The sequence below is a fragment of the Streptomyces sp. NPDC058663 genome (assembly GCF_042716745.1).
Taxonomy (GTDB): domain Bacteria; phylum Actinomycetota; class Actinomycetes; order Streptomycetales; family Streptomycetaceae; genus Streptomyces.
The window spans coordinates 1-55,645 of record NZ_JBHXRV010000020.1 but is presented as its reverse complement, the minus strand read 5'-3'; the positions used below and the strand labels follow the sequence as shown (position 1 = coordinate 55,645).

Below are 55,645 nucleotides of genomic sequence, written 5' to 3'. Positions count from 1 at the left end.
GTTCTGGTACGTCGTCGCGCGTTCGTGGCCGAGACCGTCGACGACCTTGGTGACCTCGCCGTCCCCGTTGTGGTCGTACGTCGTGGTGTGGCCGAGCGGGTCGGTCACCTTGGTGGTGCCCGCGTCACCGGCGTTGGCGGCGCTGTAGGTGTACGTGTACGTCGGCCCGCCGGTGCTGCCCTCGGCGTACCGGCGCACGGAAGTGACCCGGTCCGCGGCGTCGTAGGTGAAGGAGGTGGAACGGTTCTCCGGGGTGGTCACCTTGATGATCCGGCCGTCGGCGTCGTAGCCGAAGCGCGTCGACTCGCCCTCGGCGTCGGTGGTGCGCACGACGTTGCCGGCGGCGTCCAGGTCGTAGCCGACGGTGCGGCCCGTGTGGTCGGTGGCGTCCCACCGGGTGGCGGAGGTGCGCACCAGGTCCACCGAGCGTCCGGAGCGGGTCTCGGTGAGTTTGAACCCGGTGTTCTGCCCCTCGGGGGAGCGGTGGGCGGCGACGGTGACCTCGCCCTTGTTGCGGTCGGTGACCTTGGTGAGGGCGCCGTTGCTGCCGTAGGTGTCGGCCGTGCCGGACTTGCGGTCGGTCAGCGTGTAGGTGCCGTCGGCGTTCTTCTTCAGGTCGTGGGAGTAACCCTGGGGGGTGGTGAGGGAGCCGTCGGCGTTCTGGGTGTACTCGACGGTGGCGCCCGTCCGGTCGTAGTGCAGGACCATGCCGGTGAACGTGAGGTCGAGCCGGCGCTCGTACCCGAGCCACCATGGGTCGGAGACGGAACTGCTGGGCGCGTCGAAGGAGTTGTAGGTACGGGTGAGCTGCAGCGACTGGCCGACCCCGGCGACGTCGAAGTCGGTGGCTGCGAGCATCAGGTTGCCGGTGGAGTAGCTGACCCGGCCGACCAGCGCGTCGGTGATGCGGAAGTCGGATATCCGGTGCCAGGGAACCTCGCCCTGGTCGCGCGGTACGTACCGCAGCACGCCGCTCTTCGGCGGAGCCGAGGGTACGGAGGCGGGCGGGACGGTCGTCCCGGTGCGCACGGGGGGCATGGCGGCGCGTCCGCGGTCGCCCCAGTGCGAGCCGCCGGTGTCGGGCGGGGGCGGCGGCGCGGCGAGAGCGGGTGCGGCGCTCGCCCCCAGGGCGAGGGCGATCAGAACGGCGGCGATCCGCCGCCTCGGGCGCAGGGCAGCGGTACGGACCGGGGCGGCGGTCCTTACCGGAGCCGCCGGGCGGGGCCCCGCGGCGCGCCGAAGCGAGGGTCTGCCGGAGTTTCGGGAGGAGCCGGAGGCACGTGAAGCTGACACATCGTCCCCAGAGTTGAGAGAAGTGTGGCCCTTGTGGTCACAGACGCCCCTCAAAGTGCCACCCGCCCCGAGGGCAACTTGGCGCTGTTCCCCCGGAATCGGATCCCATGTGGTCAGGAACACGCCAAATTCGAACAGGCCGTGAAGGTGTTCCCTGCCGCGCGGGCCGGTTCTGAACTGCGGGTCCGGTGCTGCGCACGCGTGGACCAGATCGGCCAATTCCGGACCCTCGCACGACGTGATCCGCAGGGCATCGTAGGAGTGGCCGCGGCACCGCTGCACGGAGCATCACGGTCACAATCGGAAGGCGTAATTCCTCAAGTCGCGCTCCACCGGCGGCTTTTCATACGCCTCTCCCGGACCACACCCCACCACCCACCTGGGCCGCGCGCGCCCCTGTCCACGCACCCCTCCACCCACCCCGCGGGGCCCACGTGCCCCCTGCGCACCTGGAGTAGCTGAATGTTCCTGCGTCACCTCGCCGGCGTCCGTACCCCGGTCACCCTGACCGCCTGCGTCACGGCAGTCTTCGCGACCTCCCTGGTCCTGGCCCCGGCCGCCTCCGCCGAGCCGAACCCGTCCGGCTGCGAGAAGGAGAACTTCTGCATCTACACGGGCGAGGGACAGAGCGGCCAGCTCGCGCTCAAGGTGACCGACAACTGGACCGGCAGCGTCACCGGCCGTTCCGCCTTCAACAACGGCATCCCCTACCCCGGGGCGGATCACATCCAGCTGACCTGGACGTACAACGGAGGCACGTATGAGGAGTGCCTCCACTACAATCCGGGCCCCGGCACGTACAAGCTGAACTTCGCCGAAGGCGTCACGTTCACCAAGGTGGTCTGGCGCGGCGAGTGCTGACGACGCCGTCCCACCACCGGGGTGCGGCCTGACCCCGCCGCACCCCGGCAGTGGCGGCGCGGCCTGTGCGGCCGGGGCTGGCCCGTGCCACCATGCCCGGCCGCTCTGCCCGTCTGACGGACGCTCACCTCAGGGGGGGCGTCCCGGAACGCCCACCGCGTCGTATCCCCTCAGCCTTCCCACCAGTGCCAGCGCTGTGAAGGGCCCCCGGTGCATGCCGAAGTGGAAACAGGGTGTTTCTCCCCGTCCCACGGCAGTCGCGCGAGACACTTGCGGCTCACGGCGTTCATGAACTTCGTACCGGCGGTCGAGTCGGAGGTGGCGAACCACATGGCGGCCTCATCGGCCGCGGAGCAGGGTTTCATCGTCAGTACACCGTTGCGCAGCGTGAGGCACAGACCGGTTGCCTTCTGCCGTAGTGCGGTGACTTCGTAGTCGTCGTCCCAGTACCACCACTGGTAGGCAGTCTTGTTGCACCCGAAGGCGTACGGACCGTAGTCGGCCCTGAAGTCCAGGCACCGTTTGTCCGTCATCGCGCTTTCGAAATAGGTTCTTCTCGGTATGGCGCTCGCCGGGGCGGTGTTCAGGCTTACCGCGAGTCCGACGGCTACGCCCACGACGGCCAACCTCTTCAGAAGCATGAAGCCCCCCTGCACTTGACCTGGTGCCCCCGTCGGTTATTTGGAACTAGACCCTGGAGAGCGGGGATTGTCCATACCTGGGGTACGGGCAGGCGCCCACACCAGCGTCATGCCTTCCTCCTGGGCCGTGCCGCACCCTCCACCCAGGCGAGGGCGAACCGCTCGTGCGCGGGCGCCGGAAGCGCGGCGGGGGCTTTTGCCGCGGTGGCGGGTGCGGGGCGCGGAGCCTTCGCGGCGGTCAACTCCTTGCGAACGGCGCGGTGATGATCGATGGTCCAGGAGTTCCAGCGGCGGACGGTGCGGTCGGCCGGACGGTCGAAAGCGTGCAGCTGGAGATGGAGTGCGGCCGCGTCACGGCTGACGCCGAGGGCCGCCGCCGCCTCGTCCACCAGATCCGGGACGGCGAACAGCGGGTTGGCCTCGTACTGACCCGGCGGTACGGGGGTCGCGGCGGACCGCTCCGCCACCCTGTGCAGGGCCGCGCGCAGCTCGGCGGGCAGGTCCGTGAGCCGGCCGAGCAGGTCGCGGGCACCCTGCACCACCGGGTCCGCGACCGGGCGCTCGGCGAGAGCCCAGGCGACGGAGGTGGCGGCGGCCCGCATGCCGTCGGCCTCCAGAGGCTCGTGAAGGCGGCCGGTGAGCAGGGCCGTGGCCCAGCTCACCGGGAGTCCGTGGTCCGCGGCGAGGGCAGCGGCATGGCTGCCGTCATCGGCGTACGGGCTGCTGCCGAGCAACTGGTTCCAGGCCGCGGCCATGCGGTCGGCGGCCGCGGTCACCCCGCCGGGAGCCCAGAGTTCCGCCGGGTCGCCGGGCAGAGCGGCGGCGAGCACGGTGCGCCGGCCGGCCGGACCGAGCCGCCGCCGGAACTCGTCGTACGCGAAGAGGGTGCTCTGGTCCGCCTTGTACGGCTTGGCACGGACCAGCTTGCGGTGCGCACCGTAGTCGTCACTGCCCGCGAAGCCGTCGAGGACCAGAGCGGCGACCGGGCGGGGCACCCCGGTGCGCCAGCGGAACAGGTCCACGGCCTCCTCGGGCACCGGCAGCGGGCCGTGTCCGGCGAGCAGGGCCAGCAGGCGGGGGAGCCGGGCGGTGTCGTCGGCGGCGACGGTGTGCGTGGCGCACTCCTCGGCGTCGGCAGGCACCGGATCGGCCGCTCGCTGGAGGAAAGGCGCGAGGCCACCGCGGTCCGGCCCGGAGGCCACGGCGAAACCGTCCGCGCGCAGTGCGGCGATCCGCTGCGCCGGGGCCCGGCCGGTCCGCCATGAGCTGCCTGCCTCCGCGAACGGCTGCCCGCTCCACACGCCGAGCAGGGCCGCGAGCGCCTGCCGCTGCTCGTCGGGGGTGGCCGCGACGACGGCCCGCCAGGCCACTGCGTCGATCCGGCCGGTCAGTACCGCCCACTCGGCGGGCGGCGCGGGCAGCGCGAGCACCCGCACCTCGTCGTCGATCTCGCCGCGCAGGTACCGGCCGTCGGCGGCGACCGAGGTGAGGAGGGCGGGCTGGGGCTGCGGCTGCCGTTCCTGGTGTCCGAGCAGCTGCGGCAGCAGGCTGTGGAGGGCCGGGAGGAGCCGGTTGTCCGGCACCGGGTCGGGCAGGTAGACGACCGGCCCGGAGCGCATGACGGCGACCCGGTGGGACAGCTCCCTGCGCCGTCGCAGTACGTCGGCGGCGAGCCGCACGGCGCGGTCGACGCCCTCCTGGACCCGCGGGTCGCTCACTCCGGGCAGGGCGCTCCCCCGGCCCTGGTGCAGCAGTTCGCGCACCGCGGTGTCCGTGACGGTCCGCAGGGCACGGGACGAGGGCTCGTCGCGCGGGGTGAGGAAGTGCCAGAAGGCGGGGGGCGGCACCGGCCCGGCCAGTTCGCCCAGAGTGGCGCGGCTGCGGGTCCTCTGGCGGCTGCCGGGGAAGCCCTGGACCTGCCAGAGCAGTGAGTTGTCGGCGGCGGCGTGGCAGCGGACGGTGGTCCCGCCGGCCAGGACGCCGTCCTCACCGCCGAACGGCAGAGCAAGGATTCCCCATGGGCGCCGGCCCCAGGTGTTGCTGCGGTAGGAGGCGGTACGGCCGTCGACGGACTCCAGCACGAACTCGCGGGGCGAGGGGCCCGCGTACGGCGTGCGGTAGTCGACCCGGCAGCCGGTGAGGGTGCCGTCCTGGCCGAGCGGGGAGGGCGGGGCGCCGGGCGGCATCACGGCGAGGATCCGGTGGTCGGCGAAGGGCTTCGTGCCCGGCGGCGACCGGTCGGGGTCGTGGAAGGCGGGCAGGGCACGGTCGGCGGTGGGAACACCGGTGGCCGGATCGACGCGGGTCCAGCCGTCGCGGCGCTCGCTGAACACCGTGGTGCTCCAGAAGGCGTGGCCGTCGCTCATCTGGTAGTCGCGCGCACCGATGCCCTCACGGCCACCGGCCCGCAGGATGCGCTCGCCGTCGAACCGGCCGCCACCGTCCGGGGTTTCGAACTGGTAGCCGAGGCCGCCCTGGATGCTGCCGCCGTAGGGGCGCAGCCCGTACGTCTCCTCCGGTGCGAACTTCTCGGCGGGGCGGTCGGACCAGTAGGCGGTGGTGGCGGGGTTTTCGTCGTGCTTCTCGTTCCAGGCGACGAGGAACTGACCGCCGACCCAGTGCACGGTGTGGCCGAGCGAGCTCTCGGGCAGCTCCAGGGTGTGCTCCGCGCGCAGCCCGGCATGGTCGACGGCACAGGCCCGGGTCTCCCCGTACACGGTGAGCACCGGCCAGGTGCAGGTGACGTGCACCGTTTCGTCGGGCCGGAACGTGGCGAGGGCCTGGTCCAGGGCGGGCCAGCCCAGCTCCTCGGGGAGCCCGGACCGCAGGGCGCGGGCCAGTGGGCCGGTGAGGTCGAGTGCGTCGAGGGCCTCCTCGATGCCGTCCAGGGCGATGGCGGTGGGCCGGTCGAGGAGACCGTGCAGGGCGTCGAGGGCCTCGTCGGCGGCGGCGAGGCCGCCGCCGCGCAGGGCGTCGAGCAGCTTCTCGACGCGGGAGTGCACCTCAGCGGTGATGCCCGGATTGTGCGGCAGCCGGCTGATGGCAGTGCCGCTTGTCGCACCGCCCCCATGGGTGCGGAGCCCGGCGTGCACGGTGCCTTCCAGCCGGGGGCCGAACACCGGGTCGGCGGCGAGCGCCTTCAGGTCGCGCTGGGAGCGCTCACCCCAGAACTCCAGGCTGACCGCGGCACCGGGGTCGTGGACGGGTATGCCCTCGGCGAGGCAGAGATCGAGGAGGTCGGCGTCCAGATGCGGCCACTGGTAGCGGTCCTCGTGCAGCCGGACCGGGGTGCCGCCCGCGCGCAGCCGCGGGGCGAACCGGCTCACCAGCTCGAAGAGTTCCGCGGGCATGGGCTGGCCGGTCACCCCTCCGCCGCCGGCCGGGCGGTGGGAGTATCCGGCGGCGTACCGGCGCAGCCAGTCGCCGAGGCCGCCCTCGGGGGAGATCCGCCCGGCCGCGGCGGCTTCGGCGGCACCGCACGCGATGAGCAGTCGCAGCCAGGCCGCCGCGTCGTTCTTCGACTCGGGAAACAGGTCGAGCAGCGCGGCGGCCTGCTCGTCGGCGGGCGGGTGAGCGGAGAGCGGGCCGACGGCCGCGTCGAGCAGCCGGTCGGGCACGGCCTTGCCGCGGGCCGCGGCCAGTACCCCTCCCAGCACCCTGGCCTCCTCCTCACTGCCGAGACCGGCCGCACGGGCCGAGTCCCGTACCCGGCGGGCCAGATCGGCGGGAAGCTCGCCGGGCGACGCCGCCCAGACGCTCAGCAGGCGGACGAACTCGTGGTGCGCGTCGACCGGTTCGAGGACACCGGCCAACCAGGCCGCCGTATTGCTGAGTTCACTGGCGGGCAGGGCGCCGAACCGGGCGAACAGCAGCTGGTTCGCCCGCCGCCAGCCGGGATCGACCGGCAGTGCGTGGGTGCGTTCGGCGGCGCGCGCCTGCCCGTAGGCGCGGGCGGCGGAGCGCCGGTGCGTCTCCAGCATCCAATGACCGATGGTGTCCCAGAACCAGGGCAGGTGGGCAGCCGGCAGGCCCCGGGCCAGACGCTCCGCGTCGTCCACGAACCGGCCGGGCTTCTCCCGGGCCCGGTGCCGCCCGCTGTCTGCCCGCTCCAGCGTGTCGCGGGCATCGCTCTCGACACCGGGCCCCTGAGCCCGCGCCCAGTCGGCGTACGTCTCGGAGATCCGGTGATTGGCCGGGAGGGGCAGGGGAGTTCCGGTGTTGCTGGTCATACGGAAGATCCTGCCAGGCGGCACTGACAACGGACCCGGGGGACCTTGGGCGGGCAGCCTTCGGTGCCAAGGGTCGTACGCCTCCCCATGTTTGAGCCCAACGGGCACCGGGAACCCGGCCGCAGCTTCCGTTCAACCCCGGTGGTACGGGGCACCAGGATGGGTGCCCGGCCCGGGTGGGGCCCGTAGGTGCGGGACACTTTCCCGTGTGACTGCACCTTCTCGCGAGCGGCCCGCTCTTGGCCGTGGCGTCCACTCCCTCATCCCGGGCGGGCCGGCCGCCGCCCCGCCCGTCGACGCACAGGTGTCCGCCGTCCTCGCCGGGATCCGCACGGTGCCGGTACAGGCCGCAGTCCTCCAGGCTGCCGCCGTGCTGCTGTCCCACCTCGCCGATACCACCCCCGACGACGGTGTACGCGACGCGGCCACCGCGACCCTCGCGCACCTCACACGCACCCTCGACGAGGACACCCCGGCCACCGGCTGAAACTGACCGTCACGACCATCGTGCAAGACCGTGGCGGTGTGTCCAGTGGCATCGATCCTGGATCGTTCTGCCGGCGAAGTCGGCCCGTCACGGTCCGACACGGCGGAGGACGGCCCGTACGACCCGGCCCGGCGCCGTGCGGGCCGTGCATGCTCGCTCGCTCGCCCCTGGTGCCGCGGTCCCGCCCAGGTCCGCAGCCAGGGCGGGATGGGGCCGGCCGGATTCGAACCGGCGTCCTCCCACATGCGGTGTTGGCGCGACAGCCACTGCGCTACGAGCCCCATCCCGCCCACGATCATACGAGCCGCCCCCGCCCAGCGCTCGGGAATTTGCCCAGGTGTACGAGGCGCCGGGCCAGCGAAAGCGGAAGCTGCCTTTCGATATCAGTCGGCTCATCATCGGGGGCTGAAACCTGGCAGAAGGCGGACATGTGTCCGTGGGCCGACCACCCGGGGCTACCGCCCGGCCGGCGGGCACGACTGGTACGGGCACGACCAGCGAATGCGCTCTGCGCGGACCGGGTGACGAGGTCCCGCACACCCGCCCCGCATATCGGCTCCCGGGGTGGGCACCCGTGCCGCATGGCACTCATCAGGAGGATCGCAAGGCCCTTGCTGGCCTCGACGTTCATCAGTGGCGGCATCGGCACCCTCCGGCACCCGGAAAAGGTGTCGTCGGACGCCGAGCCTGTGGCGACGTCCCTTGCCCGCCGCATTCCGAAGCTGCCCACGGATCCGGAGCAGCTCGTACGCATCAACGGCGCGGTGCAGGTGGGCGCGGGCGCGCTGCTCGCCCTGGGCCGCTTCCCGCGGCTCGCCGCGCTCGCGCTGGCCGGATCGCTGGTGCCGACCACATGGGCCGGTCACCGGTTCTGGGAGGAGAAGGACCCGGAGGCGAAGGCCCAGCAACGGGCCGACTTCCTCAAGAACGTCTCGTTGGTGGGCGCACTGCTGATCACGGCGACCGACACGCACGGCAAGCCTTCTGTGGCTTGGCGGGCCCGCAGGTCCGCGGCATCGGGCCGCCGCGCCGCCCAGCGGGCCGGGACGTCCGGCCGTCGCGCCGCGCAACGGGCGGGGCAGCGCGCCGAGTTGACTGCGCGTCGCGCGGAGGCGGCCCGCCTGCGCACCACGCGGGCGGCGCAGCGGCGGGCGCACGCGACGGCGGGTTCGGTCCGGCGGCGGGTTCCGTCCAGCTGAGGTGCGGGCCGGGCATGGGACGCAGACGGGAACGGGAGGACGAGGGCGCCCCTCGGTGCGGATCTTCCGCCCCGCGAGCGCCGGATCGCCCGCCTGCGCGACTGTTCGCGCCGGAGCTGACGGATTGACGGCACGAGCCGGTGGTGGCGGTATAGCCTCATTCGCCATGAAGAGCAAGCAAAACGCGACAAATGGTCAGATTCTGCCCAGGGCGCGCACCGGCCTCGCGCTGTGCGGTCTCGGCGCCGCCGCTGCGCTCCTGCTGACCGGTTGCGGGGACGACGAGCCGAAGGCGCAGCCGGCCCCCGTGACGAGCGACGCTCAGGCTTCCGCTTCGCCATCGGCGGCCGGTCTCACCGAGGACCAGGCGGAACGCCAGCGGCTGGTGCCCGCGGCGAAGGTGGACCATCGGAAGGCCGGCACCGCCGCCGAGGCCCAGGTCTCCGGCAGCACCCTGGTCTCGGCCGAACTGAAGCGCACCCGCGACGGCGGGCCCGAGTGGGAGACCGAGGTCGCAGCGGCCGACGGCGCGGTCAAGAAGGTGACGGTCAACGCCGTCGGCGGCGCGGCGGCACAGCCCCGGGCCGATTCCGACCAGGACGCCGAGGACCGGCGGAAGCTCGCCTCCCGACTGGCCGGGGCCAAGGTGACCTGGGAGAAGGCCGCCACCACCGCGAACGGCCGCAAGCAGGGGACGGTGACCGCGGTCGAACTCGACGACGACGACAAGGCCGGCGGCAAGCCGGTCTGGAAGGTCGACGTCGTGACGCCGGGCAACTGGGACAAGACGACGTACGAGATCGACGCGGCCGACGGGACGGTCGTACGGGAACACGTCGACCGGGACTGATCACCCGGGTTGGGCCCCTCTGCGGGACATACCCGTCCCTCGCAGATGGGGCCACCCCGACCCCCCGGTGCCCTGCCCGCCGCGGCTTCAGGGCCCCGGTCGCAGGCCCCGCCGGGCACTGACGCCCGTGGCAGAGCACTCCCCGACTCCTACTGGGCTCGGCATGTCCTGAGGTAGCTGAGGAAGGACGCCTGCAGCCCCGTCACGTGCGTATCGTGCATGAGTGCGCTGGTGACGGAGGCGCTGCGTGAGGTGAGGCGGTGAAGGAACGTGGCCGCGTTCTTCGCGAGATTCTGGTAGACCGCGATCTCTCCGAGGATCTCCCGGTCATTGAACGTCACGTGCAGCCTGGTGGCAGGCAGGGCGTCACCCAGTGCTTCAAGACGGGCGAAGACCTGACTGTCCGCATTGACGATGCCGGGGCTGCCCGCGCCGATGCTCTCGAAGAAGGTGCTCCTGGTGAGCCAGGCGTAGAGGCTGAAGAGGCCGCCGTAGGAATAGCCGAAGAGGCCGTGGCCGCTCGGGGCCGTGCCGTAGTCGCGTTCGATCCGCGGGTGGAGGTCGTCGGTCAGGAAGTCCAGGAACATGTCCCCGCGGCTGTCGCTCAACTCGGCGAGGTAGGCATCGGCCTGCTCGCGAGTCATCGTGCCCGCTTCGACCCCCATCTCCACCGCATCGACGTACTCCTTCGCGATGGGTTCGCCGGGGGGCACGAGGTCGCGGTTGCGCAACCGCTCCCAGTACTCTGCTTCCTCGCCCGCGTAACCCACGCTGACTTGGATGTAGGGCTGAATCGACTGCATGGGATCCAGTTGCGTGACGATGAGGGGGGCGGTCATGCCCACGGCCCAGTTGCCGTCGAGCACGTACACGACGGGTGCCGGCGCTGTGGCGGGGTCGTAGCGCGGTGGTGTGGTGACCCATACGCCGTAGTCGTGCCCACCGGTGGAGCGCATCTCGAAGTAATCGGTGTGGGCGAGGCAGCCCTGCCACATGGTGCTCATCTGAGGTCCTTTACGGTGTGGCCGGCCCGGATGGCGAGGACGGCGCGGTTGGGGGCGGAGAACAGTTCTGGGTCTTCGACCGGGCTGCCGTTCCCCCGCACGAGATCTGCCTGCGTGCCGGGAGCGATGACACCCACGTGGCGGGACGGGCCCAGAGTCTCGGCGCAGATCCGGATCGCCGCCACGAGCGCTTGCGCGCCGATTGCCTGACCAGGTCCCATGGCCGATCCTCCGCCGTTGTGAGCTGACTGCGACCATGTGCGAAGCAACACGGAACCGCCCATCCTTCTTTTCCAATGGATAAACTGTGGGAGTGATCCTGTCAACCTCGGAACGCAAGGGCAGCGCGCGCGAGCGGCTCCTGGCACGGCTTCTCGATGCCTTCGGCGAGGCCCTCCCCCCGCCGGAGATGTCGCTCCGTGAGGTCGCCGCCCGGATCGAGACCAGCCATGCCCTGTTGCGCTACCACTTCGGGTCGCTCTCGGGCGTCCTGGCCGCCATGCTCAAGGCGCAGCGCTCCCGTGACAACAAGGCACTCCTGGAGGCCGCCCGGCAGAGCACCTTCGACGATTTCGTCGTGGCGATCTGGCGTACCTACACCCGGCCGGAACAGCTGTCGCGTGCCCGCGGCTTCTTCTATGTCGTCGGCCTGGCGGCGTACGGCCCCGAGGGCTTCCGCGAGTTCGTGGAGTCGCTCGACGACCTGACCGTGATGCTGTCCTCACTCGCGGAACGCGAAGGGCTCGACACGAAGGAAGCGAGGGAGGTGGCCACCGTCACCATTGCCGCGATTCGCGGCCTCCTCCTGCAGGAAGTCCTGACTCCCGGCACCTGCTCACAGGACGCGGTCACCCTGATCCTGCGCATGAGAGAGGGCCGATCCGCTCCAGGAGCACGTCCGGACCGTTGAACAGGCCCTCGGACCCAACGGTGGTGCCACCGGCGACGAGTCAGCCGACGACCCGATGCCGCCGGGGGGGTGCAGGACATACCTCCGACTGTCGTGCTGCGGGCCATTGAACCGGGATGTTCCGGGGCATGCTGGCGGGTGTGAGAGTGGTGATCATGACGGCTGGTTCGCGGGGGGATGTCGCACCGTTCACCGGGCTGGGGGCCGGGCTGGTCCGTGCCGGGTACCAGGTGACGCTGGCGACCCACGGTCCGTTCGCGCCGCTCGTGGCGGGATCCGGGGTGCGCTTCGCCGCACTGCCCGGAGATCCCCGGGCGGTGTTGCAGTCGTGGGAGGGGCAAGGGCTGCACGAGAGCCGGACCGGGGCCGGGAAACTGCTGAAGGCGGCGGCGCCGGCCAGGGACGTGGCCAGGGAGATGACGCCGCTGCTGGTGGACGCGGCACGCGACGCGGACGTCGTCCTGGCAGGTGGGGCGGTGGCGCCGCTGGGATACGTCATCGCGGAAGGGCTCTCCCGCCCCAGCATGGGGCTGTTCCTGCAACCCCTGCACGGGACACGGGAGTTCCCGCCGCCCATGTTGGCCGGCCGCTCTCTGGGGCCGGTGGGCAACCGGTGGGGCGGCAACGCCGTCACCGCGGCCATCGACACGGTCTTCGCCCGGGCCGCGCACACTCTCGCCCCCGACTTCGGCCTGCCGGCCACCCGCCTGGCAGCCGCCCGCAGGGCCCGTGAGCGGCAGCGGTGGCCGGTGTGGCACGGCTTCAGCGAACGGGTGGTGCCCCGCCCCCGCGACTGGCGCCCCGGCCTGAACGTCTGCGGCTACTGGTGGACCCACGACACCACCCGCCAACTGCCCCCGGAACTGGAGGACTTCCTCCAGGAAGGCTCGCCACCCGTCTACGTAGGTCTGGGAAGCGCCACCACGCCCGACCCGCGCAGGACCAGCGCGCACATCGTCGCCGCCCTCCGTGCCGCCGGCCTGCGGGGAGTCATCCAGCGCGGCTGGGCAGGGCTCGGCGCCACCGGAGAGGACATGATCACGGTGGGGGACGTCCCGCACTCCGTCCTGTTCCCCCGCACCGCCGCGGTCGTCCACCACGCCGGTGCCGGCACCACCGGCTCCGCCCTGCGCGCGGGAGTGCCCTGCGTGCCTGTGCCCGTCCAGTTCGACGCCTTCTTCTGGGCCTCCCGTCTGGTCGCACTCGGCACCGCCCCCGCCACGGTCCCGCTGCGCCGTCTGACCGCCGCAACTCTGGGCGCCGCACTGCACCGGGCCACCACCGATCCCGCTTACCGCACCCGCGCCCGGCATATCGCCGACCAGCTGGCACACGAGGACGGCGTTACCCCCGTGGCCTGCGCACTGCAACAGCTGGGGTGACCTCCACGACCCGTCCCGGACATACACAGACACGTTCCACCATCCGCGGACTACTGCTTCGAGGCCCGCAGCTTTGCCATCTCCGCCCGGATGGCCGGAAGTTGAGCGTAGAGCGCGTCGCCGGGGCAGTGCGTCTGATAGGTGTCGCGGTGGCCCGCGACGGTGTGGAGATAGACGGCCCTGCCACGCCGGTACAGGCTGTCGTCGTTGGTCGACACCATCCGTACCACGCCCCGGGGGTCCACGGCCCGGTCGAGTTTCCACGCACCCACCTTTGCGATCCCCTTGATCAGTGCGTCGGACCCCGGCACGCCGGGGTGGAAAGTACCGAGGGCCGCGATCCCCACGCTGTGGGCGTTGAAACCGGTGGTGTGGGCCCCGAGCACGGAGCGGCCGATGCTGCCTGCTCTGCCCTCGTAGATGGTTCCGCAGTGGTCGACGACGAAGTTGTAGCCGATGTCGTCCCAGCCCTGGTCGCGGATGTGTGACTCCTCCATCGCCCGGAGCATTTCGGGGGTGTCGGCGCAGGAGTATCCATTGGTGTGCCCGGTGTGATGGATGAAGACGGCTTGCACGGTCCCCGTGGACGTCGCGACTTTCTTCGCCATGCCCTCGTCGGCATGCCACTTCGCGCGGCTGACGATCGCGGGCCGCTGAGCTCCGAACAGCGGCGCGGGTTCCGTAGCGGAGAGCCGTACCGGGGTGTCGCGGAACAACAGGAAAGCCAGCGGCACGGTGATGGCGCACGCGGCTGTTCGACGAAGCCACATAGGGTTCACTCTGCGGCCTGATCAGGAATTTTGTAGGTGCCCGCGGTCAAACGGGTGACAGCGGTGGCGTGCGAAGGGCCCGTCGGGCGGACGCCCCGGGACGGGGAGGACTTCCTCGGTCGAACCGCGCCCCCGACCCCGGCCCGCTCACGCACCGGACGCGTGCCGCCCTGGCCCGGCAGCCCGGGGGAGCGCGGGGGAGCGGTAAACGTACGCCAGGACCCCGTTTGTGCCGTCCTCGGTGGTGGTACGCGTGAGTCGATGCCGGCTGCGTCAACCGACGGCCGGCGCTGTCTCCCGGAAGGGCTGCCGCTGATGCGTGCACTGACGGTAGAACCCGGCCGGCAGAACTCTCTCCGGGTGCGCGATCTGCCGGTGCCTGCCCCGACGGGGACCGAGCTCCTCGTGCGCGGACTGGTGATGGGCGTGTGCGGAACGGACCACGAGCTCACCGGCGGCCAGTACGGATGGGCGCCGGCCGGCAGGGACTGGCTGGTCCTGGGGCACGAGTCCCTGGGCAGGGTCGAGCAGGCCCCACCGGGCAGCTCGTTCTCCGCCGGCGACCTGGTGGCCGGCGTGGTGCGCAGGCCCGACCCCGTCCCCTGCGGAGCGTGTGCCAGGGGAGAGTTCGACATGTGCCGCAACGGACGCTCCACCGAACGCGGAATCAAGGAACTCGACGGATTCGGCGCCCAGTTCTGGTGTGTGGAACCCGATTACGCGGTGCGCCTGGAACCCCGCCTGGAACGGGCGGGCGTGCTCATGGAACCGACCTCGGTCGTGGCCAAGGCATGGGAGCAGGTGGACCGTGTCGGTGGCCGCTCCTGGTTCGAGCCGCAGCGCGTCCTGGTCACAGGGGCGGGGCCCATCGGATTGCTGGCCGCTCTGCTGGGAACCCAGCGAGGCCTTGACGTACACCTCCTGGACCAGGTGAAGGACGGCCCCAAGCCCTCCCTCGCCCGCGACATCGGCGCCACCTACCACACCGACGACGCCCGCCAGGTGATCGCCAAGCTCTGCCCCGACATCGTCATCGAAGCCACCGGCGTCAGCGACCTGGTCTTCGCGGCGATGTCCGGCACCGCGTCCTACGGAGTGGTGTGCCTGACCGGCGTCTCACCCGCCGGGCGCAGCGTCACCGTGGACGCCGGCGCCATCAACCGGGACATCGTCCTGCAGAACGACGCCGTCGTGGGCTCCGTCAACGCCAACCTCCGCCACTTCCGGCAGGCCGCCGCGGCCCTGGCACAGGCCGACGGCGACTGGCTCGACCGGCTCATCACCAGGCGGGTCCCCCTGGACCGTGCCGCCCAGGCACTGGAATCCCAGCCCGACGACGTCAAGGTCGTCGTCGACCTGACGCTGTGACAGGACGTTCCTCCCGGAGTCGCCGCGGAGCCCAGGCGCTCGCCGACGTCTCGACTGTCACGTGCCTCGGCCCCGGACACGGCACCAGGCAGCCATGGTCACCATCCATACAGGTACCGCAGCCGCTGGGGGTACGGACCGTACTCACCTATCGGCAGGTACGGACAGATGAACTCCCGCTGCTCGTCGGTAAGTTGCCTGCGTGTCACGCCCAGCGTCCTGCCAGGCTCCGTTCCCGCACGCTGACGGAACCCGAGTTTGATCACGACCTCATGCAAACCTGGTGCCGTTGGTGGTATGACCAGGTCACCGCAGCCAGGAGCGGGCCCCACAGCAGGAGGGGGGCGTAGGCGGCGACAAAGAGGGCTTCACCGGCTGAGATGACGGGGTCCGGGGTGGGGGCGGTCAGCAGCCCCCCGAAGAAGAGGACCCACCACAGGACGGTGACCGTGAGGGCTCCCAGCGAAGCAGCGAGGACCGCGAGCCTGCGGTTGACCGGGCGCCCGCCGAGGAGCGGAATCCACCGCGGCACCATCTCCCTCCAGGGCCGTACCAGGCCGAGCGTAAGGTACGAGGCGGTCTCGGCGACCGCACCGATCAGCAGTACGTAAGCCAGGCCGAACAGCGGGGAGTTGTTGGGGAATGCGGCGAGGAACTCCTCGCGCTCCATCACCCCGACCGGCACCCCGAGCACGAGCGCGATGCGCCACACCCCGGAGGGGACGGTCGACCAGGCCGCGACATGGGCGGCGCGGACCGCCCAGCGCGGGGGCGGCGGGACCGGCGGCCGGGCCGGTGGCGGCACGCGGGGTTCGGTCGGGGCGGGGTCCGTCGTCGTCATGACCCGAATCTCGCGCACCGCCCGGCCCGGCACGTCATACCGCATGATGACCCACCTCCGCCGCACGGGGGGTCAAAGCGTGACCTTGCAAGCGGCCCCCGATCCGTCCGGCGCCTGTTCTGGGCGTGCCGGAAGCAATTGGGCGGGGTGCGGTGGCTGCGCCGGCGCCCCAGGGACCGCAGATGTCGTTGGGCCGCCGGGCCTGCCGCCCCGGAGAAGTGAAGTGGTGGCCCCGCGTACGTGCGACGGAACGCCGGGCCACCGGTGCTTCGTCCTGTCGGGAACGCCGCGCTCACGACCGTACGGGCACCTGCGCCCGGCCGCGTCCCGGAGGAGCCCCGGGCCCGAACTGGCCGCCGGGCCCGGGGCGTCCTGGCGCGTGCCCGGGGCCGCGCCCCGCCGTACTACGGCGTGTCCAGGACCGCTTCGGTCCATGCGGCGCGCAGCGCCTTCTTGTCCACCTTGCCGACCTTGGTCGTCGGAAGACGGTCCAGCAGGACCGTCCTGCGGGGTGTGTACAGCTCCCCCAGCTCGGCCCTCACCGCTTCACCGACCGCCCCCGGGTCGACGTCGGCACCGTCGGCCGTGGCCAGGAAGACCTGTACGGCCTCCCCGTACTTCTCGTCGGGTACGCCCAGTGCCGCCGCGTCGCGCACCCCGGGCAGCGTGAGCAGGAAGTCCTCCAGCACGCGGGAGTAGACGTTGTCGCTGGTGCTGCCGGTGACGATGATGTCCTTGGCCCGGTCGACGAGGTAGAGGTACCCCTCGACGTCGAGGTAGCCCATGTCACCGGTGCGCAGCCAGTCGTCGTGCAGTGCCTCGGCGGTGCGCTCGGGGTCCTCGTAGTAGCCGAGCATCACTGTCTTTCCGCGTACGCAGACCTCGCCGACCTGCCTGGCGGGCAGCGGCGTCGCGCTGTCCTCGCCACGGATCTCGATCTCGGTGTCCGATATGGTCCGGCCGCAGCTGCGCCAGAGTTCGGGCCGCCGGGCTCCCTCCGAGGCGAGGTCCTCCGCGGCGAACGCGGTGATGCCCAGCGCCTCCGACTGTCCGTAGCCCTGGCTGAGCACCGGGCCGAGGACGTCGACCGCCTGCTGGAGCCGGGCGGGCGAGGAGGCGGCCCCTCCGACGATGACACGCCGGAGCGCGGGGAGGGCTCCCGGCGCGCACTGCGGGTGGTCGAGGAGGGCGTAGAGCATCGGCGGTACGAACATCACGGCGGTGATCCGCTCCTCGCGGAGCACCTCCAGCGCCGCCCCGGGCTCGAATTCGGGCAGCACGACGAGGACGGACCCTGTCACCAGGGCCTGGATCGCGGTGAGGTGCCCGCTTCCGTGGGTCAGGAGCGTGGCGGCGAGGACGCGGTGCCGGTCCGGGTCCGCCGCCGGGTCCAGGGCGACAGCCGGGTCTAGGGCAGCGGTCGGATCGAGGGCTGCAGCCGGGCCGGGGGCCGCCGCCGGGCCGGGCTGCGTGGTCAGGAAGGCTCCCGGGCCGGAGTCCCCAGGAGTGCTCTTCGTCAGGTCCACCAGTGCGTCGTAGAGCCGGTGGCTGTGCGCGGCGAGTTTGGGACGGCCCAGCGTGCCACCGGTGTAGAGGACGGTGACCGGCTCGTCCGCTCCCGCCGCGGGCACGCCCTCGGGGCGTACCGCAGGGCACCCGGCCGCCAGTGCCAGGAGGTCCGTGCACCGCTCCTCGCAGGGCCCGAGGCTGAGCAGTACGGGCGCGTGGGCGCTGCGGCCGGCCGCGGCGGCGGCCCGCTGCGCGAAGAGCGGGTCGGTGACCACCGCGCGCGCCCTGGACTGCTCGACCAGCGCGGCGAGTTCGCCGGGCCCCGGCTCGGGCGGCAGGAACACCACGCGGCAGCCGATGAGATGGACCGCGAGCTGTACCAGGACGGAGTCCACGCGGTTGGCCAGGAAGAGCCCCACCCCGTCGCCCGGCGCGAGCCCCTGCCCGCGCAGCGCGTGCGCCAGACGGAACAGCCGCTGACGCGCCTCCGCCCTGGTCAGGCGCTGGGCGCCCTGGACGAGTGCCTCCGCGTCCTCGTCCTCGTGCCAGTGCTCCAGGATGTGGTCCAGGTACGTCCGTCGCTCGTGGGTCTGCTGTGCGTCAACAATCATTGCTATATACAAACATCCGTGCAAGTGCCGCACTTCCGCAGGGAGGTTCTTTCGGACGCGGGACCCCGGAGTACCATGCCCCCACTGCTCGGCGGGGAACGGGACATGGCGGCCGGCGCTCGCGCTCGGCGATTCCGGATCGGGGCTGCGCCCAGGCCGCACACCGGGGCCTCGTTGAGTCTTCGCGCAGGAGCTCACCCGCGCAACTGGCTGCGTGACGGCGCAGGTTGTGTCGAAGGTGTCCAGCGGGCCCCTACGCGGCGGCCCAGGAGTGCACGCTGACGGCATAGCCGCAGCCGTCTCCATAGGGCTCGGCGTTCCAGGTGGCGTAGCGCTGTTGGAGCACGAGTCCGGCCCGGGTGCACCAGTGGTCGAACTCCGCCAGAGTCAGCGGCGGCTCCGGCAGGGGGAGGTGTGCCGCGTCCAGTCCCATGCCCGTGACCAGCAGACCGCCGGGACGCAGGGCGGAAGCCAGCTGTCGTACGACGGACGGTTCGGTGCCGGGGGCCAGCAGCGGGATGACGTTTCCGGCGGCGAGTACCAGGTCGAACTCCGGCTCAAGACCGAGGGCGTCGAGGCGGGCCAGGTCGCCGAGGTACCACTCCAGCGCAGGGGCTTCGCGTCGGGCGACGTCGAGCATGGAGGAGTCGATGTCGACACCGGTGCAGTGATGGCCCAGCTCGGCGAGCCGGATCGCGATCCGGCCGGTGCCGCAGCCGGCGTCGAGCACGCGCGCGCCGGGCTTCAGCAAGGTGGCGCAGAAGGCGGCCTCACCGTGGACGTCGTGACCCGCTTCGGCGAGCCGTGCGAAGCGCCGGGCATAGTCCTCTCCGGCTTGTCCGGCGGTCAGTTCCGCCCAGCGGTCCCGCTGCTCAGACATGTTCGGCTTCCCCTTCTCTCTACGCGGCCCCACCGCCCACGGACGGGAGCGAGAACGGCGCCATCATCCTGCTCATGATCACAGATGCGGCGCCCGCTTTCCCCTCTGTCAGGGGCAGACCCTTCTCTGCGCGCAGGAGCTCTGCGAGGGGTGAGGGCAGGGGCTGCATACTGCCTCAAGCAGCGGCTCGACCGAGGGGGAACGGTGCGGACGGTCTTCGACGGCGTGATGAGAGTCAGCTACCGGCAGTTCTACGTGCAAAGCGGCCTCGACTCCGCCCGCGAGGAGCAGGCCGATCCTCGCGCCGGGCAGAGCAACGGGTTGTGCGGTGCCGCAAACCCCGGCGAGCTCTTCCTGACGACGGGGCTGCATACGGGACGGGTCGGCCTGACCGTGGAGGTCCACGAGACCGAGCCGCCTCTCGACGAGCAGTGGGAGGAGGTCGTCGAGGTCTCCTTCCGCCCCGGGTCCACGGAGATCGCCGTCGTGCCGTGGGGCGAGGGGCCGATCTGCTCGACCGACCTGCCGGTCACCGACTACCGGGTCCGCTACTGCGGGCGGGGCATGGACGTGACACCGGACGACGAGCTCTCCGTCCTGGACGGCGGCCCCACGGTCGATCACTACCTGCTGCAGTTCTGGCCGGCAGGGCACGCTCCGGACCGCGTCGTCAAACAGACCACGCAGAGCGCCGCGTACTGGCACGACCACGCACGCTCCTTGCAGCCCCCGCCCGCTCCCGAGGAGCGCGCTGAGGCCCATCGCCGCCGACGCGAGGCAGAACAGGCGATCGTCCGTGAGGCGGAGCGGCACGTGACGGCAGGAGGATGGGCCGGGCGGGCGCCGAGCCCCACGCTGCGTGACGTCGGCGGCAACAAGCTGGGCCTCGCCGCCCTGGACCGTGACCTGGTGGACGCCGTGGACGCCGCCGATCCGGAGACCCAGCGGGCCGTTGCCGGGTGGGCGGCCCGCCGCGCGGTCGCCGAAGCGAAGCTTCACACGTTCTACGACGTAGCCCGCACGATCAGGGCGCTGAACGGGGGTGAGGAACTGCCCGCTCCGTTCGACGCCCGGGAGAACGCCTGGGAGTGGTTCTTCGCGCAGAAGAACCTTCCCCACACCTTCGTGCACTCCCTGCACGACCCTGAACAAGACGCCCTGAGGCAGCAGGCCATGGCGCTACCCGCACTGTTTGCCGCGGTGGAGGAGGATCCCCTGCGTGCCGCCCTGGATGCCTTGTACGCGGCCGCCGCCACGCACGGCAGTGCCTACCCGGAGCTCCTGGCGGAGGCGCGGGCCACGTTCCCGGACCTGAACCGGCCCTCCTGAGTACGGTCTTCGGCCCGGTAGCACCGGAGGCCCCGGCTGCGCCGGAGGCCCCAGCGGCAATGGAGGCCCCAGTGGCGCCGGGTCGCCCCGACCCACACCCGCCCACACCGCAGGAGACGGGTACACCCTCGCGGACATGAGGTGAGGAGGCAGTCAGTGCAGTGCCCGACGCCGACCAGGCCTGGCGCCAGTACGTCTGCCAGGGTCAGGCCCCCGGATCCTCCGTCACGGGCATGCACTCGGCGAGCAGGTCGACGACGTCGCGCCAGGCGCGCTGCGCATGCCGTGGGTGGTAGCCGACACCGGGCACCGTGGGGTGGTCGACCGGCGGGTGGTGGAAGCCGTGCAAGGCGCCGCCGTAGACCGTGAGGCGCCAGTCGACGCCCGCGGCCTGCATCTCAGTGGTGAACGCGTCCCGCTGCGTGGGAGACATGATCGGGTCTTCCGAGCCGACTCCGGCCCACACCGGGCAGCCGATGCGCGCGGCCTCGCCCGGTCGGCCCGTGGTAGTGGCGTTGAGTGTCCCGATGGCGCGCAGGTTGACTCCGTCGCGCCCGAGTTCCAGCCCGATGGCACCCCCGGTGCCGTAGCCGATGGCGGCGACCCGGTCGGGGTCGGTCCGCGGTTCGGTGCGCAACACGTCGAGCGCCGCATGACCGATGCCCCGCATCCGTTCGGGATCGGCGAGCAGCGGCAGGCAACGGGCCAGCATCTCCTCGGGGTCGCCCAGATAACGCCCGCCGTGAAGGTCGAAGGCCAGCGCTACATATCCCAGCTCGGCGAGAGCATCCGCCCGGCGGCGCTCGACGTCGCTGAGCCCCATGCCCTCCGGCCCGAGCAGCACCGCGGGCCGACGGCCGACTCCGCCCGGGAGAGCGAGGTGCCCGACCATCGTCAAACCGTCGGCCGGATACTCGACCGTACGTGTCGTAATCGTCGTCATGAGACTGGACTGTAGTGAGCCTCGGGCCCGGTCCGGCGGGTGTTCCGCCACTGGCGGAACAGCGCGGGTACCCCTCTGCATTACGGAGAGGGCTCACAGGATCCGTCACAGACCCCGCCCCATGCCAGCGCTGTCGGAATCATTCCGTTGCCCCTTCGGCGGATGCGCCGATCACACCCGAGCTGGCCAGGTCGAGACGACCGGCTGCCGGGAGGTGAAGGTAACTCCGCCTGTCGCGCACCCCGTTCAGGGGTCACGGCCCGATAACGCCTGGGTGCCGGTGCATTGTGCACCTGAGGGTGGGCACATGCGCCTCGTACGACAACCTGTCGGATCGGATACAGAGATGAGCGTGAGGGTATGTCCTTCTCCCACAACCAGTCGCAGAACGATTACGGGCAGACCCAGACGGGCTCAGGGGTGCAGCAGAAGAACGGGATGGCCATCGCGGCGCTGGTTCTCGGCATTCTGGCTGCTCTCACCTTCCTGACCATCTTCGGCGGAATCCTGCTGGGTCTGCCGGCGGTGATTCTCGGGATCATCGCGGCACGCAAGGCACGCGGCGGACGGGCTCCGCACGGCGTGATGGCCATCATTGGTGCGGTGCTCGGCGCACTCGGAATCATCGGGTCGATCGTGATCATCGCGATCGGCGCCTCGTTCCTCAACTCGACCGAGGTCAAGAGCTTCGAGGAGTGTGCCAAGAAGGCGAAGACGCAGAGCGAGCGCACCGCCTGCGAGAAGGACTTCGACAGGGACATGAACAACTGACCTGCGCTCCGCAGGACGAGCGCCCGGTTGAGCGGTGCGGCCCTGCTGGCTCTTACACTCTGACTCGTGAGCGCAGCCGGACCCTGCTCGGCACGGATGGCCGGCGAACCGGCTCAGCACCGCCGCTCGGTCACCCTCAGCATCGCAGGCACAGCGGCAGGCGTGGTCGCTCCGGAGCCTGTCGGCGGGGAAGCCGTGGCGAGGGAGGCCGCAGGGAGCCGGGCTGGGGCGTCGTCCTCGACAGCTGATGGGACTGGTCCAGCAGCATCTGACGCTGCCTCCGCTGTCCTGCGCGCACTGCCGCTACCTTGCGGAGTGGACGGCCACCAAGCTGCGCCGGGGCTTGGGCGCCGGCCTCGCCGACCCTGACGCACTGGCCGTCTTCGCCTCAGGTCAGTGGCCCTTCGGTACGTCCGCACCCGAAGCGCGGCGGCCGTTGACAACGGCGCGTACGGCCCGCTCACCGCGAGGGTCGGCCATCAGGCGGGCGATGTCCCACCAGCGCAGCAGCAGTGCCGGATAGTGCGGCGGGATCGCGTTCATGAACTCCCGGTCAAACCGTGCGCGGACGTTCTCGTGACGCAGTGCGGAGCGGATGTCGGCCATGGACGGCGGGCGGTGGCGGAGGGCGGGCGGCAGCACGGCCTCGTACTCCGGTGCCAGCTTGCGGCCGGGCTCGACCATGATGTTCCCGCCCAGCGCGGCGGCAACGTCGTCCTCCAGCTCCTCCTGGGCCTGCACGGCACGCTCCCACCAGTGCTCCCGGAAGGCGGTGACGGCCTCATTGTCGGCCAGATCGAGGGCATCGCGCTGCCCGTTGAACTCCGCATGCTCATCGACGGGCAGAGCTTCCCGGATCGCGCCGAGAGTCTGCGCGGGACGGCGCGGCGGGGCCTGGCCGAGATGGCGCACCCACTGGTCCTTGCGCTCCGCATCAGAAGGGGGACCCCACACCAGGGCGCCGCCCAACATGCCCGGCTTCTCCGGGCCGGCCGACGCCATGGGGGCTTCCAGGCTGAGCGCCATGAGTTCCAGATAGGCGGGCAGCGACTCGTACTCCCGCTCGCGTTCCCCGAACCTGGTCCACCGGCATACTTCCCCGTTCTCACCGTTCAGGTAGAGGCCGTAGACGGTGTCGCCGGGGTTCACGGAGCAGAACGGTATCCAAGACGGCTTCCACCGCACTGAAGTGTCCTGGTTCGCGATGTCGCCCTCGCCGTTCTTCTCCTGGAACCGCATCTGCGCCTGGTAGACCTCGATCACGGCGTCGAGCGGCATCAGGGCCCAGCCGCCCAGCATGAGCCCCGAACCGTCCACGCCGTCCTCACCGGCGGACAGCCGCCACAACGCCTTCAACTCCTCCCGAACGCTCACGCCGAGGGTCTCTTCCAGGGCCACGATCTCCTCTTCGGAGGCGCCGGGCCTGAGTGCCGTGTACGACGGCGGGACATAATCGGCCAGCCATTCGACGATCCGGCTCCATGCCCGGGTGACGCGTACATCTGCTGGGGTGTCAGTGGTCATGAGCACCACGCTCGCATTGCGCCCCGGCCCAGCACCCAGCGGGGCCCGGACGCCAGCTCCTCGGGAAACCCGCGCTGCCGGCGCAACTCCAAGACCCGGACCTTCACTTGATTCGAGAAACGAGCGGCCATTGACCCCGGCGCGCGACACGGACCTTTTCGATACCGTCAACGGTAAGCAGGGTGCCGGTGTGGAAGTCGCCGTGGAACCATACTGGCGGGCGGTCCCATCCTGGGGCGCTCAGCGCCGTGTCCCACAGTTCGGTCATGGCCACGGCGTCGAATACACCGTCGACCTCCGCGATGGCGGCCCGCGTCTCGCGGTCCCGTTCGGCCAGCGGCCGACCGGCGAGGTCGTCGCAAGCGTCGTCGCCAGGGAAGTTGCCGGGCACCGCGAAGGCTTGTAGGGCAGTGAGGAACTCCGCCCGTTGGACGGCAGCCCCTGACGAGTCGGCCAGTGACTGGGCGGTGGCCACTTCGCCGTCGAGCCAGCGGGACACTGCCCATGGCCACGGATAGCCGAAGCCTGGCTCACCCACCCCCACCGGCACCGGGATGTTCAACGGCAGTGCGGGGCGAGCCCGGGGAGCCATTCGGACTCCTTCCTGGCCTGCCTGATCGCCCCCGCATGGCGGGGCAGCCGGACGGACAGCTCCTCACCCAGCCGGTAGATCACATGGTCCGAGCCCGCCGGGTCGAACCGTTGGAGAGGCAGCTCGGCCCACTGCGGGAACTGCGTGTCGACCAGACGCCTGGCCAGTGAGGCACCGATGGCGGGGCGGTGGTCCGAGACTCTCCCGGATGCCATGGGCAACTCCTGCGGTGGGCCCGCTCCGAGCGGCGGACGGTCGGAGCCATCACGGTGCCTCGCGAACTCGTCTGTCGATCGGATTTCTCGACTGGCCGTCCTCCGCTGCGCGTGTTCGTTGGACGTCGACCGGCGAGTGGTCGGCCTCGAAGCCCGCCTCGGCGAAGCGGGACCACCGACCTGATCCGGCCCGGCCGGAGCCCGCGGATGTCAGAGCTGCGGGTCATACTCGTGCTGCGGTGCCATCCGGGCACCGCAGCACGAGGGGAGCAACGTGGCTGAGGTGCTGGTCTTCCATCATGGACTCGGGCTGACCGCCGGCGTTCGGGAGTTCGCAGAGCAGCTGCGCCGGGCCGGACACACCGTCCATGCCCCGGACCTTTACGAGGGGCAGGTGTTCGGCAGCCTCGAGGAGGGCGCCGGTTACGCCGAGAACGCCGGGTTCGACACGATCATCGCGCGCGGAGCAGCCGCCGCCGAGAGGTTGGCTGCGGAGCTCGTCTACGTCGGATTCTCGCTCGGCGTCCTGCCGGCGCAGAAGCTGGCCACGACCCGCCCCGGCGCCAAGGGCGCACTGCTGCTGGAGGCATGCGTCCCGGCCTCGGAGTTCGGCGCCGCCTGGCCCCACGGCGTCCCGGTGCAGATCCACGGCATGGACGCAGATCCGTTCTTCGACGGGGAGGGCGACGTGGAGGCCGCCCGTGCGCTCGTCGCGACGGTGACGGATGCCGAGCTGTTCCTCTACCCGGGAGACAGGCACCTGTTCACCGACAGCAGCCTCCCGACCCACGACGACCGGGCCGCAAAGCAGGTCAACGATCGGGTGCTCGGCTTCCTCGACCGCATCAAGTAGGGCATCAACAACCTGGTCCTGTCCGGCTGACGACCTCGCGGGCCGCCCGCTGTCCCTGTGGACGGGCCGCCCCACGAGGCCACCCGGACAAGCGCCGGGGCATCGGACGGCTCTGAGGGACGGAGCGGCAGCTTCCCGCTGTTGGAGCCATTCGCCTCCAGGTCGGACTCCGGGGCGTGAGCCAGGTCAGCTGCGGAGAAATGCCGCCGCGGTCGCCACGAACCAGTCGGCGTCGTCGAGCCACGGATAGTGGCCTGCTCCCGGCTGCACCGCGAGCGTGGCGTCAGGGAACGCCTCCGCGAGCTCGGCTGCGGTCACAGGCGGACTGTTCAGATCGAACTCTCCCGTGAGCAGCAGAACGGGAGCCTCGCAGGAGGCGAGCGCCGCACGCGTGTTCTTCGGGCTGAAGGCGCCCTCGGCCGCAAAGCGAGCGACAGCTTCCTGGTTGCCCGGCTGGCCGGCTGCGTGGTGCTTCTGTGCCGTGGCGTCCCACCGGCCCCAGAAGAAGGGGGCGACGGCTTCCCAGTCGCTGCCCGTACCTTCAGTGATCGCTTGCAGGGCGGCGAACGCCGCCGGGAACCACGGCTCGTTCTTCCGGAGCTGCGCGAGCTCACGCCGCGTCTCTCCCGTGATCGCTACGTCGAGAGCTCGGGGACTGGGGCTGACGAGGGCGAGCTTGCTGACGTTCTCCGGGTGCCGGGCCGCGTATTGCGTCGCAATGTTCGTGCCGGCGGAGTGGCCGAGCAGATCCATGCGCGGAAGGCCGAGGCGCTCGCGCAGCGTCTCGACATCGTCGACCAGCCGATCACAGCGGTAGGAGGAGGTGTCCTGGGGAATCGCGGACCGGCCGGTGCCCCGCAGGTCCAGGACGATCAGCTGGCGGTGAGCGGACAGACCGCCGAGGTCTCCCAGGTAGACGGAGTCCGCAGGGCCTCCTGGGATGCAGACGACTGGGTCGCCCTCTCCGATCACGCGGTACGAGAGCTGGGTTCCGTCGGACGCGGGGAAGGTAGGCATGAGGCAGATCCTGGCAGTCATAACCTGGTAATACAACCAGGTTATGAGAGAGGGGTTCTGGTGTATAACCGAGTGGTGGCAGGCGAAGAGAGCACACACCGGATCCCCGAGGCGCTGAGCGAGGAACAAGCCGAACGGATACTCGCCGGCATGAACGAAGTCATCCGTGCGGGCGAGGAGATGCGCAAGCTGCGCGCCGAAATGATCAAAGTGTTCGCAGGCTTCGGCTGGACACAGGAACGTATCGCGCAGCTCACCGACATGAGCCAGCCCGCCGTCTCCAAACAGATGGCGAAGCACAAGAGCGATGAGCGACGGACCCCGATGGAGGTGTCCCTCGATCAGCGCGACATCCCCTGGCTCGAAGGGCGACTCCTGGGCCTCGCCGAGGAGATCTCGGAGACTCTCGACGAAACCGCGCACTGTACCCGCTACGTCAACGCGCTGACCCGGGGGAAGAAGCGTTTCACGCCCCAGAATACCGACGAGCTGCGGCGTCTCGTCGAGGCGGACCTGAGGCTGTACCGGGCAGAGCTGTCCGGCGGTTGTCAGGCCGCGTACGACGAGATCAGCCGCGGCCTTGACCTTCCCTCGAAGACCGCCCCCACCACATCAGCATCCGTACGCCGCTCTGTCGCTCACCAGATCCAGCGCGATCTCGTCAGGGGCTGATGCGTGAGGACGGTTCCGATGCGGTGCGTCGGGCGAGTCTCCCGGGCACGGTCATCGAGTGGGCCCACCCTTGCGTCGACCACTGCTGGACCCGCCTGTGAGCGTGCCCGCGCCTGCCCGTGCGGACTTTTCGCAGCTGCCTCGGTCACTACTGGGGTGCTGGGACGAGAGCGGGTGCGGCTTTGAAGGAGAGGGCCTCCATGAGGGGCCTGCGTTTGGTGTTGTGGAAGGCCGCGATGCGCCACTGGCCGTCCGGTTCCCGTACCAGGGTGTAGGTCTGGACCTTGGTCAGTTTCTTCGGCCTGCTGCCCTTGTAGCTGTCGCCGCGGCCGGTGATCATGGCGGTGTCCGGACCATAGAAGCGGATGTCCAGGATCTCGTCGGCGAGTTGGGTGCCCCTGAGGAACTTTGCGAACAGAGTCCGGTGGCTGTCGATGATGTCGCGTCGGCCCCGGTAGTACGTGCCGACGAAGGTGACGTACGTGGCGTCCTGCGTGAACAGTGCACCGTACGCGTCGGCGTCGTGGCGTCGCCAGGCGTCGATGAGTGCGGCGATCACCGAGGTGACGGCATTCCGGTCGTCCGTGCTGGGCATGGAAACCTCCGGGTAGTTACACTAATGCAGATATTGCATGGAAACATTATCTGCATGCATGCAGCTACTTACGCAAGGGGTGCCCAGGGACATGGCAGAGCCGACGCCGACAGATGAGCACTTGGTGTTCCGCCAGTACCTCGATGCTGTGGGACTTCACGGCCTGGCCGGGGCGGAAGCGGTGGGGCTCGGCGCCTCCGAGTGGTACGCGCTCAGCCAGATCGGGTGGGAAGGCACGCTCACCTCGGGCGAACTGGCCGCACGCACCGGTCTTACCACCGGGGCGACCACTCGCCTGATCGACCGCCTGGAGCGAGCCGGATTCGTCCGCCGGGCTGCCGATCCAAGCGATCGGCGCAAGGTCGTCATCGAGCCGGTGGCAGACTCCCTCGACCGTGTGGAGAAGGTGGTCGGGCCTGCCCGGCGCCAGATTGCCCAGGTTCTCAGCCGGTACACGCCGGACCAACGAGCCGTGCTCTTCGATTACTTCGCTCACGCCGCCCCTGCTTTCCGGTCGGCCACCGAGGAGATCAGGGGCGCAGCAGCACCCCGCCGCCGGCGCAAGGGCGGCGCGGCCGACAGCCGGCCATGAGGAGGACGGCCCGCCGGGGGAGAACCGGCAGGTAGCAGTCGTCCTCGGCGGCGGCTTCGGCCCGGACGCGGGTACGGGCGAGGCGGTAAAGCCCGCTCCCGGCCTGGACGTCAGAGTTGCCCGGCGGGGGCCTGGCCGTCGCCCCCTCACGCCCAGCGCCGGGACGTCCACCTCGTCAGCGTCGATCGCCCATGCCGTGAGGCCCGGCCGGGGATCCCCAGCCGGGCCTCACCGCATGTCCCGGCCTGATCCTCCGACGGGCCCGTCGGAGCAACGGCAGAGGCTGCCCCCGGGACACATCAGCTCCCGGACCGGACCCTGAGCAGCCGACAGCCCCTGTAGGAGGGGCCGGCCCTCGGGTGCCCGCTCCCCACGCAGGTGCCGAGGGCCGGACGCAGGCGCCGAGGGCCGGTCGCAGGCGCTGAGGGACGGCGCTTCTTACTCCCGCGGCATCGGCGGAATCACCTCCTGCGGGACGGACGGCGGTACGACCTCGGGGACCGGCGCCCCGAAGGTGCTGGACTTGTTCGTGGTGGCCGCGTTGAGGTCCCGGTGGACGGCCCGCGACACGGCCTGAATGGTGTCGACGCCCTGCTGCATCGTCTTGTTGCCATGGGTCAGCACGGTGATCGTGTAGTCGTGGCCCTGGCCGGTGAACGCGCCGAGCGAGTGCACGCGCCAGCCGTTGCTCGCGCGCGGCAGCCAGCCGTTCTTGACATGTACCTTGGCCCTGCCGGGCGCACCGGCGGGAGTGCCCCACCGCTGGCCGGGTACGACGGCCGCCATCCGGTTCAGGATGTACGCCCGTGAGCTGTCGCGCAGGACGTTGTTGTGCAAGGTGATCGTGCCGAGGAGCTTGCTCTGTTCGGAGGCGTTGACCTGGGTGAGCCCCCAGTAGCCGCCCGCGCCCGGCTTCGTGTACTTGATTCCTGCCGCGCGCAGGAACCCGTTGATCGTCCCGATGCCCAGCTGCCGCCACAGGGTGCTGGTCGCGTTGTTGTCCGACTTGGTGATCATGGCGTCGACAAGTCCGCGCTCGCGGGCGCTGAGGGCCCGGTTTGTCTTCTGCGCGTCCCACATCAGAGCGGAGAGGACGGTGACCTTGACGATGCTCGCCGAGTCGAAGGTGTTCCAGGGGCGCAGCGAACAGTACGTACGGCTGGAGTGCTCGTAGACGGTGACCGCGACGGTGCCTGGTCTGCCGCGAAGGGCCGTGGTGATGTCGCCCTTGAGCTTGTTGGCCAGTCCGGCCTTGTTCGAACTGCACGCCACCTGCGGTGCGGCAGCCTCGGCAGGCGCTGCACCGGCCAGGGGCAGGACCACCCCTACGGCCAGGGCCGCGGAGATCAGGGCACGCGGTATGTGCTTGTCGGACATGGGTGTAGCCCCCCGGTGAGTGTGTGCGATGCGGAGGACGCCCCTGCGTCGCTCCTGCCTCAGTTGACTCACGAACGGGGGAATGGTTGTACGACTGTGGCGGAGGTGATCGATACCTCTGAGCTCCACGCGACCGCGCGGCCCGAACCGCAGCACGTCACCTTCGTGAGTGCAGAGCGTGCAGAGCGTTTCGTGAGTGCAGAGCGTTCGTTGCCCGAGCCGGTGAGCGGGAGACGGCCGACGAAGCGTCGTTCGGAGGGCCCCGAGGAACCGTGCAGGCTGCGGGCGGAGAACAAGGAGCCGAGAGGTCAGCGGGTTCAAGTCAGCGACGACTTCCCTCGCGGGGGAGCTCGGACGCCGAAACCGGCACCGTGTGGCTCGGAACCTCGTTGCACCCTGCCGGAGTTCCCAGCCGCACCGCGGCTGAACGGGCGGCCCCGAGTGGTCCCGATGCTGCGGTGGCCAGCGACGATGTCCGGCTTCCGCTCCACCGAGGGGAGCTCCTCCCGCCCGGGAGTACACGCCACCCCGTACTCAGCCTCGGCCGACCGACAGCGTGCCTCTCCGTCTCCACGCGTCATGTCGCCTCTGCGGCGGATTCGACGCGAGTCCCATGATGTGTAACCCATAGGTTACGCTTTGGTTGTGGACGACCTGAGCAAGGTGGCCGATGCCATCGCCGACCCGGTGCGCAGGGAGATCCTGACGATGTTGCACCGCACCCCGCTGACGGCAGGCGCCATCGCCGCCCGGTTCACCATCAGCCGACCTGCGGTCAGCCGTCATCTGCGCGTGCTGCGGGAGAGTGGGCTGGTCCGGGACCAGCAGGTCGGACGCCATCGGCGCTACTCCCTCGTCCGTTCCCGGCTGGGTGAACTCGCCGCCTGGCTCGCTGGGTTCGAAACACGGGGAGGCGACTGGTCGCAGCGTCTGGCGGCATTGGAGACCGAGGTCCACCGCACACGAAGGGACCGCGAGCGGGCTGAGTCCGCCCACGACCGGCCCACCGCGCGTCACGCAAAGGAGGAGGACACGGCATGACCCCTGAGCCCACCGGACAACTCGTCCCCACTTCGACGGGGCACGACTTGATCCTTGTACGCAGCTACCGCGCGCCCATCGACGACGTCTGGGCGAGTGTCACCGAGCCGGAGCGCACCGCGCGCTGGTTCGGCCCATGGCGCGGGCACGCGGCGGCCGGCCGCACTGTCGAGGTGCAACTGGCGTTCGAGGAATCGGCACCCTGGTGCCCGATGCGCATCGAGGCCTGCGAACCGCCGCGCCGACTCGCCGTCTCGATGGAGGACGAGGCCGGATCCTGGCCGATGGAACTGCTGCTGGCCGAGAACGACGGCACCACCGAACTCCGGCTCGTCCAGCACTTGGTCTCCACCGAACAACTCGGCGAGACAGGGCCTGGCTGGGAGTACTACCTGGACATGCTCACCGCCGCGCGCACGGGTGGGCCACGGCCCGACTTCGCGGACTACTACCCGGCCCAGAAGGCGTACTTCGAGTCCCTGGCCTGAGGCGGGTCCCTGGCCCCGGGCTTGTGGTTCTGGTCCCTCGGCGGGGGTTATTTCGCCTCCGCCGGGGGAGTCACCTCCGGCGGAAGGCCCTCCGCACCTACGGTGTGCCGGATCCGGGAGGGCTCAATCAGTACGGCCGCCCGGCGCTCGCCCGCCACCCCCTGCCGTCCACGTGCAGTGGTCCGCCCCGGTGTACTCCGGATGGCTGTGCACGAGGAGTCCCGTGGGGTGTGCTACGTGGTCAGGGACTGAAGGGACTCACGGAACCATTCGGCGGAACCATCTGGTCGAAGTCGCGGCCCCGGCCTGTGAGGTTGCCGATCCGCCGACGCCGGGTGGGCCTCCTGCCGGGTGTGCGTGAGCCCGTCCCGCCGGGGGATCGCCCCGTACGACAGCGCCGAGGTGGCCTTCGCTGAGGCAACGCGGAGGCATCGCGGGGGCAACGCGAGGGAATGACGTGCGTATGTCGGGGCAGGGGATGGTGACCGGGTAGTTCGGGAGGGGCGGGCAGGATGACCAGCACATCGTGGCGACCGGACACTCCGGCGCGGCACGACGCTGCCCGGGTGCCCGCCGCAGAGGAGGACCTGAGAGGCCTGTTCGGCGAGTCGAAGGCGGTGTTCGCCTCGGTCGCGGGCCCCGCCCACCTGCTGGAGGCGGCGAATCCCGCCTTCTTCGCCGCGATCGGCCGCGCCGAGCACGCGCGCACCGGCCTGCCGATCGCGGAACTCGTGCCCGACCTGGCCGGCCAGGAATTCCTCACACTGCTCGACCGGGTCTACCGCACCGGCCTGCCCTGCACCGTCCGCGACTCCCGGGTGCTGCTGGATGAGGCCGGCAGGGCGCGCGAGGCGTACTTCGACCTCAGCTACGAGCCGCGCCGCGACGCGGGCGGCAACGTCATGGGCGTACGGATGATCGGGGTGGAGACCACCCAGGTCAAGCATGCCCAGCGGCTCACGGCCGAGCACCGTGCCCTGCTGGAGCAGATCGCCAGGCAGGCCCCGCTCGAAGAGGTCCTGGAAGGCATGGCGAAGGTCATCGAGACCCTGTCGCCGGAGGTGCTGGTCTCCGTTCTCCTCGCCGACGCCGACGGCCGTCACCTGCGGCACGGCACCGCCCCGAGCCTGCCGGACTTCTACAACCGGGCCATCGACGGCATCGCCACCGGCGACGGCATCGGCTCGTGCGGCACCGCCGCGCACCGCAGACAGCGGGTCGTCGTCACCGACATCGCCACCGACCCCTACTGGGACGACTTCCGCGACCTCGCCGGACGTGCAGGGCTCGAAGCCTGCTGGTCCACGCCCATCCTGGCCCGCGACGGACACCTGCTGGGCACGTTCGCGATGTACCACCGCACCCCGCGCAGTCCCAGCGAGTCCGACCTCGCGCTCGCCGGGATCTTCGCCAGTACGGCTGCCCTGGCCATCGAACGCCACCACGCCGAACAGGCACGCCTCGCCGCCGAGGCCCGTGAGAAGGCCGCCCGCGACGACCTCACCTTCCTGCTCCGGGCCAGCAACGCCCTGAGCGCCGACCTGGACCACGTACAGACCCTGCAACGGCTGGCCACCCTGTGCGCCCCGACCCTGGCTCCGCTGTGCGCGGTCGACGTCATCGAGGGCGGCCGGGTACGCCGCATCGCGACGGCCGCCCCCACCGCACACGCACGCAATCTGCTGGCCTCCCACATCCCGGTGTACAACAGCGGCGACGACGCGGTGGCCCGCGTACTGGCCTCCTCCCTGACCGAGGTCGCCCGGCGGACTCCGTCCGGACCCGGCCCCTGGCAGGACCTCGACGTCACCGGCTACCTCTGCGCCCCGCTCACCGACCGGGGCCAGACCTTCGGCACCCTGACCCTGCTCAGCACCGGCGACCACGCCCTCGACGGGCACGCGGTCACCCTCGCGGAGGAGCTCGCCCGGCGCGCCGCCACGGCCGCGCACAACGCCCGCCAGTACACACAGCGCGTCGCTCTCGCCCGTGACCTCCAGGCCGGGCTCCTTCTGCCGGACCTGCCCGCCCTGCCCGGGGCCGAACTGGCCACTTCCTACCATCCGGCGGGCGAAGGCCTGGAGATCAGCGGGGACTTCTACGACGTCTTCCCCCTCGACGACGGCCGCTGGGCTTTCATGCTCGGCGACGTGTGCGGGCGCGGCGCGCTCGCCGCCGCGACCACGGCCCTCGTACGCAACACCGCGCGCGCGGTCGCGCCGCTCCTGCCCGGCCCCGAAGCCGTCGTCCACGCGGTCAACCGCGCTCTGACGAAGCGTCACAACAGCCACGACACCGGCTTCGTCACCCTCGTCTACGGCCACTTCATACCCACCCCCGACGGGCTGGACGTCGAACTCGTCCGCGCGGGACACACCCTGCCCCTGCACGTCACCTCCGACGGAGCCCGCGCCGTGCACAGCGAGGGCTCCCTCCTGGGCGTCCTGGGCAGCCCCAAACTTGTTCCGCGCAGGCTGCGACTCGCTCCGGGCGAGAGCCTGGTGCTCTACACGGACGGCATCACCGAGGCCCGCGACGCCACGGGCGAGCAGTTCGGCGAGGACCGTCTTGCCCGGGCCCTCGAGTCGCCGCCGCCGGGTGCCCAAGGCATCCTGAAGGCTCTCAGCCGAGCGGTCCTGGCCTTCACCGGCGGTGCCGAAACCGACGACGACCAGGCGACGCTCGTCCTGACCGCTACCGCCACGTGACCAACGGCCCGGTCCGCGGGCCCCGTCCCTCGCCACGAGCCCGGTGAAGGCCCCGCCCCGGACGTGCACCGTGCCTACGGCACCTGTCGGCGGCGCACGAGCCGTGCCGGAACGAGCGGACCGCCGAAGGGCCGACCCGCGGTTTCCTGCGGGTGCGGGTGCGGGTGCGGGTGCGTAGGGGTGTTGTCACTGGTGCGTTCCGGCTTCGGCACGTGCCCGCCCCTCCGGTCGCGCTGCCCGCCGACCGCTCCGTGCCACCGGAGGGCGCCACCTGCCGGGGCCGGGAGCTTGCCTTCCGGCCCGCCTGCCGCGCCGCACCCGTGGCCGGCAGTAGCTCCGACCTGCGGGCCGGCCGGTGCGGGGAGACGGTGGAGACATGGACGAAATCGTCGTGCAGCGCCCGCGCACCGAGGGCGGCCGCCGCCTGTACCTGTGGGGCCGGGACGCGGGCGTGGCGTACTCGGACCGGGACCTGGTGGAGCTCCTGCGGCAGGCCGGCCTGGACGAGACGGCCGCGGAGGGCCTGGTCGACGGGGACTCGGCGGCCATCGTCTGGGAGGGCGGGGCCCCGCATGAGTACGGCGGGGCGGCGTGACGAACAGTCTCCGGTAGTCCCGGGTCCCGCTCCCCCCCCGTCTGGCCCCGGCTCTGGCCCTGACTCAGGCGGTGGACACCCCGCCCGAGGGCCGGAATGGGCGTACGAGCCGAAGTCACGGACGGGGTCTGCCAGGTCCCCTGTCCCTCCTCGATGCGGGCAACCGCCCGCGACGTACGTCGTGCGAGTGCCGACGGGACGGCTCGGTCCGATGAGTTCCGGAGCGCGGTGAGGTCTACCTCTGCACGAGCGAAAGCTGCGCACGAGTTCTGTGAGGGGACCATGACCACCCACGCACTACCACCCGTCGTCGACGCCGCCGCCTGGGAGCGCCAACTCGAGACGCTGCGTACCCGGGAGAAGGCGGCGACGCGGGAGCTCGACGCCATCGCCGCCGAGCGTCGTCGCCTGCCGATGGTCGAGATGCCCGACTACACGCTGGAGGGCGAGGACGGCCCCGTCCGGCTGGCGGACGTCTTCGAAGGAAAGAGGCAACTGATCGTCTACCACCACATGTGGTTCGCCGGCAAGGAATGGCAGTGCCCGGGCTGCACGGGGTTCACCTCGCAGTACACCCGCCTGGAGTTCCTGGACAACTACGATGCCCGATTCGTCATCGTCACCCAGGGCCCGATCCAGGAGGCGCTCGCCTACCGGCAGCGGGTCGGCAACCGGATGCCGTGGTACTCGACCGCCAACAGCTCCTTCGGGACCGACGTCGGTGCACCGCCCGACGCAGGATTCGCGGTCAACGTGTTCCTGCGCGACGGCGACACCGTCCATCGCACCTGGCACACCAACGGCCGGGGCACCGAACAGCTCAGTCACACCTTCCCGCTGATCGACGTCCTGCCCTACGGCCGGCAGGAGGAGTGGCAGGACTCGCCCGAGGGCTGGCCCCAGTCGCCCACCTCCAGCCGCTGGGCCACGTCCAAGGACATCGCGGCGCTCTACGGCCCCGGCTCCGGCGGCTGAACGATCTGCACCACGGCCGGGGAGCGGGTGAACTCGGCGATGCCGCCAGTGCGCGACGGGTAGACCATCGCCGTCGCCCGGCAACTGCCGGGACGACTTTCCGACGCGCCACTTGGCCGGGCGTCCTCGGGGCCCCTTCACGTGGCCACGCGAACCCCCAACAGTGCGACGCACCCGCCACCCTGTGATCGGCATGGGCATGGCACGTCGAGCACGTGGGACGTAACGCCCCACGGGGCCGCCGGGCAGGCCGACGGCGAGGGCGGTTGCGTCTTTCGCCCGCCCGACCGGCCACGCGCGCGATGGGTTCGTCTGGAGGGGCCCATCGCACGCGTGCCGGACGCTCCCCTCCCGTCAGCCGGTGATCCGCGGAAGGGCCGGGCGCACCGGATGTCCTCCCGGTGCGCCCGTTGCGCAGGCGCTGTCAGGCGAGTCGCAGACGAGGTGCGCGGGTGAACCGGGACGATCCGCGGTAGGCATTCCGCGTGCAGACCTTTCTCCCGTACTCCGACTTCACCAGATCCGCCGAGACCTTGGACCGGGCACGGCTGGGCAAGCAGCGCGTCGAGGCCCTTCAGGTGCTGCGCGGGTTGACCGTGCCCGGCTACGGATGGCGGCATCATCCCGCGGTACGCATGTGGCTCGGCTACGAGGAGGCCCTGGCCCGCTACGGCCTCGACGTGTGCGCGGTGTGGGTGGCGCAGGGGCGCGCCGACACCTGTGCCGCCACACTCCTCGCCGACTTCAGCCGGCACCGTCCCGGCGCCGTCGTACGCGCCCAGGAAGAGCTTGCCGGCGACGGTGAGCTGCCGCCCTGGCTGGGGGACCCCGCCTTCCACCGCAGCCATCGGTCGGCTCTGGTGCGCAAGGCGCCGGAAACGTACTCCCCGCTCTTCCCGGGCGTCCCCGACGACCTGCCCTACGTCTGGCCCGCCTCCGACCGGGGCCCTTCGTAGCCTTCCTCCCCGACATGGAATCCGCAGGCCGGAGCAGCCCATAGGGCTACCCACACACGCGTTTGCGCACTACCCCTCAACCGCAGAGCTCCGCCTCGATCACCGCGTCGCTGTCCCCTGGACCCCGTGGCAGCCGGCCCTTCCGCGATCGGCGAGCACCGGCGCGATCCCCGGTAGCGAGACCGTGCTCAGGACCCGACGCGGCCGTCTCCTCGGGCTCAGTTGCTGAGGGCGGGGGCACCCAGGCCGAAGGGCGGACCAGTCCCCTCAAAGATCGGTCCAGGGCCCGACCCGCCCTCGGCCGGGAGAGCCGCCGGTGCGCGGACCGCCAGGGGCCAGGGCGGGACGAGCATCGCCCGTCTCGGCCGGGCCGGGCGCCGCCGCGCACCAGGACTGACTGCTTGCGTCGTGACGCGGATCTGCAGGGGTCAGCAGGTGACGACCTTGCCGTAGGAACCTCGGCCCCAGTTCCACTCCCACGATTCGTTCTTCTGGTAGGTCAGACAGGGGGAGTCGGAACCCCAGTCGATGACGACCTTCAGGTGCATCGCCTCGTGGCAGGTGTTGGTGACTTTGACGTACTTCCTGTGCTTGATGACATCGCGTTTGACACAGGACGGCGCGGTACCCATGACCTGCGTCTGCGAGGCGTGGGCGCTGACGGGAACGGCGAGGACCGTGGCGAGTACGGCCAACGCGGTGAACGCAGCCGTACGCAGCGGCTTCAGGGGCGCAGAGCGCATGTCATGACCTTCTGTGTGGACCATGCAGGAACAATTGCACCCAGATTGGCCTATGAGGTGGAATTCTCCGGAACGACCCTCGAATGAGGTAACTACGACGGCGTCGGCACCCGTTGGACATGCGGTGGGTGATGGCCAATTGCTCCAGAGCCGCCAGGACAGCAGGTGCCACGCGGGTTCCGCACCATCTACATCCGCTTGATCGCGCCACGCTCCGGAGATGCAGTTCCCCAGGCTGCGGCTGGACGAGCTCAACCCCCCTTCCAGTGGCAGCCGCCGTCGGCAGGCACTCAGGTGGACCTTGCCGGCTCACGGCCGCGCGAGCGTCCCAACACCTGGCCTCCTGCGCCACCTCCACCAGTCGGCCAGGGAGGCACCGCAACATAGCTTCGTCCTGGCGTTTCAGCATCTCGTCCCCCCTTGAGCCGGTGAGTGCTGGCGGCGGGTCGGCGCGGGCTCCGGCCGCGTTCCGGGGGGGGGCATGCACTAGGGGTGGAGCCTGAAGGTGCTGCCGCCGGGCGGGGCGCCGCAGTCGGTTTGCGGGGTCCGTCGTAGAGGTGGGCGACGGCGACGCCATGGGTGACGCTGCGGAGGCAGCAGCCGCAGGTGGGGCGGTTCTTGAAGTCGTAGGCCTGGCCGGCGGCCAGGTGCCAGATCTTGTAGTGCGACAAGGTCAGAGGCTTGCCCGGCGCGACCTCTTCGGGCTGGTGGTCGCCGAGGACGACGTAGGCGCCCCTCCGTAGAGCGTGGCCCGTCCCGCGGTGCCCTTCCATGCGGGGTAGCGGCACTGGTCGCCGCCGGTGAAGAACACGAACTCGGCGTTGCGTATGCCGATGTTGACCTGGCTGTCGTCGCCGTCTCGTGCTGCGGTGAGCGTCAAGGACGTAGTGGCCGGCATCGAGCATGTACGTACAGGTCCCGCGGCAATCGCCTCCGCCGTCCGCGATCAGCACAGCGCCGCACAGGACTTGGGCGCGGCGACGGCGCTGTGCCGGTCAGAACGGCGTCACCAGCCGCAGACGACGGTGATCAGTCCTTGGCAGGCGATTTTCCTGGGCCGGGCGGCTCGTACACTGACGAAAATGGAGGATCACACGGCCACCGGGATCGGTGCACGTCCGGCGCCCGTCCTGCGACAGTACGTCGACTCGTATGTCGGCTTCGACCTCCGCGGGCTCCCGCCGGGGGTGCACTGCGGCCCGCCGGGCCGCGCACTCACTGCGGTGATCAGCCTGTCAGATCCTCTGGAGGTCGCGGCGGGCGTTGACGACGGGTCACAGGTCACCCGATTCGGCAGCGTGGCCGGCGGTCTGATGCGCCGGTCCGTCGCGATTCACCACGACGGACGCCAGCAAGGTGTTCTGGTGGCCCTGACACCGCTCGGCGCCAGGGCCATCTACGGCATGCCGTCCGCCGAGCTCGCCGACCGGCTGGTCCCCCTTGACGAGCTTCTCGGAGCGCTTGCCGTCGAGCTCTCCGACCGGCTCCGATCGGCGACCACTTGGGCGGCGCGGTTCACCGTGCTGGACGAATTGCTCCGCCGCGCGGTCGGCCGTGGCACCTGCGGGGACCCTGTGCGGTGGGTGCGTCCGGAGGTGGCCGAGGCCTGGCGCCGCCTCGTTGCCGCGCGGGGTTGTGTCCAGGTCGGTGCGGTGGCCACGGAACTCGGCTGGAGCCGCCGGCACCTCACCGAGCGGTTTCGCGGTGAGGTGGGCCTGGCGCCGAAGACCTTCGCCCGAGTCCTGCGCTTCGAGCACGCGCACGAACTGGCGGCGGCGCGGGACCCGCTGCCGTGGGGCGACGTGGCAGCCGTCTCCGGCTATGCGGACCAGGCCCATCTCGTACGGGACTGGCGCGAGTTCACGGGCCGGACCCCGACGGTCTGGCGTCGCGGCGAAGTCCTCCTCGAGGCCCCCTAGTCGCCAACCGGCCGCGCCTCGCGCCGACTTCCCTTCCTTTTTCTTCAAGACCGCCCGATCGCTGTCGTGAACAGTGGTCGGCATGAGACTCGTCAAGCACGAACACAACGCGATGGACCTGCGCACCACCCCCGTGCACCTCGGGCTGGGATCGAGTGCGCAACGCGTCGAGGGATTCTCCTGGGACCCGGAGGTGCTCAGGGCCTACAGCGCCGCGGTCGCGGCAGACGGCGCGGAGGGACGGATGGTGATGATCTTCGACGGCGACGGGCTCGGGGACCATTGGGAGAGCCACCACGCCGGTGACGAGCTGGTCGTCTGTCTCAGCGGTTCCGTGACCGTCACGCGCGACGTGAACGGGGTGCTGGACCGCGTTCTGCTGGGGCCGGGCGAGGCCACCATCAACCCGGCCGGGGTGTGGCACGTGGTCGACACGGAGGGCCCGACGTCCATCCTGGCCATCACTGCGGCCCTCGGTACCGACCACCGTCCCCGGACCGACACCCGCCCGACCGAACACCTCGGCACGCCCTGCACGGAGGAAGCGCCGTGACGACGCGTATCGCGTGCCTCGGCGACAGCCTCACCCGCGCGCAGTTCAGCGCCGACTACCTGGATATTCTCGGACGGCGCCGCCCGCCCGGTGACGTGCAGCTTGCCCGTTTCGGCGCCAACGGCGACTTCGCCCACAACCTCCTGCGGCGCCTCGATGCCGTCGTCACGAACCCCGCCGATGTGATCACCGTGTTGATCGGGACCAACGACGCCCGAGCGAGCCTTCCCGGCTACCCCGTTGAGCAGGCCATGAAGCGTAAACAGCTTCCCGAGCGCCCGTCGGCCGGTTGGTTCCAACAGTGCCTGGGAGCAGTCGTCGCACGGCTGCGAGCGGAGACCGACGCGACGATCAGCCTGCTGTCGCTACCGGTACTCGGTCAACAACTCGACGGAGCAGCGGCCCAGGCGTCACAGGCGTACAGCCGGATGATCGCCGAGGTCGCCGCCGCCGGCGAGGTGGCCTACCTTCCGCTCCACGAACGCCAGATCGAAGAGCTGCGCCGGGCGGATCCGCCGCCGATTCCATACCGGGAAGTGACGCCCGCAGCGGTCGTCAACGTTCTCGCCCAGCACGCGGTGCTGCGTCGCAGCCTCGACACGATCTCGCGGCGGCGGGGTCTCGTGCTCACGACCGACCACATCCACCAGAACAGCCGCGGCGCCACCCTTGTCGCTGAGGTCATCGACGCCGGCCTGCCGGCCCCGAGCGCCTAGGCCGTGTGTCGAAAGTGCGGTGACCTGGGAGCATTGATCTGGGAGCATGGTGCGATGGATCATGTTCGGCAGATGGTTGGTTCTGGCTCGCCGCTCGAACCCCAAATCGGTTTTTCCCGGGCAATCCGCAAGGGGGCGCACGTCGCGGTCGCCGGGACCGCTCCCATCGGGGACGACGGAACGACCGTAGGAGGAGGCGACGTCTATGCCCAGACTGTCAGATGTCTGGACATCGCAGACGCCGCACTGAAGGCAGCGGGGGCGTCGCTGGAGGACGTCGTGCGGACCCGCATCATGCTCACCGACGTGACTCGCTGGAAAGAAGCCGCACGAGCACACGGAGAGCGTTTCGCGTCCATCCGTCCGGCCTGCACCTTCGTTGAGGTCTCACGCTTCATCGATCCCGAATGGCTCGTAGAAGTGGAGCTTGACGCCATCCTCGACTGACTCCCGAAAGCACTGGTCACAGCCACTCGTTGATGGCCGCGATCAGCACTGTGGCTTCGTAGCGGACGGCGAGCTTGTCGTACCTGGTGGCCACTGCGCGGTGGCGCTTGAGGCGATTGAGCCCGCACTCCACCGCGTGGCGCTCTTTGTAGTCGTCCTTGTCGAACTTCGGGGGCCGCCCGCCTAGGGAGCCGCGCTTCTTGCGGTTGGCGATCTGGTCGCGCTTCAGCGGGATGGTGCAGCGGATGCCACGTCGGCGCAGGTAGCCGCGGTTGGCGCGGGAGCCGTACGCCTTGTCCGCGCGGACCCGGTCGGGGCGGACGCGTGGCCGGCCCGGCCCGATGCGGGGCACGCGGACCTCTCCAGCACGGTTTCGAACTGCGGCGAGTCGCCGCGCTGACCGGCCGTGACCACGATCGACATGGGCCTCTGGCCCTGCTCGACGGCCAGGTGCAGCTTGGTCGTGAACCCGCCACGCGACCTTCCCAGCCCATGATCACGGGGCTCGGTGAAGATGCAGCCCGGTGGTTCCTTCTGCAAGTCGCCCTGCTTGCGGGCTCCGGCCGCATGCTGACGGGCGCGGCACACCGTGGAGTCGACGCTCAGGTCCCACACGATCGCACCCTTCGCGTCGGTCAGGGACTGGAGCTGGGTGGGGATCCGCTGCCAGGTGCCGTTTCGCTGCCATCGGCGGAACAGGTCGTAGACCCGGCTCCACGGTCCGTACTCGACGGGCACGTCCCGCCACGGGACGCCGGTGCGGACCCGGAACCGTATGCCGTCGATCAGCTGCCGCCGAGGCCAGACGGGCGGCCGCCCCGCTCTGGCACCCTTCGGCAACAACGGCTCCAGCACCGCCCACTGCTCGTTCGTGAGATCTCGCCCGCCCCATGAACCATGATCATTCACAGCTCAAGATCCACTTTCGACACACGGCCTAGTCGGATCCGGCGCGCCCGACCGGCCGGATGCAGCCTGCCGCGCGGAGGCGGCATCCGATCCAGGCGGGTCAACGTCCACGGCATCCGGCTGGTCCGGCGGCATGAACGCCGTGAGGACACCTGGGTCACGGTCCCTCGGCTGCTCCTGCCGGGGACCGCGGCCCCATCACCGCCTGCCGTGGCCGGAGTTCACGAACTGGCATACGGGAAGCCCCCTGGCCGCCGGGCCCGTGGTAAGGGTCCGGCGGCCGAGGGCGGCAGGGCCAGGCAGCGAAAGGCGGCAGGGTCAGGCGGCGGAGGCTCCGAACCACCGTTCCAGGGCGGCGCGCAATCCCTCCTGGTCGTCGCCGACCCACACCACGTGCCCGTCCGGACGCAACAGGACAGCGGGTACGTCCAGTTCGTTGGCCGGGTCCACGACGTGGTCGACGCGGTCCGCCCAGCCGCCCACGGAGAGCCCGCCGCCCGTGTGGTCGAGAAGCAGGGCGCGGCCCGTGTGCATCAGGTCGTACAGGCGCCCCTGCTTCAACTCCAGGTCCCGCAGTCGGCGGCCGAGCAACTCGTGGCCCGCGCCGAGGTCGTAACGGACGTCGATTGCCGTGATCATGCCCGTGATGTAGCGGTTGACCTCCTCGAAGTCCATGAGTTTCCCGAAGAGTTCGCGCAGCGCGACCGCACCCGGGTCGGCGCCGAGGAGCGTGATCTGCGCGCGGGTGTTGTCGAGCACACGCGCACCCACCGGATGTCGTTCGGTGTGGTACGTGTCCAACAGGCCTTCCGGGGCCCACCCGTTGACCGCCGCGGCGAGCTTCCAGCCCAGGTTGAACGCGTCCTGCACACCCAGGTTCAGCCCCTGACCACCGGTCGGCGGGTGGATGTGCGCGGCGTCGCCCGCCAGGAACACGCGGCCCGACCGGTAGCGCTCGGCCTGCCGGGTGGCGTCGCCGAACCGCGAAAGCCAGCGCGGTGAGTGCACACCGAAGTCGGTGCCCGCGAAGGCCCGCAGCTGCTTCTTGAAGTCGTCCAGCGTCGGCTCGGCCGCCCGGTCCTCGGCCACCCCGTCGGCGGGCACGACGACCCGGCAGAGGCCGTTCTCGCCGGGCGCTATGCCGAACCGCAGTTGCGTCTTGTGGACCTCCGCGGTGGCGGTGGCGATCGTCTCGGCGTCCGCCGTCACCTCCATCTCCCCGAGCAGCGTCTCCTCGGTGGCGGCCATGCCGGGGAAGTCGATTCCGGCCAGTTTGCGCACCGTACTGCGTCCGCCGTCGGCCCCGACGAGGTAGCGCGAGCGCAGCCTGCTGCCGTCGGCGAGTTCCACGTTCACGCCGTCGTCGTCCTGGCTCAGGCCGGTGACCGTACAGCCGCGTCGCAGGTCGACGCCGACGGCGAGGGCGTGCTCATTGAGGATCCGCTCGGTGTTCGGCTGCGGGCTGGCCACGCCGAACGGGTGCGCCGTGTCCAGGCCCACGGGCCACGCCTTCATGATCCCACCGAACAGACCGCCCACCTGGAACTTCTCGTTCTCCGCGAGGAAGGCATTCAACAGGCCGCGCTGGGCCATCACTTCGACGCTGCGGGTGTGCAGGCCCTGGCCCCGCGACTGCTGGGTCTGCTCGGCGAGCCTCTCCAGCACGACAGCCTGCACGTCGTGCAAGCGCAGTTCGGCGGCCAGCATCAGCCCGGTGGGGCCGCCGCCGACGATGATGACGTCGATCGTGTCGCTCACTGCGTCCTCAACTCTCCGTAGATCGGAGGAGTGATTCTGCGCCATGATCACACCCTTGCCGCAAGCCCCCCTGTGGGTTATAAGTTGATAGTGGCAAGAGGTGTGGCCGCCCCTCCTCCCGGCCACTTACCGCGGCGCGCGTCCCTTCACCACGCCGGACCCGCAGCTCCGACAACCGCCGGAACCGTGGTCCTTCCAGATGGTCCTTCCACGCGGTCTTCCGGCCTCAGTGACCGCCGCGGGGTTCCGTGCAGCCGCCTTCCAGGTACACCCCGTGGGCCTCGAACGTGGCCGGGCTGCCCAGTCGTCCGGTGACGCACGGGCCGAGAACGGGGACGAAGGAGGAGAAGCCGAGGGAACCGCCGGTGCGGTGGACAGTGCCGGAGTCGGCCTCGTAGCCGAGCCGGACCAGGACGGCGGTCAGGGCCGCCTCGTTCGCGGGGGTCTTGGCGCCAGGACCGACAAGTGCCTTCCTGATGCGCTGGGCATGGGCTTCGCCCCGGCAGAGCGCCTCCGGCGACAGGCGTGCCTGCTGCTTGAAGGCGTGGTTCTCGGCGTACTTGGCAGCCTCAGGATCGGTGACCCTTGGCACAGGCTTCGCGGACCCGGTGGCCCGGGCCGTACCGCCGGCACCGTCGCAGCGGGCCGCCACGTCCGGGAACGCCCGGTCATGTGCCGCCTTGGCGGCGGTGGCCTCCGGAGCGGGCGTCGACGGAGAAGAGGTGGCGGCCGCAGATGATGCCGGTCCCGTTCCGGCGCCCGCTGATGCCGGTCCCGTTCCGGGGCCTGCGTGCGTGGTGCCGCCGCACGCGGTGAGCGTGAGCAGCGTGAGTGCGGCGGCACCGGCGGCGGCCAACAGCCGGGGAGACGTGCCTGTCGAGGTGTTCCTGCGTATCACGGTGACCTTCCCTACCGGCCGCGGGCGCGGCACCCGCCGATTATGCCCGCAAGCCCCGTGGGCCGGAGGCGGGGCCGCACTTCGCTGCACGGCACGGCACGGCACGGCACGGCTCCCCGCGCGTTCGCAGGAGGAGAGGAGCCCGGCTCCGTCGGCCCGAACACCAGGAACATCGGGAGCGAGGCCACGGACCTCCGCCTCTCCGCTCATCCGGCGCTGCTCGGCCAGGGGCTGGGTGACCTGTCGAGATGGCCACGCCGGGCGGGCCGCCGCAGACATCGTGTACGACCGGCTTCACCCGTCGGAGAGGACCATGACCATCGTGTCGGAATCCGGTCCCGAGGCAACCGTGGTGAATCCCGCGGCGGTATAGAGACCGCGGGCACGGTTGGCCCGCTCGACGCTCAGACAGATCCGGGCGACGCCGCGTTCCGCCGCTTGCCGAGCAGCCGCAGTCAACAGCGCGCGTCCCACTCCCTTGCCTCGCCACGACGGGAGAACGCCCACGGAGAGTTCAGGAACGTCCTGAGCCACAAACCCATAACCGGGGTCGTGGCAGCTGAACAGTCGCAGCCACGCCGCGCCGATCGGTTGCCCACCTGCCTCCAGCGCAACGACTCCGCGGTCACCCGGCCGGGGCCAGCCCTCGACATAGCGCGCCGTCTGCCGGTCCCTCAGGACACGCTCGCGCTCGACGGCCTCCCGGGCAGGATCCCAGTTCACAGCAACCACGAGCATGTCCGCCAGGAAACCCGCATCGTCGGCCGTTGCCTTGCGCAACGAGTAACCACTCTCGTCCATACGACAGATCCCCCAACCCCGCATCATTCGCCAATGCTTACCCGGGCCCGCATCTCGTTACCTCGTTATCGAGAGCCCTTTGATTTTCTCCCCATATGCTTGAATATTAGACGACGCCGACTGCGGTTACGGCTACCGGTGCGTCGGCAGCCGGCAGCCGGCTGGGGACGGTGGAGCCGGCCCGGTGCTGTTCCCCCTGACCGGCCGATGCGCCTGCATCCAGACATTCGGGCAGGGATGCCCGGGAGAGAAGCGCGGTGACGAGAGCGAGTGCGCCCGGGCGGCTCCGGCCGGTTCGCGCCGTGGAACCTCCTTACGGAAAGACATTTTTGGCTTTGGGACGTGCAGATGGAAACGTTTCTCTGCGCCCGAGGAACCCCACTCGCCCCCTCTTTCCTTTTGGCTGAAATCTCTGACCCGCCATGCAGCCGTCCGGCCGGCTGCGCATTCTGCGGATTGTCCGATTTTCTCTGGCGGTCTTGCCTCGGCACCTGTCCATGCGAATAGCTGGGACGTGCACCCGCTCTCCCGTTCCGGGCTTCCGACAAGCCCTTGGCAGGGCGGCCGCGGGCCGGTCTCCGGTCCACAGCCGGCCAGGGAGGCGGGCGTGTCAACCTGTATGAGGGAGACGTCATGAAGAAGGCTTACGAAGCGCCCACGCTCGCCAAGCTGGGGACGTTCCGGAAGACGACCGGCCTCCTGGGGCGCGCCGGCAACGACCGGCTGATCCTGAGCAAGAACTGACGGGCGAACGGTTCTGACCACACATCATGACTGAGCTGCACGAGAGTGCGGGGGCGGGCCCCGGCGACGCGCACTTCACGGTCTTCACCGACCGTGAGGACGCGGCCGCCGTGGCCCGCTCCCTCTCCCGCCCCGGAAGCCGTACCCTCACCCACGCCTCGGGCCGACCCTGGATCGTCGGCCGCTGGCACGACACCGACCTCACGACCGCGCACGCCGGCCGCACCGGTATCGCTGTCATCGGGTGCTGCCCGGTCGACACCACCGAACTGGAGCGCCGCGCCGGACGGTTGCGTCACCTCGGCGAACTCGATGTCCTGGCCCGGTCCCTTCCAGGGAGTTTCCATCTCATCGCCGCCCACGACGGGCAGATCAGGGTCCAGGGCACAGCCTCCGGGCTCCGACTGGTCTTCCACGCCATGGTCGAGGGTGTGCAGGTCGCTGCCAGCCGTGCCGATGTACTGGCCGCGGCGCTCGGCGCCGTGCTGGACGAAGAGCAACTGGCAGTCCGCTTGCTGTGGCCGGTTCCCCACCCGCTCACCGAAGCGCCCATGTGGCGCGGCATCAGTGCCGTATCCCCGCAGGACGCGCTGACCGTCGCGGCGGACGGCCGGACCGTACGCCACTCCCGCTGGTGGACACCACCGGAGCCCTCGCGCACCCTCGCCGACGGTGCACCCCTCGTCCGCGACGCCCTCGCCGCGGCGGTCGACGCCCGTACCCGGCAGGGCGGCATGGTGAGCTCCGATCTGTCCGGCGGCCTGGACTCCACCTCCATCTGCTTCCTGGCCGACCGCTCACCGGCGCACCTGGTGGCGAGCACCTGGCCGGGCCGCGACCCCGCCGACACCGACCTGTACTGGGCCCAACAGGCAGCCCGTTCCATGCCGGACGCCGAGCACGTGGTGTGGGACGCCGACGACTCCCCACTGGTCTACGAAGACCTGCTCGGCATCGACGACCTGCTGGACGAACCGACCATCGGCGTCATGGACCGCTCCCGGGTCCTGCACCACCTGCCCGCCCTGGCCGAGCGCGGCAGCCGACTGCATCTGACCGGCATCGGCGGCGACCATGTGGCCTGGTGCTCCGAGGCCTACTACCACCGCCTGGCCCGGACCCGGCCGCTGTTCGCCCTCCGCCAACTCCGCGGCTTTTGTGCCCTGTGGCAGTGGCCGCTGGGTGGCACGGTACGGGCGCTGACCGACTCGCGACCGTACGGCAAGTGGCTCGCCGACTCCAGCGGTAGCCTGCGCGACCCGCTGCCCACCACCGTGAGCACCAGCCTGGGCTGGGGCATGCCCCCACGCCTCTTCGACTGGGTCACCCCCGACGCAGAACGGGCAGCACAGCGAGTACTGCGCGAGGCAGCGGCCAACGCGGTTGCGTTGCACCCGGACCGCGGACTGCACGCCGACCTCGAACAGATCCGCTCCTGCACGCGCATCCTGCGCCAGTGGGACGGCATGGCATCCCGGGCAGGCGTGCCGATGGCCTCACCGTTCCTCGACGACCGTGTCATCGAGGCATGCCTGGCGGTGCGCCCGGCCGAACGTGTCACACCCTGGCAGTACAAACCGCTGCTGACCGCCGCGATGAGCGGGATCGTGCCCGATCCGTGCCTGCGGCGCACCAACAAGGCCGCCGCGTCCATGGACGCCGCCAACGGACTGCGCGAGCACCGCGCCGACCTGGTGGCCCTGTGGGAGGACTCCCGGCTGGAGCAGTGGGGACTGGTCGACGGGGGTGCGCTGCGCCGGCTCGCGCAGCGGCCGGGAACACCCGGACTGCGCGATGCGATCCTCTACTCCACCATCGCAGCCGAAGTGTGGCTGCGCGGCCTGGCCCGCACGCCCGAGCCCACCGCGCAGGCCGGTTCCTGAACTGTTCTCTGCACCCCACCCGGGAAAGGTACGTACACCATGGCATTGCGGTTCGGCGCCAACGTCTCCGCGGCGGAGACCGAATACGGCACAGTCCTTCTGGACGAACGCGGCGGGCAGTACTACGAGTTGAATCCCACCGCCACCCTGGTGGTCAAGACGCTGATGGCGGGCGGCGACGAGGCGGAAGCGGTATCCGCCGTCACCGCGGAATTCGACGTCGACGCCGCCCGGGCGAGGCAGGACGTCACCGCCCTGATCCAGGAGCTGCGGACCTCAGGGCTGGCAGAATGACGACCCCCAGCGCACTGGATCGGCCCACCGGAGTCCCCTTCGCCCGGCGCCTGGCCGCCCGCCTCGTCCTGGTACCCGCCTTCGTGCTCGCCCTGTTGCCACCCCGCCGGATCCGTACCGTGCTCGGTCTCGCGTGCCGCGGCGCCAGGCCGGCCACCGGCGTACAGGCCAAGAACGCACGGGATGCCATGTGCGCGGTCAGCCTGCGCTGCGCAGGGCCGAAGGGCTGTCTGCCCCGTTCCCTGGGAGCAGCCCTGCTGTGCCGCCTGACAGGAACCTGGCCGACCTGGTGCACAGGGGTGCGCGTGGTGCCACCGTTCACCGCGCACGCCTGGGTCGAGGTGGACGGGCACCCCGTCGACGAGGGGGTACCCGACAACTACTTCAACCGGCTCATCACCGTCGCTGCCACGAGCCGATCGGGCCGATGACCCGGACCGCCGCGGACCCTCCACAGCCGACCGCTGAAGGCGACCGCTCCACGCACGCCGCCGTCGCCACCATGTACCGGCTGACCGACGGGCACCGCACCTCCGCCCTCATCGCCACCGGCCTCACACTCGTCGGCTCCGCCCTCGGCCTGGCCCAGCCGCTCGTCGCGAAGCAGGTCGTGGACGCGAGCGGACGCGGACAGGTACTGGGGCCCCTGCTGCTGCTCCTTGCCGCACTTTTCGTCACCGAAGCGGCAACCGGAGCGATGGGCCGTTTCGTGCTGGAACGCATGGGCGAGGGCGTCGTACGGCAACTGCGTCACAGCCTGGTGGGACGCCTGCTCCGGCTCGAGATGCGGGAGTACGACAAGCACCGCAGCGCCGACCTCATCTCCCGCGTCACCACCGACACGACGCTGCTCAGAGAAGTGGTCTCCCAGGCCCTGGTCGACCTCGTCACCGGCACCCTCGTCGCCGCCGGGGCGATCCTCCTCATGCTGTGGATCGACCCGCTGCTCCTCCTCCTGGTCGCGGCCACAGTAGCTGTCGCCGCCGTGATCGTCGCCGCGCTGCTGAAGGGCATCCGGGCCGCCTCCGAGCGCATGCAGACCTCCATCGGCGCCATCGCAGCCGACCTGGAACGCGCGCTCGGCGCCCTGCCGATGGTCCGGGTGCACCGCGCCGAGGACCGAGAAGCCGCCCGCATCGGCGAATGCGTCGAATCGGCGTACAGCGCCGGTGTGCGGACTGCGAAACTCGCCTCCCTGATGAGCCCGGCCGTGGAACTGGCTGTCCAGGGCTCCTTCCTGATCGTCCTGGTCATCGGGGGCCTGCGGGTGAGCACAGACGCCAACTCTCTCGGCGACCTGGTCGCCTTCCTGCTCTATGCCTCGTACCTGGCCCTGCCGCTGTCCTCGGTCTTCCGCGCGATCGGCCTCATCCAGCGAGGCATGGGGGCCTACCAGCGCATCGGGCAGGCGCTGTCCCTGCCCGCCGAACCCGCGCCGACTCACGTGCCGGCCGCAGGTGCGCACACTGCGCGCACCCAGCAACTCGCCCGGCAGACCGCTGTGCAGGAAACGCCGGCCCTTGCTCTGCGCGACCTCACCTTCGGGTACGACCCGGCCCGGCCTGTGCTGCGCGGCATCTCCCTCAGCGCCCCGCACCGGAGTCAGACAGCCCTGGTCGGCCGCTCGGGGGCGGGCAAGAGCACGATCTTCGCCCTGGTGGCCAGATTCTACGAACCCGATGGCGGCGTCCTGCTCTTCGACGGCCGGCCCGCCTCCGAGCTGAGCCGCGCGGAATGCCGGTCACGCATCGCGATCGTCGACCAGAACACGCACGTCGTCCACGGCACGCTGCGCGCCAACATCACCTATGCCCAACCCCACGCCTCCGAGGCGGAAATCCAGCGCGTGGTCGAACTCGCCCAGCTCACCGACGTCGTCAAACGCCTGCCCGGCGGACTGTCGGGGATGCTCGGCGAACGCGGCGGCACCCTCTCCGGAGGCGAGCGCCAAAGAGTCGCGCTGGCCCGTGCCCTTCTGGCCCGGCCCGCCCTCCTGCTGCTGGACGAGCCGACCTCCCACCTGGACGCCGTCAACGAAACCGCCCTCACCACCGTGATGCGCGACGCGGCCCAGGAATGCGCCGTACTGGTCATCGCGCACCGTCTGTCCACCGTTCAGCACGCCGATCGCATCATCGTCCTGGACAAGGGCACGGCCGTCGCCTGCGGTCGCCACGAGGAACTCCTCACCTCAAGCTCCGTCTACCGCGAGCTGGCCGCCGGCCAGATACTCCGGCCGGCCACCCGCACTCCCGGCTGAAGTCCCCGTGCCCCCACCCGCGCGACGTCGACACCGACAGGACGACCAGGCCGGCCACTCGAGCTGCGCGTAATGTTCGCTCATGTCTTCACTGAACTTGCGTCACTCGGCGCGTGCGGTCGTCCTGGACGAGGAGGGCCGCATTCTGCTGTGCCGGTGTGTGCTTCCAAGTGCGGTGGTCTGGATTACCCCCGGGGGTGGGATCGAGGAGGGGGAGTCGGCGGACTCGGCGCTGAGACGCGAACTGGTCGAGGAGGTCGGCCTTGTCGTCACAGGTCTTTTGCGGCACGTATGGCACCAGCGGCTCATCGGGCCCGAGTATGCGCCAGGCTATGACGGTGTCATCAACGACTATTTCCTGGTGCGTGCTGAAGTGTTCGAGCCGGCAGGCAGCCTGTCGGCGGGTGACCTTGCTGCCGAGCACCTCACATCGTTCCGATGGTGGGGGTTGAACGAGATCGCCGATCACCAAGGGCCGGAGCTGTTCGGCCCAGGTTCTGGACGAGCTGATTGCTCAAGGGGCTCCCGAAAGGCCGGTCGTCATCGGTCTGTAGGGCTGCGGAGACGCATCACGTGTTGTCAGCGGGTGACGCGGCGGGCCGTGAGGGTGAGGGCTGCCCAGGTGAGAGGGGTTTCAGCGATGCTGGAGAGCGAGGGACGGAGTGAACGGCGCGTTCACATCCCCAGCCTCCCGGGGAGCAGCTGAAGGTAGCGGCTGCTGCACCTTCGTACAGGTGCCTTTGGCCTGGTCGGCCGTCGAGTCCTGGCGTCGCAGCTCTACGACGACCCCGGTACATCGGCACAGCGGTGGGCACGGGGAAGGACGCTCGCCCTCCTCCAAGGAGACGGCGACAACGGGGAGAGCGAGCCGGGCTGCCTCTCCGGGCGGGGTGAAGGGCTCGCTGTCCACCGCGCGGGTCTCGGGTGCATCCATGGGTGTTATGACCAACTGACATTGGCGAAAGTCGGCGTGGTGCCCCACACTCCCCACCAGGAGTTGACAGCGCATCGACAAAGATTGGTGATCGCTCCTTCCGGGAGGAGTAGCTCTCCGCAACCCGTGTCACCGGCCCGGCCCCCTCTCGCAGAGACCAACCCGATGAAGGGACAGCTATGCCCCGCTCGAAGTGGTTTACCGCCGTCGGCACCGCCGCAGCCCTCACTTTCCTGGCGGTGCCCGCCGCGCACGCCGCGCCTGCGCCCGCAACTGCTGCACCGAGCGTCTCCGCAGTCACGACCCTCTACTACGACGACACCCGGGCCGGTGGCTGGGAAGCCGCCATTACGGCCGGAGTCGCTTCCTGGAACGCGAACACCAGCAAGGTGAAGCTGGCGAAGGCCAGGCCGGGCACCCGCGCCGAGATTCAGATCGTAGCCACCAACGGCTGGCCGCAGGCCACACTGGGTCCAGTGCGTCCCGGTGGCCGGGCCCGGGTGGAACTCGGCAACCTCGCGGTTACCGAGGGCCATGACAAGACACGCATCGCAGCCCACGAGCTCGGCCACAATCTCGGCCTGCCGGACACCAAGCCCGGGCCGTGCTCACAACTGATGTCCGGTTCCAGCGCCGGTACCAGCTGCAAGAACTCCGTTCCCAACGCGACCGAACGGGCTCGAGTCGACTCCGCCTATGCCGTCCGCGCCGCCGCGCACACCCAGGACGAGGGCCGCCTGCTGGTCGACGCGCCCTGACCGCCCGGGGCGGTACGGACGCCGACACCTGCCGTGCACGGTGCGCTCGAGAGGGCGCTCGATGGCAACTGGGAGCACAGCCATGCGTGCGGAGGGGCGCACGCCTCCGCACACCACCACCGCTTGCTACTTCCGGCTTGCCCAGCGCAGTCCCACGCCCCCGCCACCGGATCCTCGGGCCCGATCGACGGCAGGGAAGCCTGCTGCCTCTCCCTTCGCAGCGCGTCAGGCCTGCGCTCGTCGAAAGCGTCGACGCAGTCGGAACAGGTGGCCCGCCCCGCCGGTCGCCGGCCTGCCGCCGGGCCCCCGCCTTTCGGGGTACAAACGTTCGCTTAACCTTGGAGTGTCAGCTGACGGTGATTCCGGGTCCCAGGAGGGCCGCTATGCAGCATTCGGCCCCTAGGGCGACGCGTCATGGGTGAGGTCCTGCTCACGGCGGCCGGGCTCTACGTGATCGTCCTGCTGAGGGCCGGAGGGACGTACGCCGTCGGACGGCTCGCCCACGCCGGGGCGAGGCGCGGCAGGTTCGCCGAGCGGATGTCCGGGCCCAAGTTCCAGCGGGTGGAACGCTCGATCCAGCGATGGGGCGCGCCCGTGGTGGCCGTCTCGTTCCTGACGGTCGGGTTCCAGACCGCCGCCAACTTCATCGCGGGCACCATGCGGATGCCGCTGCCGCGCTACCTTCCCGCCCTGTTCCTGGGCGGAGCGGCGTGGGCGCTGGTGTACGCGACGGTGGGGGTCGGCGCGCTGAAGGTGCTGGCGCGGCTGTTCGCCGAGAACACGGCCGCCGCTGTCGGCGGGGTCGCCACTGTGCTCCTCGTGGTCTTCGGCACCGCGGTGTACCGCCGCAGGAGCGCCGCGCGAACGGCCGACGATGCCTGAGCGGAGCTGAGCTGAGCCAGCCACTCACGGCACTCGACCCCACCCGGGCCCCGCCGGTCCTGGAGTCGACGGCCCTCGACCCCACCGGGCCGCCGGTCCTGGAGTCGCGCGCAGCAGCATGTGGTGTCAGCCGAAGGCAAGGCTTTCCGGGGGCGCGGACGCAACCGGATGCTGCGGGGCGCAGCCGCTCCACACGGGTCCCGCGTTCCGGCGCTGCGGCCGCCCCACTACGAACCGCTGCTCGACGCGATCGACGGTGGAAACGGTGGAACCGGTGCCCGCGCCGTTTCCCGGAAGGGCGGTGCCGTCCTGGTCCGGTCGCTCGGCGGTCAGGGGCGCGTATGCGTACGCGGGCGCAGACCGGCCGTCCTCAACGGTTCGCGAGGACGAGGGGGCGGGTGGTGGCGGGCGTTTCTGCCTTGCATACGGTGCCGTCGGCGGGGTGGGCGCCGCGGAGGAGGAAGGCGTCAACGGCGCTGTTCACGCACGAGTTGGTGCCGTAGGAGCCGTGTCCGACTCCTTCACGTGTGAGCAGGACCGCGGAGTCCAGGGTCCGGGTCATGTGCTCGGCCCAGTGGTGGGGGGTGACGGGGTCCAGTCGGCCCGCGACCACCAGTGCCGGGGGGATGCCGGTGCCGGTGAGAGGCTTGGTGAAGCGGTCCTTGTTCGGTGCGGGCCACCGGGCGCAGTTCAGGGCGGAGTAGGCGGCCCGGTTCCCGATCCGCCTGGCCCCGGTAGCGGCCTTGGTGGCTGCGGCCTTGTGGGCGGCGATGCCGGCGGGGGTCTGCCAGTCGGCGCAGCGTACCGCCGTGTGGGCTTCGAACATCGCGGTAGGGACGGGGAAGGGGGACACCGTGACGCTGCTCCACAGGGTGTACAGGGGTGCGGCGTTGCCGTCCTGGGCGGCCAGCAGTGCCGAGGTCAGCAGCGGCCAGGTGTGCTGGTCGCCGGCCAGGGCCCGGGTGGTCTCGAGGGCCATGGCGCCGTCGAGTTCACGGCCCGGTGCTGCGCCCTTGGCGGGTGGGATCTTCAGCGGCTTCGCTTCCAGGGTGTTGATCAGTGTGTCGAACGCCGCCTGCGGGTCTCCCGCTCCGAACGGGCAGGCTGTGGTCCCTTCGGTGCGGCAGGTCTTGAACCAGGCGTTGAGCGTCCGTTCGCTTGCCAGAGCGACGTCGTGGAGGAAGGTGAGGGAGTTGCCGAACCACAGGTGGGTGTCGACGGGTGCGTCGAGCACCATCTGGCGGACGCGGTGGGGGAACAGGGTGGCGTACATGGGGCCGACCACGGTGCCGTACGACAGGCCGTAGTACGTGATCTTGTCCTCGCCGAGCGCGGCGCGAACGCGGTCGATGTCGCGGGCCACGTTGTCGGTGGACAGGCTGGCGAGGAACTCCTTGCTCTGGTGTTTGACGCAGCCGTCGGTGAACGCAGTGGCATCGGTCAGCAGCCGCGGCAGGGGTTTGCCCCCAGGGACTGCCGGGTCGAAGGAGGTGCCGGCGGCAGCGCGCTGCTTGTCGGTCAGGCAGCGGACGGCCCGCGATCCGCCGGTACCGCGCGGGTCCACCGCGATGATGTCGAATCCGGCGAGCACCGCGGGGGTGAAGGCTCCGGGGGTACCAGCTGTTCTGGGCAGATCGCGCAGTGTTTCGGTGGCGGGAACCCCGGGCCCGCCCGGGTTGAAGATCAGGCTGCCGATGCGGTCGCCGCGGTCGGTGGCCCGGTGCCGCATGACCGCGAGCGGGAGCTGCGCGCCGTCAGGGTCGGTGTATTCCTGCGGCACCTCGATCGTGGTGCATTCCAGGTTCTTCCCGCACGTCCTCCAGGTGAGCGGGCCCGGGGAGGGGGCCGCGGCCGACGTGCCCGCTGCGGACGTGCTGCGCGCGCCGGACGAACACCCGGCCAGGGCCATGAGGGCTGCGGCGAACGCCGCCCCGTACCGGACGGCGGGCCTTGACCTCGACTGGATCATGCTGATCTTCCTTCCGTCGTACGTGTGTCATTCCGTATGGGGGGGCGTGCCGGTGGCGCGGGCAGTGGGCCGGAGAGGCCTGCTGGTGGCGCAGGCAGTGGGCCGGAGAGGCCTGCTGGTGGCGCAGGGAGTGGGCCGGAGAGGCCTGCTGGTGGCGCAGGGAGTGGGCCGGAGAGGCCTGCTGGTGGCGCAGGGAGTGGGCCGGAGAGGACTGACGTGGTCGTGCCGTGCCCGGAACGAGGGGTCAGTGACCGGCCATGTCGAGCAGAGGGGAGTAACGCAGGCGGAGCGCGCGCTCCATGCTCGCCAGAACGGCCCCGGCCCCCAGTGCGAGGTTCAGCCAGATCGGCAGGTGTATCGGTGAGTCGAACGTTCCGAACCGCTGTGTGACGGGAGGAATGTGAGAGACGGGTTCGGCGAGCTGCAACAGGTTCAGGCCCACACCGAGGGCAAGGAGGAGCACCGATCCGATGCCGATCGCCCGGCTCAGTCCCGGATGGCGGGCGCCGAAGCGTGCCCGCCGTCCCTCCGCCGAGGCCGGGTCGGGCGTGAGCTGACGCGGCTGCCCGCCCGTGGGGCGGTAGTGGCAGCGCCTGAGGCCGTAGTTGCTCCTCGCCACCTCGATGACACCCCGTCGACAGGGAAGAGGGCGGGCAGTTTCGACTCGGCCACATGCCTGCCGTTCAGGAACAGATGCGCCCGGATCGTGCCGCTGTCCCCTCGCGCCCAGTGCCGTACGTCGACGGCGTGCAGGCGGGCGTGCCCGCCGTCGCCGGGGAGCCGTAGCCAGAACAGGGAGCGCTGGGGGAGCTGCCACCAGCGGAACCGTTGCAGTTCCCTGCCGTCTCCCGGCTTGAGGCGCTTCGATGCGGCCCACTGCTTCCAGGTCATGTCCTGCCCCTCTGCGTCCTCAGCCGAAGCCGAGCCACCCCACTAGTACGGCGTGTTAGAGAAGCTAGCACACTGTGCTAGTACGGCGTGCTAGTACAGTGGGAGGGCTGTGGGAAAGCGAAGGAGAGCGGGAGGCATGGAAACACGCGAGAAGATTCTCCAGGCTGCTGCGGAGATGATCGCCGAGGACATGACGGCGAAGCTGAGC

The 55,645-nt window shown here is 70.6% G+C and carries 52 protein-coding genes, 1 tRNA gene and 1 pseudogene (1 of these 54 cut by a window edge); 30 read left to right on the top strand and 24 right to left on the bottom strand.

The features are described 5' to 3' along the window. A protein-coding gene (locus ACFWVV_RS16715; protein WP_384350528.1) for an RHS repeat-associated core domain-containing protein crosses the window boundary here: on the bottom strand, positions 1–1,038 show its 5' portion. It extends 2,079 nt beyond the left edge of the window; only the first 1,038 of its 3,117 coding nucleotides appear in the window; its start codon is at positions 1,036–1,038; its stop codon lies off the left edge, out of view. Between the two features lie 717 nt (positions 1,039–1,755). On the opposite strand from ACFWVV_RS16715, the gene ACFWVV_RS16710 reads away from it, so the two are divergent. Then, a complete protein-coding gene (locus ACFWVV_RS16710; protein WP_384350326.1) occupies positions 1,756–2,154 on the top strand; it encodes a hypothetical protein in 399 nt (132 codons plus the stop codon). A 170-nt stretch (positions 2,155–2,324) separates the two neighbouring features. Here ACFWVV_RS16710 and ACFWVV_RS16705 read toward each other — a convergent pair whose 3' ends face one another. Beyond that, on the bottom strand, positions 2,325–2,795 hold the full coding sequence (locus ACFWVV_RS16705) for a ricin-type beta-trefoil lectin domain protein (RefSeq protein WP_384350323.1): 471 nt from the start codon (positions 2,793–2,795) through the stop codon (positions 2,325–2,327). Between the two features lie 107 nt (positions 2,796–2,902). Then, positions 2,903–7,024 (bottom strand): hypothetical protein, encoded by a 4,122-nt coding sequence (locus ACFWVV_RS16700; RefSeq protein ID WP_384350320.1) that lies wholly within the window; start codon positions 7,022–7,024, stop codon positions 2,903–2,905. Positions 7,025–7,232: 208 nt separating this feature from the next. Between ACFWVV_RS16700 and ACFWVV_RS16695 the strand changes: the two genes are divergently transcribed. After that, positions 7,233–7,511 carry a hypothetical protein gene (locus tag ACFWVV_RS16695; protein WP_384350317.1) on the top strand — a complete coding sequence of 93 codons (279 nt, stop codon included), beginning with the start codon at positions 7,233–7,235 and terminating at the stop codon, positions 7,509–7,511. A gap of 208 nt (positions 7,512–7,719) precedes the next feature. Here the strand turns inward: ACFWVV_RS16695 and ACFWVV_RS16690 are convergent. Beyond that, positions 7,720–7,793 (bottom strand) — tRNA-Ala (locus ACFWVV_RS16690). A gap of 299 nt (positions 7,794–8,092) precedes the next feature. Between ACFWVV_RS16690 and ACFWVV_RS16685 the strand changes: the two genes are divergently transcribed. Together ACFWVV_RS16685 and ACFWVV_RS16680 are read left to right on the top strand one after the other, a co-directional pair. Then, positions 8,093–8,710, top strand: a complete 618-nt coding sequence (locus ACFWVV_RS16685; protein ID WP_384350315.1) for a DoxX family protein — start codon at positions 8,093–8,095, stop codon at positions 8,708–8,710. Between the two features lie 166 nt (positions 8,711–8,876). Continuing rightward, a complete protein-coding gene (locus ACFWVV_RS16680) occupies positions 8,877–9,560 on the top strand; it encodes a PepSY domain-containing protein (RefSeq protein WP_384350312.1) in 684 nt (227 codons plus the stop codon). A 149-nt stretch (positions 9,561–9,709) separates the two neighbouring features. Here ACFWVV_RS16680 and ACFWVV_RS16675 read toward each other — a convergent pair whose 3' ends face one another. Both ACFWVV_RS16675 and ACFWVV_RS16670 read right to left on the bottom strand, forming a co-directional pair. Then, entirely contained in the window at positions 9,710–10,564 is an 855-nt protein-coding gene (locus ACFWVV_RS16675) for an alpha/beta hydrolase (protein WP_384350309.1), read from the bottom strand. Further along, positions 10,561–10,785, bottom strand: coding sequence for a hypothetical protein (locus tag ACFWVV_RS16670; protein WP_384350306.1), 225 nt, complete (start codon positions 10,783–10,785; stop codon positions 10,561–10,563). The genes ACFWVV_RS16675 and ACFWVV_RS16670 overlap by 4 nt, the downstream gene beginning before the upstream one ends. A gap of 86 nt (positions 10,786–10,871) precedes the next feature. Between ACFWVV_RS16670 and ACFWVV_RS16665 the strand changes: the two genes are divergently transcribed. Together ACFWVV_RS16665 and ACFWVV_RS16660 are read left to right on the top strand one after the other, a co-directional pair. Continuing rightward, entirely contained in the window at positions 10,872–11,474 is a 603-nt protein-coding gene (locus ACFWVV_RS16665; protein ID WP_384350303.1) for a TetR/AcrR family transcriptional regulator, read from the top strand. A gap of 155 nt (positions 11,475–11,629) precedes the next feature. After that, on the top strand, positions 11,630–12,856 hold the full coding sequence (locus ACFWVV_RS16660; RefSeq protein WP_384350300.1) for a glycosyltransferase: 1,227 nt from the start codon (positions 11,630–11,632) through the stop codon (positions 12,854–12,856). Positions 12,857–12,906: 50 nt separating this feature from the next. Here ACFWVV_RS16660 and ACFWVV_RS16655 read toward each other — a convergent pair whose 3' ends face one another. Further along, a complete protein-coding gene (locus ACFWVV_RS16655) occupies positions 12,907–13,626 on the bottom strand; it encodes an N-acetylmuramoyl-L-alanine amidase (protein ID WP_384350297.1) in 720 nt (239 codons plus the stop codon). Positions 13,627–13,941: 315 nt separating this feature from the next. On the opposite strand from ACFWVV_RS16655, the gene ACFWVV_RS16650 reads away from it, so the two are divergent. Then, positions 13,942–14,994 carry a glucose 1-dehydrogenase gene (locus ACFWVV_RS16650; RefSeq protein ID WP_384350294.1) on the top strand — a complete coding sequence of 351 codons (1,053 nt, stop codon included), beginning with the start codon at positions 13,942–13,944 and terminating at the stop codon, positions 14,992–14,994. A 262-nt stretch (positions 14,995–15,256) separates the two neighbouring features. Here ACFWVV_RS16650 and ACFWVV_RS16645 read toward each other — a convergent pair whose 3' ends face one another. The 3 genes from ACFWVV_RS16645 to ACFWVV_RS16635 form a co-directional block, all read right to left on the bottom strand. Beyond that, positions 15,257–15,835, bottom strand: coding sequence for a hypothetical protein (locus ACFWVV_RS16645; RefSeq protein WP_384350291.1), 579 nt, complete (start codon positions 15,833–15,835; stop codon positions 15,257–15,259). A gap of 404 nt (positions 15,836–16,239) precedes the next feature. Further along, positions 16,240–17,955: a class I adenylate-forming enzyme family protein gene (locus tag ACFWVV_RS16640; protein WP_384350288.1), complete on the bottom strand. Its 1,716-nt coding sequence runs from the start codon at positions 17,953–17,955 to the stop codon at positions 16,240–16,242. 253 nt (positions 17,956–18,208) lie between these two features. Then, positions 18,209–18,835, bottom strand: coding sequence for a class I SAM-dependent methyltransferase (locus tag ACFWVV_RS16635; RefSeq protein WP_384350285.1), 627 nt, complete (start codon positions 18,833–18,835; stop codon positions 18,209–18,211). Positions 18,836–18,985: 150 nt separating this feature from the next. Between ACFWVV_RS16635 and ACFWVV_RS16630 the strand changes: the two genes are divergently transcribed. Further along, positions 18,986–20,164, top strand: a complete 1,179-nt coding sequence (locus ACFWVV_RS16630) for a hypothetical protein (RefSeq protein WP_384350282.1) — start codon at positions 18,986–18,988, stop codon at positions 20,162–20,164. Between the two features lie 205 nt (positions 20,165–20,369). Here the strand turns inward: ACFWVV_RS16630 and ACFWVV_RS16625 are convergent, their stop codons facing one another. Continuing rightward, positions 20,370–21,107 (bottom strand): dienelactone hydrolase family protein, encoded by a 738-nt coding sequence (locus tag ACFWVV_RS16625; protein ID WP_384350279.1) that lies wholly within the window; start codon positions 21,105–21,107, stop codon positions 20,370–20,372. A gap of 360 nt (positions 21,108–21,467) precedes the next feature. Here ACFWVV_RS16625 and ACFWVV_RS16620 point away from each other — a divergent pair, with 360 nt between their 5' ends. Beyond that, entirely contained in the window at positions 21,468–21,878 is a 411-nt protein-coding gene (locus ACFWVV_RS16620; protein WP_384350276.1) for a DUF4190 domain-containing protein, read from the top strand. 393 nt (positions 21,879–22,271) lie between these two features. On the opposite strand, the gene ACFWVV_RS16615 is transcribed toward ACFWVV_RS16620, so the two are convergent. After that, positions 22,272–23,402 (bottom strand): SMI1/KNR4 family protein, encoded by a 1,131-nt coding sequence (locus ACFWVV_RS16615; protein WP_384350273.1) that lies wholly within the window; start codon positions 23,400–23,402, stop codon positions 22,272–22,274. A 163-nt stretch (positions 23,403–23,565) separates the two neighbouring features. Continuing rightward, a pseudogene (locus ACFWVV_RS16610) lies at positions 23,566–24,209 on the bottom strand (phosphotransferase); the annotation flags it as partial. Positions 24,210–24,483: 274 nt separating this feature from the next. On the opposite strand from ACFWVV_RS16610, the gene ACFWVV_RS16605 reads away from it, so the two are divergent. Beyond that, a complete protein-coding gene (locus ACFWVV_RS16605; protein WP_384422714.1) occupies positions 24,484–25,062 on the top strand; it encodes a dienelactone hydrolase family protein in 579 nt (192 codons plus the stop codon). Positions 25,063–25,248: 186 nt separating this feature from the next. On the opposite strand, the gene ACFWVV_RS16600 is transcribed toward ACFWVV_RS16605, so the two are convergent. Continuing rightward, on the bottom strand, positions 25,249–26,079 hold the full coding sequence (locus ACFWVV_RS16600) for an alpha/beta fold hydrolase (RefSeq protein WP_384350267.1): 831 nt from the start codon (positions 26,077–26,079) through the stop codon (positions 25,249–25,251). A gap of 75 nt (positions 26,080–26,154) precedes the next feature. On the opposite strand from ACFWVV_RS16600, the gene ACFWVV_RS16595 reads away from it, so the two are divergent. Then, the gene (locus ACFWVV_RS16595) at positions 26,155–26,751 is read left to right on the top strand and encodes a sigma-70 family RNA polymerase sigma factor (protein ID WP_384350264.1); all 597 of its coding nucleotides are present in this window, start codon (positions 26,155–26,157) and stop codon (positions 26,749–26,751) included. A gap of 148 nt (positions 26,752–26,899) precedes the next feature. On the opposite strand, the gene ACFWVV_RS16590 is transcribed toward ACFWVV_RS16595, so the two are convergent. Further along, positions 26,900–27,346: an SgcJ/EcaC family oxidoreductase gene (locus ACFWVV_RS16590; RefSeq protein WP_384350261.1), complete on the bottom strand. Its 447-nt coding sequence runs from the start codon at positions 27,344–27,346 to the stop codon at positions 26,900–26,902. A 91-nt stretch (positions 27,347–27,437) separates the two neighbouring features. On the opposite strand from ACFWVV_RS16590, the gene ACFWVV_RS16585 reads away from it, so the two are divergent. After that, positions 27,438–27,938: a MarR family winged helix-turn-helix transcriptional regulator gene (locus ACFWVV_RS16585; RefSeq protein WP_384350258.1), complete on the top strand. Its 501-nt coding sequence runs from the start codon at positions 27,438–27,440 to the stop codon at positions 27,936–27,938. A gap of 438 nt (positions 27,939–28,376) precedes the next feature. On the opposite strand, the gene ACFWVV_RS16580 is transcribed toward ACFWVV_RS16585, so the two are convergent. After that, complete coding sequence (locus ACFWVV_RS16580) at positions 28,377–29,315, bottom strand: serine hydrolase (protein WP_384350255.1); 939 nt, start codon at positions 29,313–29,315, stop codon at positions 28,377–28,379. A gap of 645 nt (positions 29,316–29,960) precedes the next feature. Here ACFWVV_RS16580 and ACFWVV_RS16575 point away from each other — a divergent pair. From ACFWVV_RS16575 to ACFWVV_RS16550, 6 genes are all read left to right on the top strand, one after another. Further along, positions 29,961–30,356 carry a metalloregulator ArsR/SmtB family transcription factor gene (locus ACFWVV_RS16575; RefSeq protein ID WP_384350252.1) on the top strand — a complete coding sequence of 132 codons (396 nt, stop codon included), beginning with the start codon at positions 29,961–29,963 and terminating at the stop codon, positions 30,354–30,356. Continuing rightward, positions 30,353–30,844: an SRPBCC family protein gene (locus tag ACFWVV_RS16570; protein WP_384350249.1), complete on the top strand. Its 492-nt coding sequence runs from the start codon at positions 30,353–30,355 to the stop codon at positions 30,842–30,844. Before ACFWVV_RS16575 ends, ACFWVV_RS16570 begins: the two co-directional genes overlap by 4 nt. A gap of 512 nt (positions 30,845–31,356) precedes the next feature. Then, positions 31,357–33,552, top strand: a complete 2,196-nt coding sequence (locus ACFWVV_RS16565) for a SpoIIE family protein phosphatase (RefSeq protein WP_384350246.1) — start codon at positions 31,357–31,359, stop codon at positions 33,550–33,552. A 376-nt stretch (positions 33,553–33,928) separates the two neighbouring features. Then, on the top strand, positions 33,929–34,147 hold the full coding sequence (locus ACFWVV_RS16560; RefSeq protein WP_384350243.1) for a hypothetical protein: 219 nt from the start codon (positions 33,929–33,931) through the stop codon (positions 34,145–34,147). A 282-nt stretch (positions 34,148–34,429) separates the two neighbouring features. Continuing rightward, positions 34,430–35,122 (top strand): DUF899 domain-containing protein, encoded by a 693-nt coding sequence (locus ACFWVV_RS16555; RefSeq protein WP_384350241.1) that lies wholly within the window; start codon positions 34,430–34,432, stop codon positions 35,120–35,122. 485 nt (positions 35,123–35,607) lie between these two features. Continuing rightward, entirely contained in the window at positions 35,608–36,078 is a 471-nt protein-coding gene (locus ACFWVV_RS16550; RefSeq protein ID WP_384350238.1) for an MSMEG_6728 family protein, read from the top strand. Positions 36,079–36,506: 428 nt separating this feature from the next. Here the strand turns inward: ACFWVV_RS16550 and ACFWVV_RS16545 are convergent, their stop codons facing one another. Together ACFWVV_RS16545 and ACFWVV_RS16540 are read right to left on the bottom strand one after the other, a co-directional pair. Further along, positions 36,507–36,821: a hypothetical protein gene (locus ACFWVV_RS16545; RefSeq protein ID WP_384350235.1), complete on the bottom strand. Its 315-nt coding sequence runs from the start codon at positions 36,819–36,821 to the stop codon at positions 36,507–36,509. Positions 36,822–37,494: 673 nt separating this feature from the next. After that, positions 37,495–37,701: a hypothetical protein gene (locus ACFWVV_RS16540; protein WP_384350233.1), complete on the bottom strand. Its 207-nt coding sequence runs from the start codon at positions 37,699–37,701 to the stop codon at positions 37,495–37,497. A 202-nt stretch (positions 37,702–37,903) separates the two neighbouring features. Here ACFWVV_RS16540 and ACFWVV_RS16535 point away from each other — a divergent pair, with 202 nt between their 5' ends. The 4 genes from ACFWVV_RS16535 (at position 37,904) to ACFWVV_RS16520 (ending at position 40,456) form a co-directional block, all read left to right on the top strand. Continuing rightward, positions 37,904–38,740: a helix-turn-helix domain-containing protein gene (locus ACFWVV_RS16535; protein ID WP_384350230.1), complete on the top strand. Its 837-nt coding sequence runs from the start codon at positions 37,904–37,906 to the stop codon at positions 38,738–38,740. Positions 38,741–38,822: 82 nt separating this feature from the next. After that, positions 38,823–39,293: a cupin domain-containing protein gene (locus ACFWVV_RS16530; protein ID WP_384350227.1), complete on the top strand. Its 471-nt coding sequence runs from the start codon at positions 38,823–38,825 to the stop codon at positions 39,291–39,293. Then, positions 39,290–40,009 (top strand): SGNH/GDSL hydrolase family protein, encoded by a 720-nt coding sequence (locus ACFWVV_RS16525; RefSeq protein WP_384350224.1) that lies wholly within the window; start codon positions 39,290–39,292, stop codon positions 40,007–40,009. Before ACFWVV_RS16530 ends, ACFWVV_RS16525 begins: the two co-directional genes overlap by 4 nt. Before the next feature lie 54 nt (positions 40,010–40,063). Continuing rightward, on the top strand, positions 40,064–40,456 hold the full coding sequence (locus ACFWVV_RS16520; RefSeq protein ID WP_384350221.1) for a Rid family hydrolase: 393 nt from the start codon (positions 40,064–40,066) through the stop codon (positions 40,454–40,456). A gap of 16 nt (positions 40,457–40,472) precedes the next feature. Here ACFWVV_RS16520 and ACFWVV_RS16515 read toward each other — a convergent pair. From ACFWVV_RS16515 to ACFWVV_RS16500, 4 genes are all read right to left on the bottom strand, one after another. Next, positions 40,473–41,365, bottom strand: a protein-coding gene (locus ACFWVV_RS16515) for an IS5 family transposase (protein ID WP_384350218.1) whose coding sequence is annotated in 2 segments (ribosomal slippage) — positions 40,473–40,819 and positions 40,819–41,365 — 894 coding nt in all. Because the reading frame shifts where the segments join, the coding sequence is not laid out codon by codon here. Between the two features lie 318 nt (positions 41,366–41,683). Beyond that, the gene (gene rox, locus ACFWVV_RS16510) at positions 41,684–43,168 is read right to left on the bottom strand and encodes a rifampin monooxygenase (protein ID WP_384350216.1); all 1,485 of its coding nucleotides are present in this window, start codon (positions 43,166–43,168) and stop codon (positions 41,684–41,686) included. A gap of 181 nt (positions 43,169–43,349) precedes the next feature. Continuing rightward, a complete protein-coding gene (locus tag ACFWVV_RS16505) occupies positions 43,350–44,021 on the bottom strand; it encodes a hypothetical protein (protein WP_384350213.1) in 672 nt (223 codons plus the stop codon). A 294-nt stretch (positions 44,022–44,315) separates the two neighbouring features. Then, positions 44,316–44,822, bottom strand: coding sequence for a GNAT family N-acetyltransferase (locus ACFWVV_RS16500; RefSeq protein ID WP_384350211.1), 507 nt, complete (start codon positions 44,820–44,822; stop codon positions 44,316–44,318). Between the two features lie 633 nt (positions 44,823–45,455). Between ACFWVV_RS16500 and ACFWVV_RS16495 the strand changes: the two genes are divergently transcribed. From ACFWVV_RS16495 to ACFWVV_RS16460, 8 genes are all read left to right on the top strand, one after another. Further along, positions 45,456–45,566 carry a keywimysin-related RiPP gene (locus ACFWVV_RS16495; protein ID WP_384350208.1) on the top strand — a complete coding sequence of 37 codons (111 nt, stop codon included), beginning with the start codon at positions 45,456–45,458 and terminating at the stop codon, positions 45,564–45,566. 26 nt (positions 45,567–45,592) lie between these two features. Continuing rightward, a complete protein-coding gene (locus tag ACFWVV_RS16490; protein ID WP_384350205.1) occupies positions 45,593–47,449 on the top strand; it encodes a lasso peptide isopeptide bond-forming cyclase in 1,857 nt (618 codons plus the stop codon). 39 nt (positions 47,450–47,488) lie between these two features. Then, entirely contained in the window at positions 47,489–47,743 is a 255-nt protein-coding gene (locus ACFWVV_RS16485) for a lasso peptide biosynthesis PqqD family chaperone (RefSeq protein WP_384350202.1), read from the top strand. Then, entirely contained in the window at positions 47,740–48,174 is a 435-nt protein-coding gene (locus tag ACFWVV_RS16480) for a lasso peptide biosynthesis B2 protein (RefSeq protein ID WP_384350199.1), read from the top strand. The genes ACFWVV_RS16485 and ACFWVV_RS16480 overlap by 4 nt, the downstream gene beginning before the upstream one ends. Next, positions 48,171–50,003 carry an ABC transporter ATP-binding protein gene (locus tag ACFWVV_RS16475; protein ID WP_384350196.1) on the top strand — a complete coding sequence of 611 codons (1,833 nt, stop codon included), beginning with the start codon at positions 48,171–48,173 and terminating at the stop codon, positions 50,001–50,003. Before ACFWVV_RS16480 ends, ACFWVV_RS16475 begins: the two co-directional genes overlap by 4 nt. Positions 50,004–50,085: 82 nt before the next feature. Further along, positions 50,086–50,709, top strand: coding sequence for an NUDIX domain-containing protein (locus ACFWVV_RS16470; RefSeq protein ID WP_384350193.1), 624 nt, complete (start codon positions 50,086–50,088; stop codon positions 50,707–50,709). Between the two features lie 407 nt (positions 50,710–51,116). Further along, positions 51,117–51,695, top strand: a complete 579-nt coding sequence (locus tag ACFWVV_RS16465) for a snapalysin family zinc-dependent metalloprotease (protein ID WP_384350190.1) — start codon at positions 51,117–51,119, stop codon at positions 51,693–51,695. Positions 51,696–52,109: 414 nt separating this feature from the next. Next, entirely contained in the window at positions 52,110–52,577 is a 468-nt protein-coding gene (locus ACFWVV_RS16460) for a DedA family protein (RefSeq protein WP_384350187.1), read from the top strand. Between the two features lie 370 nt (positions 52,578–52,947). On the opposite strand, the gene ACFWVV_RS16455 is transcribed toward ACFWVV_RS16460, so the two are convergent. Continuing rightward, on the bottom strand, positions 52,948–54,546 hold the full coding sequence (locus tag ACFWVV_RS16455; protein ID WP_384350184.1) for an alpha/beta hydrolase: 1,599 nt from the start codon (positions 54,544–54,546) through the stop codon (positions 52,948–52,950). 244 nt (positions 54,547–54,790) lie between these two features. Beyond that, positions 54,791–55,165, bottom strand: a complete 375-nt coding sequence (locus ACFWVV_RS16450; RefSeq protein ID WP_384350181.1) for a hypothetical protein — start codon at positions 55,163–55,165, stop codon at positions 54,791–54,793. Positions 55,166–55,645: the final 480 nt, after the last annotated feature.

Bases quoted from the DNA above. Each gene is read 5' to 3' on its own strand.
- ACFWVV_RS16480 (WP_384350199.1), top strand. From the start codon at position 47,740: ATGACGACCCCCAGCGCACTGGATCGGCCCACCGGAGTCCCCTTCGCC.
- ACFWVV_RS16570 (WP_384350249.1), top strand. From the start codon at position 30,353: ATGACCCCTGAGCCCACCGGACAACTCGTCCCCACTTCGACGGGGCAC.
- ACFWVV_RS16485 (WP_384350202.1), top strand. From the start codon at position 47,489: ATGGCATTGCGGTTCGGCGCCAACGTCTCCGCGGCGGAGACCGAATAC.
- ACFWVV_RS16470 (WP_384350193.1), top strand. From the start codon at position 50,086: ATGTCTTCACTGAACTTGCGTCACTCGGCGCGTGCGGTCGTCCTGGAC.
- ACFWVV_RS16650 (WP_384350294.1), top strand. From the start codon at position 13,942: ATGCGTGCACTGACGGTAGAACCCGGCCGGCAGAACTCTCTCCGGGTG.
- ACFWVV_RS16555 (WP_384350241.1), top strand. From the start codon at position 34,430: ATGACCACCCACGCACTACCACCCGTCGTCGACGCCGCCGCCTGGGAG.
- ACFWVV_RS16660 (WP_384350300.1), top strand. From the start codon at position 11,630: ATGACGGCTGGTTCGCGGGGGGATGTCGCACCGTTCACCGGGCTGGGG.
- ACFWVV_RS16530 (WP_384350227.1), top strand. From the start codon at position 38,823: ATGAGACTCGTCAAGCACGAACACAACGCGATGGACCTGCGCACCACC.
- ACFWVV_RS16635 (WP_384350285.1), bottom strand. From the start codon at position 18,835: ATGTCTGAGCAGCGGGACCGCTGGGCGGAACTGACCGCCGGACAAGCC.
- ACFWVV_RS16455 (WP_384350184.1), bottom strand. From the start codon at position 54,546: ATGATCCAGTCGAGGTCAAGGCCCGCCGTCCGGTACGGGGCGGCGTTC.
- ACFWVV_RS16620 (WP_384350276.1), top strand. From the start codon at position 21,468: ATGTCCTTCTCCCACAACCAGTCGCAGAACGATTACGGGCAGACCCAG.
- ACFWVV_RS16520 (WP_384350221.1), top strand. From the start codon at position 40,064: ATGGATCATGTTCGGCAGATGGTTGGTTCTGGCTCGCCGCTCGAACCC.
- ACFWVV_RS16675 (WP_384350309.1), bottom strand. From the start codon at position 10,564: ATGAGCACCATGTGGCAGGGCTGCCTCGCCCACACCGATTACTTCGAG.
- ACFWVV_RS16460 (WP_384350187.1), top strand. From the start codon at position 52,110: ATGGGTGAGGTCCTGCTCACGGCGGCCGGGCTCTACGTGATCGTCCTG.
- ACFWVV_RS16590 (WP_384350261.1), bottom strand. From the start codon at position 27,346: ATGCCCAGCACGGACGACCGGAATGCCGTCACCTCGGTGATCGCCGCA.
- ACFWVV_RS16500 (WP_384350211.1), bottom strand. From the start codon at position 44,822: ATGGACGAGAGTGGTTACTCGTTGCGCAAGGCAACGGCCGACGATGCG.
- ACFWVV_RS16580 (WP_384350255.1), bottom strand. From the start codon at position 29,315: ATGTCCGACAAGCACATACCGCGTGCCCTGATCTCCGCGGCCCTGGCC.
- ACFWVV_RS16640 (WP_384350288.1), bottom strand. From the start codon at position 17,955: ATGATTGTTGACGCACAGCAGACCCACGAGCGACGGACGTACCTGGAC.
- ACFWVV_RS16655 (WP_384350297.1), bottom strand. From the start codon at position 13,626: ATGTGGCTTCGTCGAACAGCCGCGTGCGCCATCACCGTGCCGCTGGCT.
- ACFWVV_RS16645 (WP_384350291.1), bottom strand. From the start codon at position 15,835: ATGACGACGACGGACCCCGCCCCGACCGAACCCCGCGTGCCGCCACCG.
- ACFWVV_RS16465 (WP_384350190.1), top strand. From the start codon at position 51,117: ATGCCCCGCTCGAAGTGGTTTACCGCCGTCGGCACCGCCGCAGCCCTC.
- ACFWVV_RS16535 (WP_384350230.1), top strand. From the start codon at position 37,904: ATGGAGGATCACACGGCCACCGGGATCGGTGCACGTCCGGCGCCCGTC.
- ACFWVV_RS16585 (WP_384350258.1), top strand. From the start codon at position 27,438: ATGGCAGAGCCGACGCCGACAGATGAGCACTTGGTGTTCCGCCAGTAC.
- ACFWVV_RS16545 (WP_384350235.1), bottom strand. From the start codon at position 36,821: ATGCGCTCTGCGCCCCTGAAGCCGCTGCGTACGGCTGCGTTCACCGCG.
- ACFWVV_RS16680 (WP_384350312.1), top strand. From the start codon at position 8,877: ATGAAGAGCAAGCAAAACGCGACAAATGGTCAGATTCTGCCCAGGGCG.
- ACFWVV_RS16560 (WP_384350243.1), top strand. From the start codon at position 33,929: ATGGACGAAATCGTCGTGCAGCGCCCGCGCACCGAGGGCGGCCGCCGC.
- ACFWVV_RS16475 (WP_384350196.1), top strand. From the start codon at position 48,171: ATGACCCGGACCGCCGCGGACCCTCCACAGCCGACCGCTGAAGGCGAC.
- ACFWVV_RS16495 (WP_384350208.1), top strand. From the start codon at position 45,456: ATGAAGAAGGCTTACGAAGCGCCCACGCTCGCCAAGCTGGGGACGTTC.
- ACFWVV_RS16565 (WP_384350246.1), top strand. From the start codon at position 31,357: ATGACCAGCACATCGTGGCGACCGGACACTCCGGCGCGGCACGACGCT.
- rox (WP_384350216.1), bottom strand. From the start codon at position 43,168: ATGGCGCAGAATCACTCCTCCGATCTACGGAGAGTTGAGGACGCAGTG.
- ACFWVV_RS16670 (WP_384350306.1), bottom strand. From the start codon at position 10,785: ATGGGACCTGGTCAGGCAATCGGCGCGCAAGCGCTCGTGGCGGCGATC.
- ACFWVV_RS16600 (WP_384350267.1), bottom strand. From the start codon at position 26,079: ATGCCTACCTTCCCCGCGTCCGACGGAACCCAGCTCTCGTACCGCGTG.
- ACFWVV_RS16490 (WP_384350205.1), top strand. From the start codon at position 45,593: ATGACTGAGCTGCACGAGAGTGCGGGGGCGGGCCCCGGCGACGCGCAC.
- ACFWVV_RS16615 (WP_384350273.1), bottom strand. From the start codon at position 23,402: ATGACCACTGACACCCCAGCAGATGTACGCGTCACCCGGGCATGGAGC.
- ACFWVV_RS16700 (WP_384350320.1), bottom strand. From the start codon at position 7,024: ATGACCAGCAACACCGGAACTCCCCTGCCCCTCCCGGCCAATCACCGG.
- ACFWVV_RS16705 (WP_384350323.1), bottom strand. From the start codon at position 2,795: ATGCTTCTGAAGAGGTTGGCCGTCGTGGGCGTAGCCGTCGGACTCGCG.
- ACFWVV_RS16685 (WP_384350315.1), top strand. From the start codon at position 8,093: ATGGCACTCATCAGGAGGATCGCAAGGCCCTTGCTGGCCTCGACGTTC.
- ACFWVV_RS16625 (WP_384350279.1), bottom strand. From the start codon at position 21,107: ATGACGACGATTACGACACGTACGGTCGAGTATCCGGCCGACGGTTTG.
- ACFWVV_RS16710 (WP_384350326.1), top strand. From the start codon at position 1,756: ATGTTCCTGCGTCACCTCGCCGGCGTCCGTACCCCGGTCACCCTGACC.